Annotated in this window: 51 protein-coding genes, 1 other RNA gene and 1 pseudogene (1 of these 53 only partly in view); 30 read left to right on the top strand and 23 right to left on the bottom strand. The window is 73.8% G+C overall.

What is annotated here, in order from left to right; translation table 11 throughout:
- Window positions 1-293: the 3' portion of a hypothetical protein gene (locus ACZ6ZR_RS16535; protein ID WP_465642822.1), read on the top strand. It extends 307 nt beyond the left edge of the window; the window shows 293 of its 600 coding nt (coding positions 308-600); its start codon lies beyond the left edge, outside the window; it ends in the stop codon at window positions 291-293.
- Window positions 294-373: 80 nt separating this feature from the next.
- Entirely contained in the window at window positions 374-1,699 is a 1,326-nt protein-coding gene (locus ACZ6ZR_RS16530; RefSeq protein ID WP_465642820.1) for an MFS transporter, read from the top strand.
- 7 nt (window positions 1,700-1,706) lie between these two features.
- Here ACZ6ZR_RS16530 and ACZ6ZR_RS16525 read toward each other — a convergent pair whose 3' ends face one another.
- Window positions 1,707-1,934 carry a hypothetical protein gene (locus tag ACZ6ZR_RS16525; protein WP_465642818.1) on the bottom strand — a complete coding sequence of 76 codons (228 nt, stop codon included), beginning with the start codon at window positions 1,932-1,934 and terminating at the stop codon, window positions 1,707-1,709.
- A 94-nt stretch (window positions 1,935-2,028) separates the two neighbouring features.
- Here ACZ6ZR_RS16525 and map point away from each other — a divergent pair, with 94 nt between their 5' ends.
- On the top strand, window positions 2,029-2,886 hold the full coding sequence (gene map, locus ACZ6ZR_RS16520; RefSeq protein ID WP_465642816.1) for a type I methionyl aminopeptidase: 858 nt from the start codon (window positions 2,029-2,031) through the stop codon (window positions 2,884-2,886).
- A 97-nt stretch (window positions 2,887-2,983) separates the two neighbouring features.
- Here the strand turns inward: map and ACZ6ZR_RS16515 are convergent, their stop codons facing one another.
- Entirely contained in the window at window positions 2,984-3,685 is a 702-nt protein-coding gene (locus ACZ6ZR_RS16515; RefSeq protein WP_465642814.1) for a bifunctional DNA primase/polymerase, read from the bottom strand.
- Between the two features lie 363 nt (window positions 3,686-4,048).
- On the opposite strand from ACZ6ZR_RS16515, the gene ACZ6ZR_RS16510 reads away from it, so the two are divergent.
- Window positions 4,049-4,279 carry a hypothetical protein gene (locus ACZ6ZR_RS16510; protein ID WP_465642812.1) on the top strand — a complete coding sequence of 77 codons (231 nt, stop codon included), beginning with the start codon at window positions 4,049-4,051 and terminating at the stop codon, window positions 4,277-4,279.
- A gap of 7 nt (window positions 4,280-4,286) precedes the next feature.
- Here ACZ6ZR_RS16510 and ACZ6ZR_RS16505 read toward each other — a convergent pair whose 3' ends face one another.
- The gene (locus ACZ6ZR_RS16505) at window positions 4,287-4,670 is read right to left on the bottom strand and encodes a PadR family transcriptional regulator (RefSeq protein ID WP_465642810.1); all 384 of its coding nucleotides are present in this window, start codon (window positions 4,668-4,670) and stop codon (window positions 4,287-4,289) included.
- A 686-nt stretch (window positions 4,671-5,356) separates the two neighbouring features.
- Between ACZ6ZR_RS16505 and ACZ6ZR_RS16500 the strand changes: the two genes are divergently transcribed.
- On the top strand, window positions 5,357-5,773 hold the full coding sequence (locus tag ACZ6ZR_RS16500; protein WP_465642808.1) for a hypothetical protein: 417 nt from the start codon (window positions 5,357-5,359) through the stop codon (window positions 5,771-5,773).
- Window positions 5,774-5,780: 7 nt separating this feature from the next.
- Here ACZ6ZR_RS16500 and ACZ6ZR_RS16495 read toward each other — a convergent pair whose 3' ends face one another.
- Together ACZ6ZR_RS16495 and ACZ6ZR_RS16490 are read right to left on the bottom strand one after the other, a co-directional pair.
- Complete coding sequence (locus ACZ6ZR_RS16495; RefSeq protein WP_465642806.1) at window positions 5,781-6,281, bottom strand: sigma-70 family RNA polymerase sigma factor; 501 nt, start codon at window positions 6,279-6,281, stop codon at window positions 5,781-5,783.
- 85 nt (window positions 6,282-6,366) lie between these two features.
- Window positions 6,367-7,140 (bottom strand): hypothetical protein, encoded by a 774-nt coding sequence (locus ACZ6ZR_RS16490; RefSeq protein WP_465642805.1) that lies wholly within the window; start codon window positions 7,138-7,140, stop codon window positions 6,367-6,369.
- 192 nt (window positions 7,141-7,332) lie between these two features.
- On the opposite strand from ACZ6ZR_RS16490, the gene ACZ6ZR_RS16485 reads away from it, so the two are divergent.
- Window positions 7,333-7,734 (top strand): ACT domain-containing protein, encoded by a 402-nt coding sequence (locus ACZ6ZR_RS16485; RefSeq protein ID WP_465642804.1) that lies wholly within the window; start codon window positions 7,333-7,335, stop codon window positions 7,732-7,734.
- Between the two features lie 58 nt (window positions 7,735-7,792).
- On the opposite strand, the gene ACZ6ZR_RS16480 is transcribed toward ACZ6ZR_RS16485, so the two are convergent.
- A complete protein-coding gene (locus tag ACZ6ZR_RS16480) occupies window positions 7,793-9,280 on the bottom strand; it encodes a CBM96 family carbohydrate-binding protein (RefSeq protein ID WP_465642803.1) in 1,488 nt (495 codons plus the stop codon).
- Between the two features lie 321 nt (window positions 9,281-9,601).
- Between ACZ6ZR_RS16480 and ACZ6ZR_RS16475 the strand changes: the two genes are divergently transcribed.
- The 3 genes from ACZ6ZR_RS16475 to ACZ6ZR_RS16465 all read left to right on the top strand — a co-directional run bounded on the left by ACZ6ZR_RS16475 (window position 9,602) and on the right by ACZ6ZR_RS16465 (window position 13,231).
- Window positions 9,602-10,840, top strand: a complete 1,239-nt coding sequence (locus tag ACZ6ZR_RS16475) for an MFS transporter (protein WP_465642802.1) — start codon at window positions 9,602-9,604, stop codon at window positions 10,838-10,840.
- Complete coding sequence (locus ACZ6ZR_RS16470; RefSeq protein WP_465642801.1) at window positions 10,837-11,868, top strand: hypothetical protein; 1,032 nt, start codon at window positions 10,837-10,839, stop codon at window positions 11,866-11,868. The genes ACZ6ZR_RS16475 and ACZ6ZR_RS16470 overlap by 4 nt, the downstream gene beginning before the upstream one ends.
- A 280-nt stretch (window positions 11,869-12,148) precedes the next feature.
- A complete protein-coding gene (locus ACZ6ZR_RS16465) occupies window positions 12,149-13,231 on the top strand; it encodes a glycoside hydrolase family 19 protein (RefSeq protein ID WP_465642800.1) in 1,083 nt (360 codons plus the stop codon).
- Window positions 13,232-13,311: 80 nt separating this feature from the next.
- Here ACZ6ZR_RS16465 and ACZ6ZR_RS16460 read toward each other — a convergent pair whose 3' ends face one another.
- Together ACZ6ZR_RS16460 and ACZ6ZR_RS16455 are read right to left on the bottom strand one after the other, a co-directional pair.
- On the bottom strand, window positions 13,312-14,580 hold the full coding sequence (locus tag ACZ6ZR_RS16460; RefSeq protein WP_465642799.1) for a serine hydrolase domain-containing protein: 1,269 nt from the start codon (window positions 14,578-14,580) through the stop codon (window positions 13,312-13,314).
- A gap of 252 nt (window positions 14,581-14,832) precedes the next feature.
- A complete protein-coding gene (locus ACZ6ZR_RS16455) occupies window positions 14,833-17,199 on the bottom strand; it encodes a glycosyl hydrolase family 18 protein (RefSeq protein ID WP_465642798.1) in 2,367 nt (788 codons plus the stop codon).
- Between the two features lie 225 nt (window positions 17,200-17,424).
- Between ACZ6ZR_RS16455 and ACZ6ZR_RS16450 the strand changes: the two genes are divergently transcribed.
- Window positions 17,425-17,979, top strand: coding sequence for an isochorismatase family protein (locus tag ACZ6ZR_RS16450; RefSeq protein WP_465642797.1), 555 nt, complete (start codon window positions 17,425-17,427; stop codon window positions 17,977-17,979).
- Window positions 17,980-18,081: 102 nt separating this feature from the next.
- Here ACZ6ZR_RS16450 and ACZ6ZR_RS16445 read toward each other — a convergent pair whose 3' ends face one another.
- Together ACZ6ZR_RS16445 and ACZ6ZR_RS16440 are read right to left on the bottom strand one after the other, a co-directional pair.
- Window positions 18,082-19,533 carry a DUF8189 domain-containing protein gene (locus tag ACZ6ZR_RS16445; RefSeq protein ID WP_465642796.1) on the bottom strand — a complete coding sequence of 484 codons (1,452 nt, stop codon included), beginning with the start codon at window positions 19,531-19,533 and terminating at the stop codon, window positions 18,082-18,084.
- Window positions 19,534-19,741: 208 nt separating this feature from the next.
- Window positions 19,742-20,902 (bottom strand): MFS transporter, encoded by a 1,161-nt coding sequence (locus ACZ6ZR_RS16440; RefSeq protein WP_465642795.1) that lies wholly within the window; start codon window positions 20,900-20,902, stop codon window positions 19,742-19,744.
- A 199-nt stretch (window positions 20,903-21,101) separates the two neighbouring features.
- Here ACZ6ZR_RS16440 and ACZ6ZR_RS16435 point away from each other — a divergent pair, with 199 nt between their 5' ends.
- The gene (locus ACZ6ZR_RS16435) at window positions 21,102-22,409 is read left to right on the top strand and encodes a S28 family serine protease (RefSeq protein WP_465642794.1); all 1,308 of its coding nucleotides are present in this window, start codon (window positions 21,102-21,104) and stop codon (window positions 22,407-22,409) included.
- Window positions 22,410-22,489: 80 nt separating this feature from the next.
- Here the strand turns inward: ACZ6ZR_RS16435 and ACZ6ZR_RS16430 are convergent, their stop codons facing one another.
- Window positions 22,490-23,104, bottom strand: a complete 615-nt coding sequence (locus tag ACZ6ZR_RS16430) for a TetR/AcrR family transcriptional regulator (RefSeq protein WP_465642793.1) — start codon at window positions 23,102-23,104, stop codon at window positions 22,490-22,492.
- Window positions 23,105-23,191: 87 nt separating this feature from the next.
- Here ACZ6ZR_RS16430 and ACZ6ZR_RS16425 point away from each other — a divergent pair, with 87 nt between their 5' ends.
- From ACZ6ZR_RS16425 to ACZ6ZR_RS16415, 3 genes are read left to right on the top strand one after another with little or no spacing between them, the layout of a single operon-like run.
- Window positions 23,192-23,980, top strand: a complete 789-nt coding sequence (locus ACZ6ZR_RS16425; RefSeq protein WP_465642792.1) for an SDR family oxidoreductase — start codon at window positions 23,192-23,194, stop codon at window positions 23,978-23,980.
- Window positions 23,981-24,026: 46 nt separating this feature from the next.
- Window positions 24,027-24,590 carry a TetR/AcrR family transcriptional regulator gene (locus ACZ6ZR_RS16420; RefSeq protein WP_465642791.1) on the top strand — a complete coding sequence of 188 codons (564 nt, stop codon included), beginning with the start codon at window positions 24,027-24,029 and terminating at the stop codon, window positions 24,588-24,590.
- Window positions 24,587-25,942 (top strand): MFS transporter, encoded by a 1,356-nt coding sequence (locus ACZ6ZR_RS16415; protein ID WP_465642790.1) that lies wholly within the window; start codon window positions 24,587-24,589, stop codon window positions 25,940-25,942. Before ACZ6ZR_RS16420 ends, ACZ6ZR_RS16415 begins: the two co-directional genes overlap by 4 nt.
- A gap of 124 nt (window positions 25,943-26,066) precedes the next feature.
- On the opposite strand, the gene ACZ6ZR_RS16410 is transcribed toward ACZ6ZR_RS16415, so the two are convergent.
- Window positions 26,067-27,056, bottom strand: coding sequence for an ABC transporter permease (locus ACZ6ZR_RS16410; RefSeq protein WP_465642953.1), 990 nt, complete (start codon window positions 27,054-27,056; stop codon window positions 26,067-26,069).
- 140 nt (window positions 27,057-27,196) lie between these two features.
- Here ACZ6ZR_RS16410 and ACZ6ZR_RS16405 point away from each other — a divergent pair, with 140 nt between their 5' ends.
- From ACZ6ZR_RS16405 to ACZ6ZR_RS16385, 5 genes are all read left to right on the top strand, one after another.
- Window positions 27,197-27,820 (top strand): TetR/AcrR family transcriptional regulator, encoded by a 624-nt coding sequence (locus tag ACZ6ZR_RS16405; protein ID WP_465642789.1) that lies wholly within the window; start codon window positions 27,197-27,199, stop codon window positions 27,818-27,820.
- 62 nt (window positions 27,821-27,882) lie between these two features.
- Window positions 27,883-28,128 (top strand): hypothetical protein, encoded by a 246-nt coding sequence (locus ACZ6ZR_RS16400; protein WP_465642788.1) that lies wholly within the window; start codon window positions 27,883-27,885, stop codon window positions 28,126-28,128.
- Between the two features lie 73 nt (window positions 28,129-28,201).
- Window positions 28,202-28,675 carry an NUDIX domain-containing protein gene (locus ACZ6ZR_RS16395; RefSeq protein WP_465642787.1) on the top strand — a complete coding sequence of 158 codons (474 nt, stop codon included), beginning with the start codon at window positions 28,202-28,204 and terminating at the stop codon, window positions 28,673-28,675.
- Window positions 28,676-28,865: 190 nt separating this feature from the next.
- Window positions 28,866-29,456, top strand: coding sequence for a DUF4097 family beta strand repeat-containing protein (locus ACZ6ZR_RS16390; RefSeq protein WP_465642786.1), 591 nt, complete (start codon window positions 28,866-28,868; stop codon window positions 29,454-29,456).
- Between the two features lie 46 nt (window positions 29,457-29,502).
- Window positions 29,503-30,594: a serine hydrolase domain-containing protein gene (locus ACZ6ZR_RS16385; RefSeq protein ID WP_465642785.1), complete on the top strand. Its 1,092-nt coding sequence runs from the start codon at window positions 29,503-29,505 to the stop codon at window positions 30,592-30,594.
- 98 nt (window positions 30,595-30,692) lie between these two features.
- On the opposite strand, the gene ACZ6ZR_RS16380 is transcribed toward ACZ6ZR_RS16385, so the two are convergent.
- On the bottom strand, window positions 30,693-31,010 hold the full coding sequence (locus ACZ6ZR_RS16380; protein WP_465642784.1) for a hypothetical protein: 318 nt from the start codon (window positions 31,008-31,010) through the stop codon (window positions 30,693-30,695).
- A 341-nt stretch (window positions 31,011-31,351) separates the two neighbouring features.
- Here ACZ6ZR_RS16380 and ACZ6ZR_RS16375 point away from each other — a divergent pair, with 341 nt between their 5' ends.
- Entirely contained in the window at window positions 31,352-32,326 is a 975-nt protein-coding gene (locus tag ACZ6ZR_RS16375; protein ID WP_465642783.1) for a hypothetical protein, read from the top strand.
- A gap of 125 nt (window positions 32,327-32,451) precedes the next feature.
- Here ACZ6ZR_RS16375 and ACZ6ZR_RS16370 read toward each other — a convergent pair.
- Window positions 32,452-32,574, bottom strand: a pseudogene (locus tag ACZ6ZR_RS16370) (GNAT family N-acetyltransferase); the annotation flags it as partial.
- A gap of 265 nt (window positions 32,575-32,839) precedes the next feature.
- Between ACZ6ZR_RS16370 and ACZ6ZR_RS16365 the strand changes: the two are divergent.
- A complete protein-coding gene (locus ACZ6ZR_RS16365) occupies window positions 32,840-33,496 on the top strand; it encodes a Scr1 family TA system antitoxin-like transcriptional regulator (RefSeq protein WP_465642951.1) in 657 nt (218 codons plus the stop codon).
- A gap of 150 nt (window positions 33,497-33,646) precedes the next feature.
- Here the strand turns inward: ACZ6ZR_RS16365 and rnpB are convergent.
- Together rnpB and ACZ6ZR_RS16355 are read right to left on the bottom strand one after the other, a co-directional pair.
- Window positions 33,647-34,047, bottom strand: an RNA gene (rnpB, locus tag ACZ6ZR_RS16360) — RNase P RNA component class A.
- A 39-nt stretch (window positions 34,048-34,086) separates the two neighbouring features.
- Window positions 34,087-34,452, bottom strand: coding sequence for a winged helix-turn-helix transcriptional regulator (locus ACZ6ZR_RS16355; protein ID WP_465642782.1), 366 nt, complete (start codon window positions 34,450-34,452; stop codon window positions 34,087-34,089).
- A 74-nt stretch (window positions 34,453-34,526) separates the two neighbouring features.
- Between ACZ6ZR_RS16355 and ACZ6ZR_RS16350 the strand changes: the two genes are divergently transcribed.
- Entirely contained in the window at window positions 34,527-35,177 is a 651-nt protein-coding gene (locus tag ACZ6ZR_RS16350) for an NADPH-dependent F420 reductase (RefSeq protein WP_465642781.1), read from the top strand.
- A gap of 7 nt (window positions 35,178-35,184) precedes the next feature.
- On the opposite strand, the gene ACZ6ZR_RS16345 is transcribed toward ACZ6ZR_RS16350, so the two are convergent.
- Together ACZ6ZR_RS16345 and ACZ6ZR_RS16340 are read right to left on the bottom strand one after the other, a co-directional pair.
- Window positions 35,185-36,630 carry an RNB domain-containing ribonuclease gene (locus ACZ6ZR_RS16345; protein ID WP_465642780.1) on the bottom strand — a complete coding sequence of 482 codons (1,446 nt, stop codon included), beginning with the start codon at window positions 36,628-36,630 and terminating at the stop codon, window positions 35,185-35,187.
- Between the two features lie 84 nt (window positions 36,631-36,714).
- Entirely contained in the window at window positions 36,715-37,215 is a 501-nt protein-coding gene (locus tag ACZ6ZR_RS16340; protein ID WP_465642779.1) for a hypothetical protein, read from the bottom strand.
- A gap of 286 nt (window positions 37,216-37,501) precedes the next feature.
- On the opposite strand from ACZ6ZR_RS16340, the gene ACZ6ZR_RS16335 reads away from it, so the two are divergent.
- Window positions 37,502-38,629: a hypothetical protein gene (locus ACZ6ZR_RS16335; RefSeq protein WP_465642778.1), complete on the top strand. Its 1,128-nt coding sequence runs from the start codon at window positions 37,502-37,504 to the stop codon at window positions 38,627-38,629.
- 88 nt (window positions 38,630-38,717) lie between these two features.
- Window positions 38,718-39,518: a peroxide stress protein YaaA gene (yaaA, locus tag ACZ6ZR_RS16330; protein ID WP_465642777.1), complete on the top strand. Its 801-nt coding sequence runs from the start codon at window positions 38,718-38,720 to the stop codon at window positions 39,516-39,518.
- Window positions 39,519-39,572: 54 nt separating this feature from the next.
- Here yaaA and ACZ6ZR_RS16325 read toward each other — a convergent pair whose 3' ends face one another.
- The 3 genes from ACZ6ZR_RS16325 to ACZ6ZR_RS16315 form a co-directional block, all read right to left on the bottom strand.
- Window positions 39,573-40,736 (bottom strand): bifunctional RNase H/acid phosphatase, encoded by a 1,164-nt coding sequence (locus ACZ6ZR_RS16325; RefSeq protein WP_465642776.1) that lies wholly within the window; start codon window positions 40,734-40,736, stop codon window positions 39,573-39,575.
- Window positions 40,737-40,740: 4 nt separating this feature from the next.
- Window positions 40,741-41,481, bottom strand: coding sequence for a zinc ribbon domain-containing protein (locus tag ACZ6ZR_RS16320; protein WP_465642775.1), 741 nt, complete (start codon window positions 41,479-41,481; stop codon window positions 40,741-40,743).
- 125 nt (window positions 41,482-41,606) lie between these two features.
- The gene (locus tag ACZ6ZR_RS16315; protein WP_465642774.1) at window positions 41,607-42,437 is read right to left on the bottom strand and encodes a Nif3-like dinuclear metal center hexameric protein; all 831 of its coding nucleotides are present in this window, start codon (window positions 42,435-42,437) and stop codon (window positions 41,607-41,609) included.
- Window positions 42,438-42,817: 380 nt separating this feature from the next.
- On the opposite strand from ACZ6ZR_RS16315, the gene lanL reads away from it, so the two are divergent.
- The 6 genes from lanL (at window position 42,818) to ACZ6ZR_RS16285 (ending at window position 51,827) form a co-directional block, all read left to right on the top strand.
- The gene (lanL, locus tag ACZ6ZR_RS16310) at window positions 42,818-45,589 is read left to right on the top strand and encodes a class IV lanthionine synthetase LanL (RefSeq protein ID WP_465642949.1); all 2,772 of its coding nucleotides are present in this window, start codon (window positions 42,818-42,820) and stop codon (window positions 45,587-45,589) included.
- Between the two features lie 68 nt (window positions 45,590-45,657).
- Window positions 45,658-47,637 (top strand): alpha/beta hydrolase family protein, encoded by a 1,980-nt coding sequence (locus ACZ6ZR_RS16305; RefSeq protein ID WP_465642773.1) that lies wholly within the window; start codon window positions 45,658-45,660, stop codon window positions 47,635-47,637.
- A gap of 82 nt (window positions 47,638-47,719) precedes the next feature.
- Window positions 47,720-47,854 carry a VenA family class IV lanthipeptide gene (locus ACZ6ZR_RS16300; RefSeq protein WP_465642772.1) on the top strand — a complete coding sequence of 45 codons (135 nt, stop codon included), beginning with the start codon at window positions 47,720-47,722 and terminating at the stop codon, window positions 47,852-47,854.
- A gap of 261 nt (window positions 47,855-48,115) precedes the next feature.
- Entirely contained in the window at window positions 48,116-49,768 is a 1,653-nt protein-coding gene (locus ACZ6ZR_RS16295; RefSeq protein WP_465642771.1) for an ATP-binding cassette domain-containing protein, read from the top strand.
- Between the two features lie 53 nt (window positions 49,769-49,821).
- A complete protein-coding gene (locus tag ACZ6ZR_RS16290) occupies window positions 49,822-51,579 on the top strand; it encodes an ATP-binding cassette domain-containing protein (RefSeq protein WP_465642770.1) in 1,758 nt (585 codons plus the stop codon).
- Window positions 51,580-51,674: 95 nt separating this feature from the next.
- A complete protein-coding gene (locus tag ACZ6ZR_RS16285; protein ID WP_465642769.1) occupies window positions 51,675-51,827 on the top strand; it encodes a hypothetical protein in 153 nt (50 codons plus the stop codon).
- 72 nt (window positions 51,828-51,899) lie between these two features.
- Here ACZ6ZR_RS16285 and ACZ6ZR_RS16280 read toward each other — a convergent pair whose 3' ends face one another.
- Together ACZ6ZR_RS16280 and ACZ6ZR_RS16275 are read right to left on the bottom strand one after the other, a co-directional pair.
- Entirely contained in the window at window positions 51,900-53,471 is a 1,572-nt protein-coding gene (locus ACZ6ZR_RS16280; protein ID WP_465642768.1) for an LCP family protein, read from the bottom strand.
- Between the two features lie 132 nt (window positions 53,472-53,603).
- Window positions 53,604-54,501 (bottom strand): zinc-binding dehydrogenase (locus tag ACZ6ZR_RS16275; protein ID WP_465642767.1); only part of this gene is annotated, 898 nt, incomplete at its 5' end.

Here is a 54,501-nt window from a genome sequence, read left to right as displayed (position 1 = left end):
TCCTGCTGGTGGCCCCGGCGGAGGCCGGGGCGCCGCTGCTGGAGCGGGTCCGGGACGCCCGCCGGGGCGGGGCCACCGTGCTGGCGCTGGACGGCGGGGACGACGGGCTCGCCGGCCTGGCGCACGAGCGGCTGACCGTCCCGGCCGCCCGTCAGGCCCCACCGGAGGAGACCGAGGGTCCGTTCGAACTCGTCCAACACCTCGTCAGTTCCGCCGCCGGGCCGCCCTCCCGGCTCGGGCGGCTGGCCCGGCTGGCCGAGCGGCTGGCGGGCTCCCCGCTCTCCCGCTGGTAGTCCGACCCGCGGGCCGATCCACCCGGGGCGGCCGAAAATCGCTTGCCCCGCGGAAACGCACCGTCGCAGCATGGCTCAACGTGACTTCCGAACCCCCTGACGCTCCTCCCCCGTCCATCTGGCAGCGGATGCGCCCCGACCTGACCCCGTGGCGCTCCTCCCGGGACTTCCGGCTGCTCTGGAGCGCCGGGTGCGTCTCGTCCTTCGGCAGCTTCCTGACCTACGTCGCGCTGCCGCTGCAGATCAAGCACCTGACCAACTCCCCGGTCGCGGTCGGCCTGATCGGCGCGGTCGAGCTGGTCCCGCTCATCGTCTTCGGTCTCTGGGGCGGTGCCCTCGCCGACGCGCTGGACCGGCGCAAGCTGGTGCTCGGCTCGGAGGTCGGCCTGCTGCTGCTCTCCGGCCTGCTGCTGCTGAACGCGCTGCTGCCGAACCCGGTGCTCTGGCCGGTCTACGTGGTGGCCGCCCTGGTCGCGGCCGCGGACGGCCTGCAGCGGCCGGCCCTGGACTCGATGACCCCGCGGATCGTCCCGCACGACCAGCTGACCGCCGCCTTCACCCTGCTCTCGCTCTACCGCAACGCCGCCTCGGTGGCCGGCCCGGCGCTGGCCGGGGTGATCGTCGCGGTCGCGGGGGTGGAGACCGCGTACGCGCTGGACGTGATCACCTTCGCGGTCTCGCTGGTGCTGCTCCACCGAATCCGGGCGGTGCCGCCGTCCACCGGCGCCGAGAAGCCCTCGCTGAGCGCCATCGCCAACGGCATCAAGTACGCCTGGGGCCGCAAGGACCTGCTCTCCACCTACGTGATCGACACCGTGGCGATGCTGTTCGCCTTCCCGGTCGCCATCTACGCCTTCTGGGCCTCCGACCTGCGGGCCGACTGGGCGCTCGGCCTGATGTACGGGGCCACCGCCGCCGGTGCGCTGGTGGTCTCGGCGACCGGCGGGTGGACCTCGCACGTACACCGGCACGGCCGGATGCTGGTCTTCGCCGCACTCGGCTGGGGCGTCTCCATCGCCCTGGCCGGCCTGGTCGGCAACGTCTGGCTGGTGCTGCTCTGCCTGGCCCTGGCCGGCGGCGCCGACCAGGTCAGCGGCGTGGCCCGGTCCACGATCTGGAACCAGTCCATCCCGGACGAGTTCCGCGGCCGCCTCGCCGGGGTGGAGCTGCTCAGCTACTCGGTCGGCCCCCAGCTGGGCCAGGCCCGGGCCGGCGGGATGGCCACCGCGATCGGCGTCCGCGGCTCGGTCTGGGCCGGCGGACTGGCCTGCGTGGTCGGCGTGGTCGCGCTCACCGCGGCGGTGCCGCGGCTGCTGCGCTACGACGACCGCACCGACGAGCACGTGGCGGCCGTCCGGGCCCAGCACGCGGCGCAGGCCGCCGAGCGCGACGCGCTGGCGGCCTGACGGCACGTCACTTCTCCTGCTCCCCCTCGGGGGTGTCGTTCCACGCCGGGTCGTTCTTCCACTCCCGGTTCCGCTCGGCCGCCGTCTCCAGCGCGTGCGCCGCCTCCTCGCGGGTGGCGTACGGGCCGAGGCGGTCCTTGGCCGGGCACTCCGGGCCCTCCTCGACCTTGCCGTGCTTGATGCAGTAGAACCACTCACCGGGCTTCCCGGTGGGCTTGCTCCGTCCGAACGCCATGTGTTCCTCCTGGTCTCGTGCAGTGATCATTTCCCATCGGGCGGCTTCGCACGCACTGCCGAGCCGGATGATCCCCGGCCGATAGACTCCGGCCATGGCTCTCGTACCCGGCATCCAGTCCCCCACCCGCAAGGTCCCGGCGCACATCCCGCGCCCGGAGTACGTCGGCAAGCCGAAGCCGGCCCCGTACACCGGCCCCGAGGTGCAGACCGCCGAGACGGTCGAGAAGATGCGGATCGCCGGGCGGATCGCGGCGGAGGCGATGGCCGAGGCGGCCAAGCTGATCGCCCCCGGGGTGACCACCGACCAGCTGGACGCGGTGGCGCACGAGTACATGTGCGACCACGACGCCTACCCGTCCGACCTGGGGTACCGGGGCTTCCCGAAGTCGGTCTGCACCTCGGTCAACGAGGTCATCTGCCACGGCATCCCGGACTCGACCGTGCTCCAGGACGGCGACATCGTCAACATCGACGCCACCGCCTTCATCCACGGCGTGCACGGTGACCTGAACGCCACCTACCTCTGCGGCGACGTGGACGAGGAGTCCCGCCTGCTGGTCGAGCGCACCCGCGAGTCGCTCGACCGGGCGATCAAGGCGGTCAAGCCGGGCCGTCAGATCAACGTGATCGGCCGGGTGATCGAGTCCTACGCGAAGCGCTTCGACTACGGCGTGGTCCGTGACTTCACCGGCCACGGCATCAACACCTCGTTCCACTCCGGCCTGATCGTCCCGCACTACGACAGCGAGCGGGCCACCGAGGTGATCAAGCCCGGGATGACCTTCACCATCGAGCCGATGCTCACCCTGGGCACCTACGACTACGAGATCTGGGAGGACGGCTGGACGGTGGTCACCAAGGACCGCAAGCGCACCGCCCAGTTCGAGCACACCCTGGTGGTCACCGCCGACGGCGCCGAGATCCTCACCCTCCCGGGCGAGGGTTTCTGACGCGGCCGCACCCGCGGACGACGAACGGCGGACGGGCCTCGGGCCCGTCCGCCGTTCTCGTGCTTCCGCTGCGTCCGCTGACTCCGCTGACTCCGCGTCAGCCGATCAGCCACTGCTCCTGGGCCACCGCGCCGACCTCGGTGCAGGCGTCGGTGAGCACGTCCAGCACCCGCAGCGCGTCCGGCAGCGGCAGCTCGGGGCCGCGCAGCCAGCGCACCTGGGAGCCGTCCGGCAGCGAGGCCGGGGGCAGCAGGGTGTAGGAGCCGCGGCAGTGCCAGCGCAGGCCAGGGTGGTCCGACATGGTGTCAGGAGTGCTGTCCAGCACGCTCGGCCACCACTCGTCCTCGTCCACCGGGGTGCCCCGGGTGGCGGTGAAGAACAGGTACCTGTCCTCGCCGACGGCGGCCACCGGACCGTGCACCCCGAGCGCCTCCAGGCGCTCCAGGGCCAGCCGGCCGGCCTCGGCCGGGACGTCCAGCACGTCGTGGGCGCGGCCCGTGGCGGTGACGAAGTTGGCCTGCGGGTCCCGGGAGAGCCAGCGGGCCAGCTGCTCCGGGTCCACGGTGGCCTGGGTCTGCCAGGCGAACGAGACCGGGTGCTGGGCCGGAGCCGGACAGCCGACCCGGTCGCACGAACATCGATGCCCCGCCGGATGCGCGGCCGGCGCCAACGGGAAACCCGCCCGCACCGCCTTGAGCAGCAAGTCCAGCCTGCCGGCCGGATCGCCCCCCGTACCCGGCCCGGTCCGCTCGCGGTCACGCCGCTGCCACCAGGCCGTCCACCTGCTGCTGGCTTCCATCGGACCCCTTCCACACCTGCTGTAGCTGCCGTGCCTGGTGTGACACAGCGACCGACGCAAACACCCGACGCAACGCCGGAGCCCACCCCGTTGCTTCCCCGGGGCACGGTCGGTCCGGCAGCTTCGCCGTGGGCCGGAGCCGGTGTCGCCGGACGGCCGAGTCGCCCGGGGCACGGTTCGAAGCGGGCCCCGACGGGGCCCGCGTACCAGGGAATTCCCAGGGGCGTACAGAGCAGGATAAGGGTGTCGGGGGGGCCGTTCGGACCGTGGGCGGTGCTGCGCTGGTCACACCACCCGTCACGCCGGCTTCCTGACACCTCCACCGAACCGTCACACCGGGCGCCGCCCCGTAGGCTGAGCTGCGTGAAGAGCGCGGACACCCCCTTCGTCGGCGGCCCCCTGGACGGTCGGAACATCCCCGTCGGGCTGACGCCGTTCAGCAACGTCCCCAAGGTCTACAAGGTCCCGGTCCCCGCACACGGGGACACCCCTGCCGTCACGCTGGTCTACCGGCGCGCCAAGGAGTACGACCCCAAGGGCCGCTGGCGCTGGGTCTACGAGTACCAGGACCCCTCGGCCGCCCTCGGGGACTGACGGGCCGTCACGCCTCCTCGGCCAGGATCAGGTAGAGCTTCTTGCGGGCCTCGGTGAGCACCGTCAGGCCCTTGGACCGCTGCTCCTCCGTCCCGGTGGCCATCACCTGACGGATCGCCTGCTCCACCGCCCCGAGCGCCTGCCCGACCTCCTGCACCGCCTCCCAGTCCGCCCCCCGGCCGGCCTGCTCCCACGGGTTCGGCGCCCCGGCCTCGGCCTCGGTGCGGCCCTGCTCGGTCAGCTCGAACAGCCGCTTGCCGGAGGCCTCGCTGCCCACGATCAGCCCCTCCTCCTCCAGCAACTGGAGCGTCGGGTACACCGACCCCGGGCTCGGCCGCCACGCCCCGCCCGAGCGCTCACCGATCTCGGTGATCATCTCGTAGCCGTGCATCGGCCGCTCCCGCAGCAGCGCCAACAACGAGGCCCGCACATCCCCCCGCCGAGCCCTCCCCCCACGCCGCCCATGCCCGAACGGCCCCCCGGGCCGACCCCCACCCCCATGCCCGAACGGCCCTCCGGACCGCCCACCACCGAACCCACCGAACCCCTCCCGCCGCTCACGGCGACGGCCCTCTCCCCTGTCGTATCCATTCCCACGCATGGTGATCACTCACTTTCGTCGACGTTGTCATCGAGCCATCCCGATACTTCGACGATATATCGCCAACTATCGCTCGTCAACGGCCGAGCATCCCTCCGCGACTGTTGTGTGACAGCGAACTTGGACGGCGTGCCACTGAAGTCGGATCGAGCACGGTTCGTGACAGTGAAGTTGGATCAAGGTTGGCAGCGAATGGCCGAATCCTGGTGGCGTCTTCGGCACTGCGCCTGGGTGTCTCGGGCTGGCCTGCCGGGCGGTCGAACTCCGTTGAGACTGGTCGAACTTCGATGAGAGCGCCGACCGCCGGCGTGCTGCCCAGTCTTCGGCGACGGTGCACGACCCAGACGCGCTGCTCTGACCTGGTGCGATCCAACTTCGCTGTCACGACCTGCGTTCGGTCCAACTTCGGTGGCAATCGGTCCAGCTCCGCTGGGCGCAGCAGCGGCTCGGCGAGCAGCGCGCTAGCGTTCCCGCTCATGACGGCCGAGGACACGATCGACGAGAAGGACGCCGCCGGAGTGCGGCTGGTGGAGGACCTGGTGGCCCGGGTCCCCGGGTTCGACGACGCCTACGAGTGCCACCTCTGCAACGAGCACGAGGTGCTCTCGTACGTATTCTTCTGGGACGTCGTTCAGGACACCGTGCGCTCATACCTGGGGGAAGGGGAGCCGGACGGGCCCGACTGGCGGCAGGTCCTGGCCTTCCTGGAGGAGGAGACCCGGCGGTGCGTACCCGGGGCGATCGAGGTGATCGTGACCGGCTTCCTGTACAACCTCCCCTTCCCGGGGCGCCCGGGCTACGGGATCGAGGCACATCTCGGGCCGGTCATGAAGGAGCGCTACCTGCGCATCAGACCCTGGTACGGGGCCCACCCGCCGGCTGCGGACGGCTGAGTGTCCGTCAGGCGGCGAAGAGGGCGAGGCGTTCTTCGCCGAGGTGGGTGCGGAGGGTGGCGAGGGCGCGGGTGGTCTGGGACTTCACGATGGAGGTGCTGATGCCGAGGATCTCGGCGGTGGTCTCGACGCTGTGGTCCTCCCAGTGGCGGAGGAGGACTATGGCGCGGTCGCGGGGGGAGAGGAGGGCGAGGGCGTCGAGGAGGGCCAGACGGACGGCGGTGGTGTCGGGGGTGGTGGGGCGGTCGGGGAAGCGGTCCACCGTGAGTTCGGTGCTGCTGCGCAGGCGTTTGTGGTCGAGCAGGGCGTTGAGCAGCACCTTGCGGGCGTAGTGGAAGGGGTCGCTGTCCCGGCGGGTGAGGCGGGGCCAGGCCAGGTACATCTTGGTGAGGGTGGTCTGGGTGAGGTCCTGGGCGAGGTGCCAGTCGCGGCACATCAGGTAGGCCAGCTGGCGCAGGCGCAGCGTGCTGCCCTCCGCGAAACTGACGAACTCGGCTTCGTTGCGCACTTCTCGGCCCCCAGGGTGGTGCTGTGCAGGTCTCGGTGACGGTGGTGCCGCGGCCCCGGGCGGGGCCGCGGCGGTCCGGATCGGGTCAGGAGATCCGGGGCAGGTCGGGGTGGGCGGCCTTGGCCTTGAGGCCTTCGTCCGCGGTCATCCAGACCGACAGGGCCGGATCACCGGCCAGGGCCACGGCCTGCTTCTCGGTGAGCGCCGGGGCGGCGGGCTGGTTGCCCGTGGCCTCGTTCCAGGCCAGGCAGCTGGCCACGTTCACCTGCACCGTGGTGCCGTCGTGGTGACGGGAGGTCACCACGGTGTCCTGGACGCAGTTGCCCCGCATGTGGTCGACCATGACCTGCTGGCCCCGGTCGTCCAAGCGGCAGCTCTGCTGCTGGAAGCAGGAGACCACCGGTTCGGTCGTGCCGATGAAGACCCGGATCATGCCCGTCCCGGACGGACCGGTGAGGTAGACCTGGGCCCCGGTCGCGGTCGCCCCGTCCACGCCCTCGGTCTGGGCCGCGTAGCCGCCGGCCGTCCGCAGACCGTCCGGCGCGAGGCCGACCACGGCGGCCAGCAGGGCCGCGCCGGTGGTGGGCTGACGGACCGTCGGCGACGGGCTCGGCGTGGCGCTCGGCAGGTCGGCCGCGGCCACCACCGCGGTGTCCGCGCCGCCGGTGTGCGGCCGCAGCGGGCCGCCGAGCAGGAACGCCATCCCGGCCACGGCCAGCGCCGAGCCGGCCACCGCGCCGAGCGTGCGGCGGCGCCGCGCCCGGCGCCCCTGCCGGACCGCCTGGCCGACCAGATCGCCGAGGGGTGGCGCGTCCAGTGAGGAGAGCTCCTCGTCCAGGTCCTTACGGAAGTCCTTCATGTCTGTTGCTGGCTCTCTGTCGTCGTTGCGCACGCCGGCCATGCGGATCCGCTCGGACGCGGTTCTGTCCCTCAGGACGGGTCGGCCGCCCCCTCCGGTGACATGAGGACGCGGAATTCTCGCACCTGGTTCTCCGGCCCCGACCGGCACGGCGGCGCACCGTGCCGCCGGGGCGGCGGCTAGCGTGGCGGCATGACGGCCGGTGAGAGTGATCTGCGCAAGTTGCTGAGCGGGATGAGCCCGGAGCTGCACCCGGAGAGGTACGTCTACTGCACGCTGCCGACCAAGGTCCCGGCGGGGCTGCGGCCGGTGGTGACGGTGGCCGAGGCGGAGGGGCCGACCGTGGTGGTGGCGCAGGAGGAGGCGGACGCGCTCGGGCTGCGCTACGAGTACGTGGCGGCCTGGATCACGCTGCGGATCCACTCGGCGCTGGAGGCGGTCGGCCTGACGGCGGCGGTCGCCACCCGGCTCGCCGAACACGGCATCAGCTGCAACGTGGTGGCCGGTTTCCACCACGACCACCTGTTCGTCGGCGCCGCGGACGCGGAGCGCGCGGTGCGCCTGCTGGAGGAGCTGGCCGCCGAGCAGGGCTGACCGGGCGGCGCCCCGGGGCGCGGGAACTGGCATCCCGCGCCCCGGAGGTGACCAGGGGTCAGTGGCAGGTGCCGGTGCCCTTGTCGTTGTAGGTCTTGCCCGCCTGCGGGACGAACTCGTAGTCGTAGCTGTTCGCGTGCAGGGTGAACTTCAGGACGCCCCAGGTGTCGGCGTTCCGGGCCTCGCTGTTGTTCTGGATGGTGCCGAAGCCGTAGAAGCTCGCGCCACCCATGCCCGCGACGAAGCTGCGCAGGCCGCGCGCGTCGTCCCGGTTGCCGTTGGCGTCCTGCGGGGCGAACCGCTCGTAGGTGTGGTTGTGGCCGGTGACCACCACCTCTGCGTTGTAGTCGTACAGCGCCTGGTAGAGCGGGCGGGTCGCGGTGGACGGCGCGTGGCTGGAGCTGGACGTGTACAGCGGGTGGTGCCAGTAGGCCAGCGTGCAGGGCTTGTCGCTGGCGGCCAGGTCACCGCGCAGCCAGCTCTCCTGGGCCGAGCCGGCCGACATCGCGATGTTGGAGTTGAGCGCGACCACGTGCCAGTTGCCGAGGTCGTAGGAGTAGTAACCCTTGGACGGGTCACCGGCGTTGGCACCGAAGTAGGTGTAGTAGCCGGTGGCGCCCGAGGTGTTGTAGTCGTGGTTCCCCGGGGCCGGGCGGGTGCGCGCCTTGTGGCGGCCCCAGGTCGGCTCGTAGTAGGAGTTGAACTCCGAGGTGGTGCCGTTGGTGTAGACGTTGTCGCCGGCGGTGAAGACGGTGCCGGGGATCTTGTCCAGCAGCGCGGCGGTCGCGGCGTCGCCCGAACCGGAGTCCGCGATGTCGCCCGCGCCGACCAGCACCGGGTCACCGGAGGGCTGGGTGGGCGAGGGGGACGGGGAGGGCGAGGCCGACGGGGAGGTGGACGGCGACGGGCTGGCCGACGGCGACGGGCTGGCCGAGGGGGACGGCGAGGCCGAGGGCGAGGGGCTCGGGCCGGAGGTGGTGAGCACCAGCTGCGGGGCGTCGGCGCCGCTCTCCCGGGTGTCGTAGTACGCGCCGTCCGAACTGGTCGAGCTGACACCGAAGCTGAAGGTGCCGTTGCCCTTCACCACCGTGGTGACGTCGACCTCGTACCAGGTGTCCTTGGTGATCGCGCCCAGCGTGGCCAGGGTCGCGCCGTCCTGGGCGGGCTTGTTGTTCCAGGTGGTGCCGGTCTCGCTCCAGGTGGTGTTGGAGACCGACTTGAACACGCCGCCCTTGCTGGCGCCGCTGTTGCCGCTGATCGAGCGGATCCGGAGCCTGGCGCCGGTGACCGGGGCCGTCACCCCGCTGACGGTGAACTTCAGGAACGCCTGCCGCACCGGCGAGTTGTCCGCCACGAACTGGGTGGAGGTGCCGTAGTTGGTGCTCGGCGTGCTGTCCTGCACGTAGGTGTCGGCGACCGGGGTGAAGGTGGTGGTCGCGGCCGCCGCGGTGGGAGCGGTCGCGGTGAGGAGCGTCGCGGCGAGCGCGGTGGTGACCAGAGCCGCGGAGGCGGCGGTCGCGGCTCGCCAGGATTGGCGCTTGCCCATCGGAGAGTCCCTTTCCTGGGGGAGAGGCCCGTGACCCGTGCCACGGGCGGGGAAATCCTGGGGGGGCTGACGGGCTCCCTCGGCACGTGCAGATGAACAACTCACGTGCGGGACATGAGGATCAGGGGGTGTACGCGGTCAACTCGTACCCGTACACCGGCTGTTCACCCATCACATGCCGAGCCGCTACCGAGGCCCTGTTGTCCGCCCGGGGCGCCGGACCGCACGATATGAGCCGTCCATGCCCAGGCATTCACGCCGCCCCACCCCTGCCTCCACCCCTGTCCACGCCCCGCCCCCGCCCCGCCCCCGAGGAGCCCCGTGTACCTGTCCACGATCGGGCGGCCCCGCTCCGACGGGAGCCGGACCGCAGTCAAGGTCGGCGCCAACGTGCTCGCGCTCGGCAGCGTCAGTCTGATCACCGACGTGTCGGCCGAGATGGTCACCGCCGTGCTGCCGATGTACCTGGTGCTCGGGCTCCAACTCAGCCCGCTGGCCTACGGTCTGATCGACGGTCTGAACACCGGGGCGACCGCCCTGCTACGCCTGGCCGGCGGCTGGACGGCGGACCGCTTCCGGCAGCGCAAGGCGGTGGCCGGCACCGGCTACGCGCTCTCCGCGGTGGCCAAGCTCGGCCTGCTGCTGGTCGGCCGCTCGGCCACCGGCATCGGCCTGGTGGTGGCGGTGGACCGGGCCGGCAAGGGTCTGCGCACCGCGCCCCGGGACGCCCTGATCACCCTCTCCACCCCGCCCGAGGCGCTCGGCCGGGCCTTCGGCGTGCACCGGGCGATGGACAGCTTCGGCGCCTTCCTCGGCCCGCTGGTGGCGATGGCGGTGCTGGCCGCCGCCGGGCAGTCCTTCGACGCGGTCTTCGTCGCCAGCTGCTGCATCGCGGTGCTCGGGGTGGTCGTGCTGGTGCTCTTCGTCCGCGACCAGCGCGAGGAACTCCCGCCGGTCCGGGTGAAGTTGGACGTGCGCGGACTGCTGACGGCGGCCCCGGTGCGGCGGCTGACGCTGGCCGCCGTGCTGCTCGGCACCGCCACCGTCGGGGACGGCTTCGTCTACCTGCTGCTCCAGCGCCGCGAGGACCTGGCGATCGGCTGGTTCCCGCTGCTCGCGGTCGGCACCAACCTGGCCTACCTGGTACTGGCCGCGCCGCTGGGCGCGCTGGCCGACAAGGTCGGCCGGCTGCCGGTGCTGCTGACGGCCTATCTGGCCCTGGCCGCCGTCTACCTGCTGCTGTTCGGCCCGCTCGGCGGAACGCCGCTGCTGATCGTGGCGCTCGCGCTCTACGGCCTGTTCTACGCCGCCTCGGACGGGGTGCTGATGGCGCTGGCCGGGCCGGTGCTGCCGGAGCGGCTGCGCACCACCGGGATCGCGCTGATCCAGACCGGCCAGGCGCTGGCCTACCTGGTCTCCTCGCTGCTCTTCGGCCTGGCCTGGCAGTTGTGGGGCCCGGCCACCGCCACCCGGTTCGCCGCCGGGGCGGTCGCGCTGGCGATCGTCGCCTCCGCCGTCCTGCTGTTCCGCCTGCCCGGCGCCACCAAGGAAGCTCCGTGACCGCCGAGTTCACCCGCGAGGCCGCGGCCCCGGCCCCCGTTTCCGCCGGGATGAGCACCCGGACCAGGGTCGGCGTGCTCGTGGCGGTGACCGCCGTGCTGGCGGCCGTCGCGGTCGGCTACGGACTGACGGCCGGCGACCGGGCGACCGGCACCGGGCGGCCGGCCGGCGCCGTCCCGCTCCGACTGACCACCGACGGGCGGCAGTTGCTGGTGATCGGCGACCGCCACCTGAACACCGTGGCGGCGGATGAGCCCGACGGGCCGCGCCAGGTGGGCGAGTTGGAGTGCGTCCGGTCCTACGCGGCGGGCGGCACCGGGGTCTGCGCCCACCCGGACGACCAGTGGTCCTACCGGATGGTGGTGCTCGACCGGGACCTGAAGGAGACCAGGTCGGTCCCGGTCGCCGGCCTGCCCAGCCGGGCCCGGGTCTCGGCCAGCGGACGGATGGTCAACTGGACCACCTTCGTCGGCGGGGACTCCTACAGCGGCGGCGGCTTCTCCACCCGGACCGGCGTCTACGACACCCGCACCGGCCAACTGGTCGACTCCCTGGAGGAGTTCGCGATCACCCGGGACGGGAAGCCGTACCGGTCACCGGACGTCAACTACTGGGGCATCACCTTCACCGCCGACGACAACCGCTTCTACGCCACCCTCTCCACCGCCGGCAGGCGCCACCTGGTCGAGGGCGACCTGGCCGCCCGCACGGTGCGCACGGTCAAGGAGAACGTGGAGTGCCCCTCGCTCTCCCCCGACGGCACCCGGCTGGCCTTCAAGGAGGCGGTGGACGCCGATCCGGCCAAGGGCTGGCGGCTCTCGGTGCTCGACCTGGGCACCATGAAGGTGACCGCCACCGCCGAGGCCCGCAGCGTGGACGACCAGGCGGCCTGGCTGGACGACCGCACCCTGGCCTACACCGTGCGCGACGGCGCGGGCAATCCCGAGGTCTGGTCCGTCCCGGCCGACGGCTCGGGGCAGGGCGAGCTGCTGGTGGTCGGCGCGGAGTCCCCGTCGGTGCTGCGCTGACCCCCTCCGCCCTGCGCCGACACGATCCGCCCCGCGCCGACACCCTCCGCCCGCGCTCCGTCCGTACCCTGACGGTCTTTCAGCGGCGCCGGTCAGGGCGCACCCGAACCGAACGGCCCCCCTTGACAGGTGTAGACCAATGCGGTTCAGTCCACCGTACGGTTCCCGTACCGGCCCGCGCCCCCACATCCGCGGGTCCCCCACACCGGACGATCCCGTCCTCGACCCGTGCGGTTCCCCCACCGCACCCAGGGGAGACGAAGTGTCGACAAACCGACTCATGGCCCTGCTCGCCGCGCTCGCGGTGGCGGTCGGCCTGGCCGTGTTCCTGCCGGGGGCGGCCTCCGCCGCCACCTGCGCCACCCCGTACAGCGCCTCCGCCGTCTACACCGGCGGCACCACCGCCTCGTACAACGGCCACAACTGGGGCGCCAAGTGGTGGACCCAGGGCGAGACCCCGTCCACCGGCGGCTCCGGCGTCTGGGCCGACCAGGGTGTCTGCGGCGGGGGTGGCGGCACGACCCCCACGCCGACCCCCACCGGCAGCTGCAACTACCCGGCCTGGGTGGCCGGCCAGACCTACACCACCGGCGCGGTGGTCCGGTACACCGACGGCAAGTACTACATCGCCGAGCACGACAACCCGGGCTACGACCCGGTGATCTCCACCTGGTACTGGGACCCGTTCGCCTGCAACGGCGGCTCCACCCCGACGCCCACGCCGACCACCACGTCCAACCCGGGCGGATTCCCGGTCAGCGAGGCCCAGTTCAACCAGATGTTCCCGAGCCGGAACTCCTTCTACACCTACGCCGGCCTGGTCAACGCGCTGAGCGCCTACCCGGCCTTCGCGGGCACCGGCTCGGACACCGTGCGCAAGCAGGAGGCCGCCGCCTTCCTGGCCAACGTCAACCACGAGACCGGCGGCCTGGTCTACGTGGTCGAGCAGAACACCGCCAACTACCCGCACTACTGCGACACCACCCAGCCCTACGGCTGCCCGGCCGGCCAGGCCGCGTACTACGGCCGCGGCCCGATCCAGCTGAGCTGGAACTTCAACTACAAGGCCGCCGGTGACGCGCTCGGCATCAACCTGCTGAACAACCCCAACCTGGTGCAGACCGACCCGGCCGTCGCCTGGAAGACCGGCATCTGGTACTGGATGACCCAGAACGGCCCCGGCACCATGACCCCGCACAACGCGATGGTCAACGGCGCCGGCTTCGGCGAGACCATCCGCTCCATCAACGGCTCGCTGGAGTGCAACGGCGGCAACCCCGCCCAGGTGCAGAGCCGGATCAACGCCTACCAGAACTTCGTGCAGATCCTCGGCACCGTCCCCGGCGCCAACCTGAGCTGCTGACCCGATGGCCGGCGGGTGCGCACCCCCGTGGGCGCACCCGCCGGCTCGGCCCAGCCCGATTCAGCTCAGCCCGATTCAGCTCAGCCCAGCTTCGCCGTCGCGGAGAGCGACTTGCCCTCCCCCGCCGCCGGGGCGGTGCCGCAGGCCATCAGCGACTGCAGCGCGGTCAGCGTCCGGGCCGCGTCCTCGGCCCGGGCGTTGTCGAACGGGTTGTAGGAGAAGGAGAGCTGGCGCTTGCCGCCCAACTCGCCCAGGATCTGGGTGCCGTAGCCCGGGATGCCGCCGCCGTGGCCCCAGAGCCGGCCGCACGGGGTGTCCTCGCGCATCAGGCCCAGCCCGTACGGGACGTACTTCAGCGACTGCGGGGTCACCGTGGTCATCTCGGCCAGCTGGGCCGCGGGCAGCAACCTCCCGCCCAGCAGCGCCGAGTTGAACTTCGCCAGGTCGGCGGTGGTGGAGATGCCCGCCCCGGCCGCGCCCGCCATGCTCGGGTTGAGCCGGGTCACGTCGGCCCGGCCGCCGCCGGCCAGCTGCAGGTACCCCTTGGCGTGGACGCCGGGCACGGTGGTGGAGGTGGACGGGAAGCTGGTGGAGCTCAGGCCGAGCGGGCGGACGATCCGGCGCTCCACCTCGGACTCCCAGCCGTGGCCGGTCACCTTCTCGACGATCATCCCGGCCAGGATGTAGTTGGTGTTGGAGTAGTGCCAGTCGGTGCCGGGCGCGAAGTACGGCTCGTGCGCGACGGCCAGCTTCACCAGGTCGGCCGGGCGGTGCTGCGTCCAGCGCCCCTGGTCCAGCCAGCGCTGGGTGGCCTCCGGGGTCTCGAAGTCGAAGAAGGCCTTGTCCTCGGTGTAGTTGAAGATCCCGCTGGTGTGGTTGAGCACCTGACGGACCGTGATGTTCCGCCCGTTCGGCACCGCGCCCGGCAGGTAGCGCTCGACCGGCGCGTCCAGATCCACCCGGCGCTCGGCCTCCAGCTGGAGCAGCACGGTGGCCACGAAGGTCTTGGTCACGCTGCCGATCCGGAACCGGCCGTCGGCCCGGGCGGGGGTGCCGCGGTCCAGGTCGGCCTGCCCGGCCGCGCCCTGCCAGACCGTCCGGCCGTTCTCCACCACCCGGCCGAGGCCGGCGGTCGAGCCGCCCTCCGCCACCACCGCGCGCAGCGCCCGGTCGAGCGCCGCCCGGTCGACCCGGGTGCCCGGGGCCTCCTCCGCCGTGACCGCCACCCCTCGTGCCCCCTCGGAGGCGCCCGCCGCCCCCGCCACCGGTGCCACCACACCGACCACCGTCGCGGCGGCCAGTGCCACCGCCGCCGCCCGCAACCCCGCCCCGCGCAGTCCCTTGGCCATGTCCCAGTCCCCTCGGATCGCTACCCGCCGGAGTCCCTTCCGGCACCCCCACCCTCGCAGCGCGGTCCGGGTACGCACCTCCACCTCAGGTCCGGTGCCGCTCCTCCCCCAGGGCGAACCCGCCCTCCGCCCGGCGGGGTAGCCGATCCCTGATCCCTCTCGGGGTCGTGGCCGAAAACACCTCCGGTACGCACGGCGGCGCCCGCACCCCGGGAGGGGTGCGGGCGCCGTCCGACCGGGGCCGGTGGTACGTCAGTTGAGGCTGTTCGCCACGGCGTTCAGCAGGGTGGCCGAGCTGTCGTCGTTCTCCAGTGAGAAGGCGAACATTCCGGCCAGGCCCTTGGACTTGGCGTAGGCGCTGCGGGCCTGGATGGCCTGCGGGGTGTCACCGGTCCAGAAGTTGGTGCCGTCGTAGGTCCAGGAGCTCTCGGTGACCGGGTCCCAGTGGGTGGTGGCGGCGGTCGGGGTGAGCTCCTTCCAGGCGGCCAGACCGGCCTCCTGGCTGAGCGTCTTGGCCGGGGTCGGGCCGGTCGCGCTCTGGTAGAGCCCGTAGTTGGTACCGGCCGGGACGCCGGTCCAGCCCCGCCAGTAGAACGGGATGCCGAGCACGATCTTGTTCGCCGGGAAGCCGCCGGTCACGCCGTACTCCGGCAGGCCGGTGGTGTAGGCGGTCAGCGCGGTGTCCACGTTGTACTTCTTCGCGCCCGGGACCACCGGGGTGGACGGGTCGGCCGGGCTGTCGTGCAGCGGGTCCTGGTGGTTGGTCGGGCCCTTGGCGTCCCAACTGCCGTGCATGTCGTAGGTCATGACGTCGGCGTAGTCCAGGTAGGCGCCGATCTTGTCGGTCTCCAGGTACTGGATCTTGTCCTGGCCGGCCGGCAGCGCGGCGGTGAGCAGGAACTTCTTGCCCTGCTGGGCGCCGTAGGCGTCCAGCTGCTCGCGGAACTCCTTGAGCAGCAGGGTGAAGTTCTGCTTGTCGGCGGTGGAGGTGTGGTTGCCCACGTGGCCGCCGGCCGAGCCCGGGTACTCCCAGTCGATGTCGATGCCGTCGAACAGCCCGGCGATCGAGGCCTTGCCGCCGGACGGGTCGGACGCGACGTTGGTCGGCAGGTCGCCGGTCATGAACATCGTCATGCAGGAGGAGACGAAGGCCTTCCGCTTGGCGTCGGTGGAGGCCGCGTCGGAGAAGTACTTCGAGTAGGTCCAGCCGCCGATGGAGATGGTCAGGCGCAGGTTCGGGTACTTGGCCTTCAGCTGGCGCAGCTGGTTGAAGTTGCCCTTGACGGGCTGCTCGTAGACGTCGGTGGAGCCGTCCACGCTGGTCGCCGAGGTGTAGTCCATCTGGTAATCGGCGTACGCGTCGCCGGCGCCGTCACCCGCGTTGGGGTTGTTCTCGTTGGCCGCGTCGGAGGCCTTCACGGCCTGGAAGCAGGTGTGCGAGGTGGGGTGGATGTTGGCGAACGCGTAGGTGATGACGTCCAGCTTGGCCGCCGAGCCGCTGGTGTCCACGTTCTTCGCGAAGTAGTTGTTCTCGTAGACGCCCCACTGGTCGAAGTAGGCGGAGCGGTACTTGGCGGCGGTGGCCGGGGCGGCGGCGGTGGTCACGGTGACCGGCGCGGACTGCGCCGAGGCGTGGCCGGCCTTGTCGTAGCCCTGGACGGTGAAGGTGTAGGCGGTGCCGGGCAGCAGCGAGCTGACCGTGACCTTGGTACCCATCGAGGTGGCCACCAACTGGCCCTGGCGCCACACCTTGTAGGCCGGGGCGTTGTCGGTCGAGTCGGTGGAGGCCTGCCAGGAGAGCACCACCGCGTTGTGGGTGGTCTTCTCGACCTTGAACCCGGCCGGGACGGTCACCTTGCCGTCACCGCCGGGGCCGTTCGGGGTGCCGCTCGGGCTGGGGCTGGAGCTCGGGCTGCTGCTGGGGCTGCTGCTGGGACTGCTGCTCGGGCTGCTGCTCGGGCTCGAACTGGCCGATGGGCTCGTGCTGGTGGACGGGCTCGCCGAGGTGCTGGGGCTCGAGCTCGGGCTGGAGCTGGTGCTCGGGCTGGCCGACGGGCTGCTGCCCTGGGTCGGCCCGGACGGGCCGGTCAGGGTCAGGTCGTCGGCCCGGTAGGTGCCCTGGCCGTACCAGCCGTGGGTGTAGACCGTCACCGAGGTGGTGCTCGCACCGGTCTTGAAGCTGGTGGAGAGCTGGCTCCAGCCGGCCGCCGAGGGCAGCCAGGACTGGGCGTTCACCCCGGTGCCGGTGGCACCCAGGTAGACGTAGCTTCCCTGCGCCCAACCGGCCAGCGTGTAGCTGGTGTTGGGCTGGACGGCGACGGTCTGCTGGCACTGCGCGGTGTCCCCGGCGGTGGCGGCGGCGCTCAGTGCGCCGGTGCCGCCGTGCACCGGGTTGCTCACCACCGAGCCGCTGCCGGCGGCGCAGCTCCAGCCGGTCAGGCCGGCCTCGAAGTCGCCGTTGGAGAGCAGGTTGGCCGGGGCGGCCGAAGCGGTGCCGAGAGAGGCGACCATCGCGACGCTGCCTGCCGAGAGCACGGCGGCCAGGGTCAGGGCGCCCGCTCTACGGCGTGACGATGCGGCCCGGAGCGCGGCGCGCTCGGGCAGAGCTCGTTCGAGCATGGTGGGGGTCCTCCGGATGAGTGGGGTTTCCGGCGGTGCAGGGGATCAAAGATTGGACTGGACCAATTGGGGCGGTCAAGAGCCGTCCCGGCCGCTGACCCTCCGTCAGGGGGGTTTCTTTACCTGGGCCCACGCGCCCGCGCAGCTCAGGGGCCGCCCGGCGGAGCAAGGTAAAGAAACTTTCCTGTCCCCGCCCGAGCCTGACCTGACGGATAGGCTCGCCCCGTGCAGATCACTCCCGACACCGCCCTCGTCCTGATCGACCTCCAGAAGGGCATCCTGGAACGCCCCGCCGCCCACGACCCGGCCCTGGTGCTGGAGCGCGGCGTCCGGCTGGCCGAGGCCTTCCGCGCCCACAAGCTCCCCGTCGTCCTGGTCCGGGTCGGCTGGCACCCCGACGGCAGCGATCTCCCGCTCCCCGGCGACGAGTTCACCCCGACCATGCCGCCGGCCTGGTTCTCCGACCTCTCCCCCGCGCTCGGCCCGGCCGAGGACGACATCCTCGTCACCAAGCGGCACTGGGGTGCCTTCACCGGCACCGAACTCGACCTCCAGCTGCGGCGGCGCGGCGTGCGGCACATCGTCCTCGCCGGGATCTCCACCAGCATCGGCGTCGAGTCCACCGCCCGCAGCGCCTGGGAGTTGACGTACCGGCTGACCTTCGTCACCGACGCGATGACCGACATGGACGGCGACTCCCACGTGCACAGCACCACGAAGATCTTCCCGCGGATCGGCCACCTCACCTCCACCGACGAGGTGCTCGCCGCCCTCGGCTGACGCCCCGTCGGATGTGCCGCAACGGCCGTGCCCGGCCCCGGAGTCGTCATCCGGGGCCGGGCACGGCCGTAGGGGTGGTGCGGGTGGTGCGGGCGGTGCGGGTCAGCTGGTGAAGGAGGCCGCGATGCCCATCGAGTCGGCGCCGCCGGCCGGCTCGGCCCAGGTGCTCCAGGTGCCCTTGGTGTAGTCCGCGTCGATCTCGACCAGGCGGTTGCTGCCGTTGACCGCGAAGACGTGGTTCACGTTGGCGACCGAGGAGGTGGCGCTGGCGAGCCGCTTCAGGCCGCTGCCGCCCTTGTTGGACCAGCCGTTCCAGGTGCCGGCCGCGAAGTCGCCGTCGGTGTTGTACAGGTTCCCGTCCATGCCGATCGCGGTGAGGTGCACCGTCTTGCCGTAGGCGGAGGCCGAGACGTCCTTGGCGGTGAAGCCGCCGGCCGCGGCCGCCCAGTTGTTCCAGGTGCCCGTCGCGTAGTTGGCGTCGATCTCGCGGAGCTGGTCGTTGGCGTCGACCACGAAGACGTGGTTCACGTTGTCGCTGGTCGAGACGGAGGCGATCCGCTTGAGGTTGGTACCGCCGTGCGAAGTCCAGCCGTTCCAGCCGCCGTTCGGGAAGGCGCCGTCCGAGTTCCACATCTGGCCGTCGGTGCCGATCGCGGTGAGGTGCACCGTGTTGCCGAAGGAGGAGGCCGAAATCGCCTTCACGGCCGGGCTGTTCGGCACCTGGAACCAGCCGGACCACTGCCCGGTCGCGTAGTTGCCGTCCTTCTCCCAGATCCGGCTGTCGCTGCCGACCGCGAAGATCCGGTTGGTCGACCCGGTCGAGGCGCTGGCGACCTCCTTGATCGAGGACGCCCCCAGGTTGTTCCACGAGCTCCAGGACCCGGCGACGAAGTTCCCCTCGGCGTTGAACACGTCGCCGTTCGGCGTCAGGTCCACCAGGCGCACGGTGTTGTTGGCAGGGGTGACAGCGGTGTCAGCGATGATCTTGTTGTAGCGGAGGCCGAAGTACTCGCTCGCCGCGTGGCCGCCGATGTAACCGTCCGCGCCACCGTCGATGAAGTCCTCCTCGTGGCGCATGTCGTTCACCTCGCTGCTCTCCGCGTAGTACGAGAACTTCCCCGCGGCCTTGTCGATCCAGCGCTCGAACAGGATCACGTGGCCGGTGGCCGAGATGTCGCCGTTCCCGGGGTCGTTGTCAAGGGCGTCGCCGGGCTGGAGGTCGCTCTTCGCGACCCGGGTGGTGAGCGAGCGGTCGTCCAGGCTGTCGGTGTTCTCGCTGTCGTTCAGGTGCCAGGCCATCGAGACGAAGCCGGAGCAGTCCGGCCGGTAGCCCTTGCCGTCGATGTCCGGGAAGGTGCCCTTCTGGGCGTACTGAACGTTCTGCTGGAACCAGTTGTCGGCCCGGGCCACAACCTCGGAGGCGGTGATCGAGCCACCCACCGACGACGCGGCCAGGGCGGCGGTGGACCCGAGGGCGGTGGTGGCGACGACGCCGGAGAGGGTGATCGCGGCGGTGAGGGCGATGCGGGTGATCTTGGAAGCGCGAGAAGACATGGCTGTACTCCGGGAGGGGTGCGGACGGATCGGCTGCGCGGACTGCCGCCCTGCAGGAGCGGCGGTCTAGCGCTGGTGAGTGACCGTCAGCCAGGTCTCGTTCCCTACCGGTCGGGCCCTTCCTGCTGACGAAGTACAGCTTCGTCGCAGCTCAGCCCGGGTGGAAGGGGTATCCGAAGGACCGAAACGGCCATGGCCCGATGTGTCCTCAGACCGCCCGTGGCTCCTTCAGGAACGCGGCCAGCGCCACCGCCAGGAGCGGGACAGCGCAGAGCGCGGTGAGCACGCCGCTCGGCCCGTGGGTGTCGGCGAGCAGCCCCAGCAGCGGTGCCGAGAGGCCGCCGACGCTCAGGGCCAGGCCCAGGGTGACCCCGGAGGCGGTGCCGGGGCGGGCCGGGAGGTAGTCCTGGCCGAGCTTGATCAGGACGGCGAACGGCACGTTCAGCACCGCGCCCGTGAGCACGGCGAACAGCAGCGGGAGGTACTGCCCCGGGGCAAGTACCAAGCCCGCCAAGGCCGGTACGGCCAGCGCGGTGCCGGCCCGGACCGTCCGCACCAGCCCCAGCCGGTCCGCGATCCGCCCGCCCAGCAGGGTGCCGGTCACCCCGCCGCCGAGGAAGCAGGCCAGCGCCACCCCGGCCAGGGTCTGGGTGCCGCCCAGGTCCCGCAGCCAGTGCAGCCCGAGGAAGGTGCTGACCCCGAAGAACACCACCGAGCGGACCATCGCCACCGCCGTCAGCAGCAGGAACGGCCCCCACTGGTCCGCGCCCGTCCGCCCGGCCCCGGCCCGCCCCGCCGCCAGGGCCCGCCGCCGGTGCCGGTGCAGCACGTAGGCCATCAGCAGCGCGGGCGGCAGGAAGAACGCCGTGGCCCGTACACCCCAGGTCACCAGCAGCGGGGTGGCCAGCACCGGCGCCAGGAAGAACCCGACGCTGCCGCCTGCCGCGAAGACACCCATCGCGGCCGCGCTCTCCCCCGCCGCCTCCCGGGCCGCCTTGCCCGCCGCCGGGTGGAACATCGCCACCCCGATCCCGGAGAGCAGCACCAGCACCCACACCGAGGCGTACGAGCCGGCCAGCCCCGACAGCCCGAACCCGGTACCGGCCAGCGCCAGCCCGAGCGCCGCCGACCAGCCGAGACCGTGCCGGTCCACCGCGATCCCGATCAGCGGCTGCGGCACCGAACTCCCCAGCGCCGCCGCCAGGGTGAGGCCGCCGGCCGCGACGTAGCCGTAGCCGCGCTCCAGCACGAAGTACGGCACCACGGCCGGCACCAGCCCCTGGTAGAGGTCGTCCACCGCGTGCGCCGCGCCCCACAGCCGCATCCGCCGCCAGGTCCCCCGCACCTCCCGGACCTCGGTCGTCCGCACCGCCCCGCCCATCGTCCCCGCCCCTTCCCGCTCCAGCCTGCCTGTCCGCTCCAGCCTGCCCGGCCTCCCGTCGGGCGCCGGACGGTCCGTCAACTCCCTCCCGGGAGGGAGGCCGTCCACACGCGGGAGGGATCACCGGCCCCGGCCCGGGCCGGTTGGCTGGAGCCCATCAGCACGACGAACCCACGGGAGGGACCCCATGCGCAGGTGGATCGGACGGATCCTGGCCGCGGCAGCGGTACTGACCTCGCTCACCACCACACCGGCGACGGCCACGGCCGCCCCGGACATCCGGGCCGCGCTGGACGCCGTCCCCGGCCTGACCGTGACGGCGGAGCGCCCGGCCGCGCCCGGCTTCCGCTTCTTCGAGCTGAGCCTGCGTCAGCCGGTGGACCACCACCGCCCGGAGGCCGGCACCTTCCAGCAGCGCCTGACCCTGCTGCACCGCGCCGCCGACCGCCCCACCGTACTCGCCACCGGCGGCTACGACCTCCCACCCGGCCAGGGCCGCTCCGAGCCCGCCACCCTGCTGGACGGCAACCAACTCACCACCGAGCAGCGGTTCTTCGGCACCTCGCTGCCCAGCACCACCGGCGACTACCGGACCCTGGACATCTGGCAGGCCGCCACCGACCACCACCGGATCGTCGAGGCCCTCCACTCCGTCTACCCGGGCCGCTGGATCTCCACCGGCGGCAGCAAGGGCGGCATGGCCTCCGTCTACCACCGCCGGTTCTACCCGGAGGACGTGGCCGGGACGGTCGCCTACGGCGCCCCGAACAACGTGAACGACCGTGAGGACTCCGCCTACCGGGACTTCCTGGCCTCGGTCGGCACCCCCGAGTGCCGGGCCGCGCTCCGCGCCGTCCAGCGCCAGGCGCTGCTCCACCGCGAGCAGTTGACCGCGAAGTACACCGCCGCGTACCCGACCGCGACCTTCGGGCTGATCGGCAGCGTCGACAAGGCCTTCGAGATCGGCGTGCTGCGCACCCCGTTCACCTTCTGGCAGAGCGTCGGCCAGTCCGGCTGCCCGTCCGTCCCGGGCCCGGAGGCCACCGACCAGGAGCTCTACGACTGGCTGGACCGGACCGGCCGGCTGGTCGTCTTCACCGACGCCTTCGCCACCGGCTTCATCCCGTACTTCTACCAACTGGGCACCCAGATGGGCTACTTCGACGTCGAGACGGAGCACCTCGCGGACCTGATCCGCTACCCCGGCGCCACCGAGCCGCGCTCCTTCGTGCCCCGCGAGGTCGACCTGCGCTTCCAGCCCCAGGCGATGCGCGACATCGACCGCTGGGTGCGCCTGCGCGGCGAGCGCCTGCTCTTCGTCCAGGGCGCGGCCGACCCGAGCGTGGCCGAGCCCTTCCGCCTCGGACACGGCACCCGCGACTCGCTCTCCCTCTGGGCCCCGGACGCCACCCACTCGGCCCGGATCGCCTCCCTCACCGCCCCCGACCGCACCGCTGCCACCGCCGCCCTGACCCGCTGGGCGGGCCTGGCCTGACCTCCGGCACCACCGCAAGGGCCCGCCCGGCACCCGCCGGGCGGGCCCTTCGCCGCGCCCCCTACTCCACCGCATGCCTCCTACTCCACCGGCCAGGCCAGCAGGGCGAGTTCGGCCACCGCCGCCAGATCCTCGGCGGTGGCGCCGTCCCTGGCCTGCTGGGACATGCCCTGGAAGACGGCCGCGAAGTACCGGGCCAGCGCGGCCGGTTCGGCACCCTCCGGCAGCTCACCGGCGGCCCGGGCGTCCACCAGCCGGGCCTCGATCACCGCCAGGTTGGCGTTGCGCAGCTCGCGCAGGTAGGCGCCGATCCCCTCGTCCTGCACGGTCACGTTGGTGGCGGCGCTGATGGTCAGGCAGCCGGCCGGGTGGGACGGGCCGGGGAAGACCTCGGCCGCCTCGCGCAGCAGCCGGGCGATCGCGCCCCGGGCGGTGGGCTCCTCGGTCAGCGCGGCGGCGGCGAAGGCCCCGGCCGGGGTCCGCCCGTAGTGGCGCACCACCTCCTCGAAGAGCGAGCGCTTGTCGCCGAAGGCGGCGTACACGCTGCCCGCGCGGATGCCCATCGCCTCCGTCAACTCGCCCATGGAGGTGGCCTGGTAGCCCCGTTCCCAGAACAGCAGGGTGGCGGCGTCCAGTGCTGCGGTCCGGTCGAAGCCGCGCGGCCGGCCTCGCCCGGCACCCGTTCTCTCGGTCATGCCGACATTGTAGGTCGATCGTTCAAGAAATCGTGCTACGGTCTTTCTTGAACGATCGACCAAGAAATAAGGGGCGGGGTAACAGCCATGCACGGAACGACCTCTGACCAGCGGAACCTGACCGGACGAGTGGCCCTTGTCACCGGCGCCGGCCGTGGCATCGGCCGCGCCATCGCCGAACGCCTCGGCCGGGACGGCGCCCTGGTGGCCGTCGCCTACGGCCGGGACGAGACCTCGGCCGCCGGGACGGTCGGGCGGATCGAGCAGGCCGGCGGCCGGGCCTTCGCCGTCCGGGCCGAGTTCGGCCGGCACGGGGACGCCGCCGCGCTCTGGGCCGCGTTCGACGCGGGCATCACCGCCCACGCGCCGGACAACGGCGTGGACATCATCGTGAACAACGCCGGGATCGGCCGCAGCGCCGACCTCGCCGCGCTCACCGAGGAGGGCTTCGACGAGGTCTTCGCGGTCAACGTGCGGGCGCCGTTCTTCGTCGTGCAGCACGGCCTGGCCCGGCTGCGCGACCACGGACGGATCGTCAACATCTCCAGCGGCGCCGCCCGGCTGGCGATGCCCCAGGCCATCGCCTACGGGGCCACCAAGGGCGCCCTGGACACCTTCACCCTCAACCTGGCCAAGCAGCTCGGCCCGCGCGGCATCACCGTCAACTCGGTGGCCCCCGGCGTGGTCGACACCGACGTCAACGCGGGCTGGCTGCGCGGGAATCCGGCCGCCGAGGCGCACGCCGCCTCGCTGGCCGCGCTCGGCCGGGTCGGGCAGCCCGAGGACATCGCCGACATCGTCGCCTTCCTCGCCTCCGAGGACGCCCGCTGGGTCACCGGCCGCTCCATCGACGCCACCGGCGGCGCGGGGCCCTGAGAGCCGAGTAGACAGTGTCTACCTCCTCCTGGTAGACACTGTCTACATGACCGACGAAGACCTCCGCGCCCGCCTGGTGGCCACCGGGGCCGAGCTGCTCGCGCAGCAAGGGCCGCAGGCGCTGACCCTCCGTGAGATCGCCCGCCGCGCGGGGGTCTCGCACGGCGCCCCGCGCCGCCACTTCCCCAGCCACCTCGCCCTGCTCTCGGCCATCGCCCGGCGCGGCTTCACCGACCTGGCCGCCCGGCTCGACCGGGCTCCGGCGGGCGCCCCGCGCGAGCAGCTCGCCGAACTGGCCCGGATCTACCTGGAGTTCGCCGCCGAGCAGCCCGGCATGTACGAGCTGATGTTCCGCCACGACCTGCTGGAGAGCGGCGAGCTGGGCCTGCGGGAGACCAGCATGCCGCTCTTCGCCCGCCTCGGCGCCCTGATCGCGGCGGTCCGCCCCGACGCCGATCCCACCGTGGCGGCCGGAGCGTTCTGGGCGAACCTGCACGGGCTGGCCCAGCTCCACCGCTGGGGCAGCCTCCAACTCGCCACCGGCAGCGGGGAGATCGGCCCCCTGCTGGCCGCCGCCCTGGACGCCCACCTCGGCCCGGCCGCCGCATGACGACCCTCACCGCCTCCGCCCCGACCCAGAGCGTGAGCCGCCGTCAGCGGCGGCTGGTCCTCACCGGGAGCATCACCGGCGCGGCCGTGGTCGCCCTGGACGGCACCGTGCTGACCGTGGCCCAGCCCACCCTCCAGCGCGACCTGTCCGCCTCCTTCGCGCAGACCCAGTGGACCAGCACCGCCTACCTGATCGCGGTCACCTCCCTGCTGGTCTTCGCCGGACGCCTCGGCGACCGGTACGGCCAGCGGCAGGTCTTCGCGGTCGGCGCCCTCGGCTTCGGCGCCACCTCCGCCGCCATCGGCTGCGCCCCGTCGATCGGCTGGGTGATCGCCCTGCGCGCCGCCCAGGGCGTCTTCGGCGCGCTGCTGCAGCCCGCCACCCTCGGCCTGCTCCGCGCCGCCTACCCGCCGGACCGGCTCGGCACGCCGATCGCCGTCCGCACCGCCGCGATCGGCCTCGCCGCCGCGGCCGGGCCGGTGGTCGGCGGCGCGCTGACCACCCAACTCGGCTGGCGCGCCGTGTTCTTCCTCGGTGTGGCCCCCGCCCTCGCGATCGGCCTGCTCGCCCTGGCCGTCCGGCTCCCCGCCCCGCCCACGCCGCCGGGCGCCCGCCCCGGCCTCGACCTGCCGGGCGCCGCCCTGCTCGCCCTCACCCTGGCGGGCCTGGTCCAGACCCTGACCGGCCTCCCCCACCCCGGCCCGGCCGCCCCCGCGCTCACCGCCCTGGCCGCCCTCCTGCTGCTGCGCCACGAGCGCCGCGCCGCGCACCCGCTGCTCCCGGCGGCCCTGCTGCGCACGGCACCCACCGCCCCCGCGCTGGCCATCCTGGTCAGCGCCTCCGCCGCCACGTTCGGCGCCCTCTTCCTGACCACCTACCTGCTCCAGGACACCCTCGGCCTCTCCGCCCTGGACGGCGGCCTGCGCGGCCTCCCCCTCGCGCTGGCCATGGTCGGCGCCGCCCCGGCCGCCGCCGCCCTGATGCGCCGTCACGGCCCGCGCCGCACCGCCGCCCCCGGCCTGCTGCTGATCGCCCTCGGCATCCTGCCGCTCTCCCGGCTGTCGCCCGGCGACCCCTGGTACGGCAGCGGGCTCGGCTTCCTGCTGCTGGGCGCGGGCTTCGGCACCGTGATGGTCACCGGCACCGCCGTCGTGGTCCGCCGCGCCGCCGTCGCGGACGCCGGCATCGCGGGCGGCCTCCAGCAGACCGCGATGAACCTCGGCCCCGTCCTCGGCATCGCCGCCGCCACCACCCTCACCACCCTCGGCCTCTCCCCCACCACCGCCGTCCTCGCCCTGGCCGGTATCACAGCGGCCGCCCTCCCCCTCACCAGGGGCCTCCCCGCAGCCTGACCCCGGGGCGGGCCGGAGCATGCCAGCCGTCGCGCCGACCGACCCGCGCCGCCTTCCGCGGTCTTCCGCGGTCTTCCGTCGTCCACAGGGACCGACCGGCGGCGCCGGGCCCGCTGACGCGGTTTCAGGCCGCCACGGCCACGGTCTCGGCCTGCTCGGTCTGCCCCGCCTGCCCCGCCTGCCCCGCCTGCCCGGCTGTCCGGCGCCGGGCCGCGACCAGGCCGACCACCGCGAGGCCGAGACCGGCCCACAGCGCGAGGGTGAGCAGCGGGCGGCCGATCGCCGCACCGTCGAAGAAGGCCACCGAGCGCAGGGCCGATCCGGCGGCCCCGGGCGGGAGTTGGGCTCCGATCACCCGGGCCGCGCCGGGCAGCATCTCGGGGGCCGAGGTGATGCCGGAGAAGGCGTTGCCGACCAGCACCATCAACAGCGCGGTGATCCCGATCCCCGGCATGCCGACCAGCGAGGCCAGCCCGGCCGCGGTGGCGCCGACCGCGAGCGCGGTGAGCCCGAACACCCCCGCCTCCGCGAGCCAGTTCCCGCCCAGTGCGCCCAGCCAGGCGTGGCTGACGGCCACCGCCACCAGCCCGGTCAGCGCGGCCGCGCCGAGCAGCCCGGCGATCGCCGCCGCACCGCGCAGCCGAAGCACCGTCACCAGCGCCCCGGCGGCGATCCCGGCCAGCACCAGCGGCAGCAGCCCGGCCCCGAGCACCGCACCGCGCGGATCGGCCGCCGGGGCGGGCACCATGTCGGTCACCTTCGCCCGTCCGCCGCTCGCGCCCTGGAGCAGCTGGGCCACCACCGGGCCGGCCGCCGAGGCGGTGTACAGCTCGGGGCCCTGCGGCCCCACCACCAGCGCGCCGTAGACCTCGCGCTGCTCGACCGCGGCCCGGGCGGCCGCCCCGTCGGCGTACTCGTGGATCTCGAACGCGCCTTGCTGGTGGGCCAGTTGCTGCTTCACCTCGGCCGTGGCGGCGGCCGGCCCGGCCACGCCGACCGGCAGGTCGCGCGGGGCCAGGCGGGCGGCCGGCCAGGCGAAGGCCCAGAGCGCGAAGGCCACCAGCAGGGGTACGGCGAGGCAGACGACGGCGATCCGACGTGGGGTCGGCGGCAGGTCGGCGGACATGAGTGGTCCCCGTTCTCGTTCGTTCTCGTTCGCGGACTAAAAAGAAGGATCGTTCGTTTTGCTAGACCCACTCTCGGGCGACCCCGGCTCGGTTGTCAAGAAGGAATGTTCGTTCTATGGTGACCACCATGGCCCGCGTATCCCAGGCACACCTCGACGCCCGCCGCCGCCAGATCCTCGACGGCGCCGTCCGCTGCTTCTCCCGCAACGGGTTCCACGCGACCTCGATGCAGGACGTGCTGCGCGAGAGCGGGCTCTCCGCCGGGGCGGTGTACCGGTACTTCGCGAGCAAGGACGAGATCATCCGGGCCATCGCCGAGGAGGTGGTGGGCACCATCCGCTCCGCCTACGCCGAGGCCGCCGCCACCACCCCCCGGCCCACCCCGGACGTGCTGCTCTCCACCGTGCTGGACCGGGTCTTCCGGATGACCGCCGGCGGCGACGACCCGCTGACCTCCACCCGGCTGATCCTCCAGGTCTGGGCCGAGACCCCGCGCAACGCGGACCTGGCCGCGGCCCTGCGCTCCGGCTTCGCCGCCCTGCACGAGCTCTGGTCCGGCCTGGTCCGGGACTACCAGGACGACGGCCAACTCCCCGCCGAGGTCCCGGCCGCCGACATCGCCCGCGTCCTGATCGCCACCGCGCAGGGCCTGATCGCCCAGCAGGCGCTCTTCGGCGACGTCGACACCACCACGGTCCGCACCGCCCTGCGCGCCGTCCTCCGCCCGACCACTCCCCCTCCGCCGCGCTAGTGCCGTGCCCGTCTCCTTGGTGGGGGCTGTCCGCTGTCGCACCCCTGCGCGATGCTGACGGGATGAAGCTGCCCCGCGTCCTCTGCCCGGAGCCGTCCTGCTCCCGCCAGGTGGCCCTGATGCCCCTGGCCACCCGCGCCGGCTACGGCGTCGTGCACGACCACAAGCTGCACAGCCGCTCGCTGACGCTCTGCCCCGGGTCGATGGCGCACGTCCCGCTGTCCGAGGCCGCCGCACTCCAGGAGCAGCTCCCGCTGGACGGCCTGCCGCCCGCCCAACCCGCCGACCAGCAGCCGCTGTTCGACTGAACACCCCGCCCTCGATCGGGTGGCCGACGGCCCCACCCCGCCACCGGCGGCCCGCGATACTCGTTGATCGTTCGTGCAGCTACCTCTGGCCGAACACCTGAAGACGCTCACCCACGGCATCGTCTGGACGTGCGCGTTCACCACCGACACCGCCGGACGCCCCGTCATGCTCAAGTCCGTCTACGACCCCGAGGTCTGGCAGTTCGGCGGCGGCAACGTCGACCACGGCGAGTACCCGTGGGAGAGCACCGTCCGCGAGGTCCGCGAGGAGACCGGCCACACCCTGCGCGGCGAGCCCAGGCTGCTCGGCGTCATCTTCCAGGCCCCGGCGGAGGGTTGGCCCGCCAAGGTGGGCCTCGCCTTCGACGGCGGCCTGCTGACGGCGGACCAGGTCGACGCCCTGGTCCTCGACCCGGCCGAACACACCGAGGTCCGCGTGCACGCCCTGGGCGACTGGCGGCGGATCCTCACCCCGGCCCGCTACGCCCTGGTCGCCGCCCTCGCCACGGCCCGCCGCACCGGCACCGCCCAGTACCTCACCGCCTGAGCGTTCACCTTCGGCCCATTGCAACGACCTACGAGCTGACGTTGCGTTAGCCAGCACCCTCGTTGCAATGATTTACCGCAATTGACCTGCCAGTTTGCCACTTCCATGCAACTTCACGCTTGCCCGAACCGTGACTGCAACGTAGCGTTTGCGATGTCAGAAAACGCCAGCGACACAGGGACGGACCACCGTGAACACCTTCACCGCCACCATGAACATCGCCTCCGGCCACATCCGGATCGTCACCACCGACCGCACCGACGCCACCGTCCGGGTCCTCCCGGCCGACCCGGGCAGCAGCCGCGACGTCAAGGCCGCCGAGCTGACCGTGGTCGAGCAGCGGGACGGCACCCTCCGCATCCAGACCCCCGAGTCGGCCAACCGGGCCTTCGGCCCCTCGGGTTCGGTCGAGGTCGCCGTCGAACTCCCCACCGGCGCCCGGGTGCTGGCCGAGATCGCGGACGGCGGGCTGCACTCCGCCGGCCACCTCGGCGAGGTCACCTTCACCGGCGCCCACGGCACCGTCGAACTCGACGGGACCGCCGCCGCCCGCATCACCCTCCAGGCCGGGGACATCCGGCTCGGCGCCCTGACCGGAGACGCCGAACTCACCACCGCCAAGGGCGACATCACCGTCACCACCGCCCCCGGCAGCTCCGCCGTCCTGGACGCCTCCACCTCCTACGGCCGCGTCGTCAACGCCCTGCGCAACGACGGCGACCGTGCCCTCACCATCCGCGCCACCACCGCCCACGGCGACATCACCGCCCGCGCCCTCTGAACCCCCTCCCCCCTCAACACCCCACCCCTGCAAGGAGCACAGCACCATGTCCGACCAGCTCACCACCGCCCACCGCGCCGAACTCCGGGCCGCCATCCAGAAGATCGCCGCCTCCGGCTGGGCCGGGATCCAGGTGCGGGTGAACGACCCGCACGGCGAATGGACCGGCAGCGCCGGCGTCCGCGCGCTCGGTTCCGACGCACCGCCACCGGCCGACGGCCACCTCCGGATAGGCAGCAACACCAAGACCTTCACCGCGACCCTGGTCCTGCTGCTGGTCGCCGACGGCCTGCTCGGCCTGGACGACCCGGTCGACGACCACCTGCCCGGGTACGGGCTGGACCGCCGGATCACGGTGCGGATGGTGCTCCAGCACACCAGCGGCCTGTTCAACCACACCGGCGAGTACTACGAGGACGGCACCACCGCCCCCGGCATCCCCTGGCAGGGCCAGGAGTGGGTGGACAACCTCCTCCTCACCTACCGGCCCGAGGAGCTGCTCCGCCTGTCCCTCTCCAAGCCGGCCCGGTTCGAGCCCGGCACGGACTGGAACTACTCCAACACCAACTACGTGCTGGCCCGCCTGCTGGTCGAGCGGGTGACCGGCCGCCCGTACGCCGAGGAGATGCACCTCCGCCTCCTCGCCCCGCTCGGCCTGACCGGCACCCTGGTCCCCGACGCCTCCCCCGAACTCCCCGAGCCGCACGCGAACGCCTACTACACCTACCAGGACGGCGAGGAGTGGAGGACCGTCGACGTCACCCGCTCCGACCCCTCGTGGATCTCCGCCGCGGGCGACATGATCTCCACCACCCGCGACCTGCACGTCTTCTTCTCCGCCCTGCTCGGCGGCCGCCTCCTCCCCGCCGAGCTGATGGCCGAGATGCGCACCCCGCACACGAAGTTCGCCTACGGCCTGGGCCTGATCGTCGAGGAGACCGAGGCCGGCACCCTCTACACCCACAACGGCGGCTTCTGGGGCTGGGGCACCCTGATGTACGGCTCCCCCGACGGCACCACCACCCTGATCGCCTCGCTCACCACCGGCGACGCCCGCCTCGGCTTCCCCGAGACCGCCGCGGCCTTCACCGAGGTCCAGCGGACGCTGCTCCCGCTGGTCTTCCCCCCGCAGTCCTGATCCCCCCACCCCCACCTCCCCGGCCCCGGGCCGCGCCGAGCCTCCCGCCCGGCGCGGCCCGCCGACGTGTCGCGCCGCACGTCACGTCCGACGCACCGTCAGCCCCCGCTCCCCTCCCGGCGTTCCGCCTCCACCAGCCGCTCCATCACCTTCGCCCGGTACGGATGCCCGGGCTCGATCCGCTCGGCCCACTCCCGGGCCTCCGCCAGCAGCGCCCGCCGCCGCTCCGGCAGTCCGGCCACCCGCTCCGAACCGCTCGCCTCCACCAGCACCCGCGCCAACTTCGACCCGTACGCCTCCGGGTTCACCTCCACCAGCGTCCGGTAGACCCACAGGCCTTCGGTCCCCCGCAGCAGCCTGCGGTCCAGGCTCAGCAGCCTCACCCTGGCCCGCAGTACCCGCGCCTGATCCACCATCACGTCCCCCTTCGTCACCGCACGCCCCAGCGCCGGACCCGACGGGGCCCGGTGGGAAGAGACGTGGAATGCGTCGAGTCTGGGCCCGCGCCACCACCGCGGACAAGCTCGAACCGGGGTGTTCCGGGTCCTACCGGACAGGGCACCCGGAGGGATAGATTGGGGTCGCCTCACGCTCCCCTTCGCAGTCGGAGCACCCCGGTGGCCACGACCCGGGAGGCGGACACATGATCCTCACCACTCGAACACCCCCCCGCTGCCGAGTTGTCATCGCTCTGGTGTATGAATTCTCTGTCGCATTCAAGACGTACACAGTTTTTTTACCTTTTCGAGGGGGACCCATGCGTAAGAGCACGTTCCAGCGTGCCGCCGCGCTCCTGATCGGCGTCGGCGCCGTCCTGGCCACCACCGCACCCGGAGCCGTCGCGGCACCGGCTCCGGCAAAGCCCGGGAAGCCCGCACCGATCACCCGCACCATGCCGAAGGCCCCCGCGGCCAAGGCCGCGAAGTCGGCGCCCTCCACCGCCCAGGCGGCCCCGTCCGCCGCCCAGGCGTCGGCCGAGCCCACCGCCGCGGTGCTGCCGGGCCAGGTCCTCTCCTCCGGCGACAGCGTGCCGGCCGGCAGCACCACCCTCGTGATGCAGCCCGACGGCAACCTGGTGCTCTACCTGGTCGCCTCCAACGGCGCCCGCATCCTCCCCCTGTGGGCCAGCGGCACCTGGACCAGCCCCGGTGCCCGCGCGGTGATGCAGCAGGACGGCAACCTCGTGATCTACCGCAAGGGCGGCGGCGACACCTGGGACAACGCCATCTGGACCAGCAACACCTGGAACCACCCCGGCGCCACCCTGGTGCTCGCCTACGGCGACCTCCTGATCGGCCGTCAGGCCGACCCGCAGCCCCTCTGGGACGCCAACGTCGGCTTCATCCCCACCCTCGTCAACGGCGACTACACCCTCTACCCGTCGGACACCCTCGGCTCCGAGCAGGGCCTGGCGGCCAACAACTGGGTCGAGTCCCGGACCACCATCCTGGTCCAGCAGGGCGACGGCAACCTGGTGCTCTACCGCAAGTCCGACGGCCGGGCCATCTGGGCCAGCGGCACCTGGAACCACCCCGGTTCCATCGCCTACCTGGAGCAGGGCGGCGTCCTCTACGTCGCCGACGACAACACCCTCTACTGGCGCACCTACACCGAGGGCAACCCCGGCGCCTACGCCGTCGCCCAGTCCGACGGCAACTTCGTCCTCTACCGCAAGGGCGGCAACACCTGGGACGCGGCCCTGTGGACCAGCAACACCTGGAACAAGGCCTGACCACCCCCACCCCACGGTGACCTGACACAGTGAAGCCCCCCTGGCCGAGGCCAGGGGGGCTTCACCCGCCTCCGGCAGCGGACGAGTCTGCCTGTACGCCGGGATCCGTCTCCATAGTGCGGGCATCAGATTGCCTCGACCCGAACGAATCCGAGATTCCGCGGGCCCTCGGCCCGGCAGAACACGTCCGAGGCACCGCCGACTTCGGTCTGGAGCAGTTGGTAGGCGGCTCCGTTGAGCGCACCCCACCTCCTCGGCGGCTTCGTCGGTCAGCACCGCGCCGGCCACCAACTCGGCCTTCACGGCGTCCACCTCGTTCGTTTGGGTGTCCAGAAAACAGTCAACACGGCATCATTCGGGCGGACTTGGACGGCTGGTCGCGCACCGCGCTCCAGCGGCACACCCGACAGTGCCTACCTCTCGCCGGCCGGTGGCTCCATCCCTCATCCCGGCACCCTTGACGGGCCGCCAGCTCTGAGCGACGGTGGCCGTCCCGTGAGCGAGAGGGGCGGAATGTACGAGGATTGGCGCACGCTCATGCGCGACGGGCTCCAGCGGGGCCAGGACGAGGTGTACGCGGAGATGAAGAAGACCGCACTCCTACGCGTCTACACCCACAACGTCGTGCCGGGGTTCTTCCAGACCGGCCCCTACATCGACGCCCTCCTCCGGACCATCACGGCCTTCCTCGGAACCCACGACGACGTCGACCAGGCGGTCCCCGCCCGGCTCGCCCGCGCGAGGTTCCTCCACGAGGGCGATCACCGCTTCGAGGTCGTGCTGGAGGAGCAGGTTCTGCGCCACCGGATCGGCGATTCGGCGACGATGGCCAGCCAGCTCCGGCATCTGCTCGTACTCGCTGCGGGCGGCCAACTGGAGGTTGCCCTCCCGGCCGAGGAGTACCGCGAGTCGCTCCCGATGGAGCATCATCCGCTCTACGACCGCCTGATGCGGAGCGCATCCGAGCTTCACCGCACAGGGATGATCGAGTCCGACTCTGCCGCACACATGGCCGGCAGCGAGGTTCTGGTGGGCCTGGTGGACGAGGTGTTCGCCGTCTGGGACGGGCTCCCGGCCAGGGGCTTCGGCGGCACTGCGGATGTCGTGGCCTACGCAGACCGCTGCGGCGTTCCGGTCCGCATCCTGTGGCCCGAGGGCGCTTCTCGGTAAGTTCCCACCGCCACGCCATCGCCACAAGACACCCGGAGCGAGGCCGAAAAAGGGCTCGAACAGGCCGAAGAGCGAGCCTCTTCCGACGATCACGGAAAGGGCCCCTGGTCTGCGAAGATGCAGGTCAGGGGCCTTCCATGAGCTAGGCGGCGGACGAGTCGGCCTGTACGCCGGGTTCTGTCTCCCGGGGTGCTTGCGCGGCCCGGGGAGGCGGTCATCCATCTAGGGCTGCCGTTGCCGACAGCCTCGTGCGGTCTACCCGCGGACTCGGGCGAGCAGCCCTCGTGCATCCGCGCACGGTGCCCGGAGGCACCGATCTTGACCTTGCTCCAGGTGGGGTTTACCTAGCCGGCCGAGTCACCTCGGTCGCTGGTGGTCTCTTACACCACCGTTTCACCCTTACCCCCGACCGGAGTCGGTGGCGGTCTGCTTTCTGTGGCACTGTCCCGCGGGTCACCCCGGGTGGGCGTTACCCACCACCCTGCTCTGTGGAGCCCGGACGTTCCTCGGCGGGCCCCGTAGGGACCCGACGCGACCGCCCGGCCGGCTCGTCCGCCGTAGTGGTCATCGTAGCCGGTCGGGGCGGGCGGTCAGGACAGCGGCACCGTAGGCAGGGCCGCCTCCTGGGCGGCCATCACCTCGTCGCCGTGCTCGAAGGCCCAGGCGCCGATGGCCTCGATGGGGGCCAGCAGGGTCCGGCCGAGGGCGGTGAGGCGGTAGTCGACCCGGGGTGACGGGCCGTCAGGGGGGCGGCGTTCGACCAGGCCGTTGAAGTGGAGGCGGCGCAGGGTCTCGGTGAGGACCTTGGAGCTGATGCCGCCGATCCGTCCGCGCAGCTCGACCGGGCGGGCGGGGCCGTCGCGCAGGGCGTGGAGGACCACCGCGTTCCAGGTGTTGGAGAGCAGGTCGAAGGCCAGTCGGGCACGGCAGTCGGCGAGTCGGTCGTCGGTGGGCACGCACCACATGGTGCCTGGTCGGCTGTCTAGCGTGGTGCTGAACGAGGTGGCGACCAGCGGACAGGGGACGGTAGATGAGGATCGGCGTACTGGGGACGGGCAACATGGCGGACGCGTTGGCGGCGCACTGGGCCAGGGCCGGACACCGGGTGACGGTCGGCGGGCGGGACGTGGGCCGGGCGGAGCGGCTGGCCGGCCGGATCGGGGGCACCGCGGCGGGGCTTCGCGGGGCGGCCGGGGAGGGGGACGCCGTGCTGGTGGCGCTGCCGTTCGGGGCCGGGGCGGAGGTGGTGCGGGAGCTGCGGGCGGAGCTGGCGGGCAAGGTGCTGGTCGACTGCTCCAACCCGGTCGGCCCCGGCTTCCGGCTGCTGACCGAGGGCGGGCCCTCGGCCGCGCGGCTGCTGGCCGCGGCGGCGCCGGAGGCCCGCGTGGTGAAGGCGTTCAACCTCTGCCACCAGGACGTGTGGCGGATGAGGCCGCCGGTGTTCGGGGGGCGTCCGCTGGCCGTGCCGGTCTGCGGGGACGATCGGGCGGCCGTCGAGACGGTGTACGGACTGGTGCGGGACGTGGGGTGCGAGCCCGTGTCGGCGGGCGGGCTGGAACGGGCCGGGCTGCTGGAGGCGACCGCCGCGCTGTTCATCGGGCTCTGGGTCGGGGAGGGGGCCGACGCGCAGGCCGTCGCTCCCCCGCTGGCCTACGCGGCGGGACCGCCCGTGGGCGCCTGAGGGTGTGTCAGGCCGGGGCGAAGCGGACGGTGCGGGCGACGGGGTCGGCGAGGGTGAGCCGGACCTTGAGGCGTTCGCCGAGAGGGAGGGGGCCGGGGCCCTCGCAGCGGCCGACGACGGCGGGCTCGCGGAGCTGGACGGTGCCCTTGGCCGGGTGGCGCTCGTCCACGTCGATGACCACGGCGTCGAAGCGTTCGCCCTCGCGGCCGCGCAGCAGCTCGGCCTCGACCAGGTCGACGCAGGCCCGTTCGATCTCCCGGGCCCGGCGGTCGCCGCTCTCCAACAGGGCGGGCAGTTCCAGGAGTTGGCCGCTCACCCAGGCCGGGGGCTCGGTGCCGCCGGCGATCGCCAGGCAGAGCTCCTGGACGTACCGGTCGCCCAGCCGGCGCAGCGGCGCGGTGCAGTGCGCGTACGGCGCGGCCAGTGCGGCGTGCCCCGGGTCGGCCGGTGGTGCGATGCCCCGGGCGGCGTCGAAGGCGTGGTAGCCGGCGCCGCGCAGCAGGCCGGTGCACTCCTTGAGGAAGGCGGCGTGGTGGGCCCGGGTCGGATCGAGGGAGCGGATCAGGGCGGGGTACGAGGTGCCGGGCGGCCAGTCGACGTCCAGCGCCTTGGCCGTGCGGCGCAGCCGCTCGTACGCGGACTCGGGGGCGGCGGGCAGGGTGCGGAGCAGGCCGATCCCGGCGTCCAGCATCAGCTCGGCGGCGGCCATGCCGGTGAGCAGGGAGATCTGGGCGTTCCAGCCGTCGGCCGGGCGGGGTGCGCGGTAGGTCAGGCGGTAGCCGCCGTCGGCCGGTTCGACCTCCTGCTCGGGGACGGGGAGGCTGACGCCGCCCCGGTCCACCTCGCGCTGTTCGCGCAGGCGGCCGACCTCGGCGAGCAGCCGGAGCTGCTGGTCGGCGGTGCCGCGGTCGACGGCCTCCTGCACGCCCTGGTAGTCGAGGCGGCGGCGGGAGCGGACCTGGGCGCGGCGGACGTCGGCGAGCAGCACCGCGCCGTCGGCGTCGAGGTCGAGCTGCCAGAGCAGGGCGGGGCGCAGCTCGCCGGGGAGCAGGCTGGCGGCGTCCTCGGAGAGCCGGGCCGGGTGGAGCGGGACGCGCAGGTCGGGGAAGTAGAGGGTCTGGGTGCGGCGGTGGGCCTCGGCGTCCACGGCGCCGCCGGGGCGGACGAAGGCGGCGACGTCGGCGATGGCGTAGTGCACCCGGTAGCCGCTGCCGAGCCGGGCCAGGCCCATCGCCTGGTCGAGGTCGCGTGAGCCGGGCGGGTCGACGGTGAACAGCTCCAGGTCGGTGGCGTCGAAGTCGGGCAGCCGCGGCAACCCCGCCGCCCGCTCCGCCTCCGCGGCGGCCTCCGGCGGCCAGTCGCTCGGCAGTTGGAGCCCCTCGCGCAGCCCAGCCAGCTCACGGTTGATCCGCGCGGTGTCGGCGGCCCTGATCCTCAGCTGTTGACGCGGCATGCTCGCAGCGTACGGCGCCGCCGACCTGACGGCCCGTCGGACCGCGCCCGGGGTGGGGGTGAGGGCGAGGGTGAGGCCCGGCGGCTACTCGCCCATGAAGACGACGCGGCGGGGCGCGCCGGTACTCGTGGATGTCGTGGTGGTCGCGGAGCGGCCCGCCGGGACGGCCCGGTCGCGGCCCCAGGCGCGGATCTCCTCGATCCGTTCGGGGTTGGTCCGGCTGAGCGGCGTGGTGTTGGCGAAGGTGTCGAGCACGAACGACGGGAGCGGCTTGGCGGCTCCGCCGTTGAGGTGCACCTCGGCTCCGACCTCGTGCAGGGCGGCCTCGATGTCGGAGCCGGCGAATCCCTCGGAGAGGTCGACGAGCCGGTCCACCTGGTCCGGGTCGGGCTCGGTCTTGACGTACCTGCGGTAGTAGAGCTCGATGATCTCCTTGCGGTCCTGGGCCGCGGGCAGGTCCACCAGCCCGGCGGCCCGGGCCGGCGTCGGGAGCTTCAGCTCACGCAGCCGCACCAGGCCGACTCGCCGCAACTCCCTTACCTCCCTCAGAACTGACGCGTGGTCGGGCAGGTCGCTGTCCAGCATGCCCGCAAGGATCGCGCCGGGCCGACGGCACCGACAAGCCGGATCCGCCCTCCCATCGAACCACCCCGCCCGGGCGGCTCCGGGTCGCTTTCCGGGCGCACCCTGGCCACCCACCGCCCAGCAGCCCGAGGACGGCGGAACGGTGGGTGGCCACGCTGTGGCAGCGTCGCGGTCTCGGTCCCCGCTGCGGTCGCGCTCCTCGGGCAGGCGCGGCCGTCGTGGTCGGGCGGAGACTGGTCGGGTGGAGTCGGTGAGGCGTAGGCGGCACGGGGGTGCGCTGCGGCGGGTGCGCGGCAACCAGGGTGAGGAGCTGCGGCGGGCGGCGGGTGCGCTGTGGCGGGGCGGGCGGGGTGAGGAGGCCGGGCGGGTGGGGCGGCGGGCGGCGGAGTTGCTGTCGGGCGTGGCGGCGGCGCGGGCGTACCTGGACCTCGCGGAGGCGGCCGGTGCCGCGCAGGATCGGGCGGCGGTGGAGGAGTGGGCCCGGCTGGCGGTCGCGGCGGACGGGCGGGTGGCGGCGCGGGCCCGTTGGCAGCTGGCGCTGGCCGGGGTGGCGGCCGGGGGCGACGGGTGGGACGAGGTCGAGGCGGGCCTGACGGCCGGGGACGTGGCGGAGGCGGAGGCAGCCCGGATGGGAGTGGCGGCCGGGGAGGTCGCGCTGCTGCACCGCGATCCGGCCCGGGCCGGGCGGATCGTCGAGCGGACGGCGGCGCTCTGCCGGAGGCACGGGCTGGGGGCGGAACTGCTGCTGGTGGAGGCAGAGTTGACGCACCTTCGGCTGCTGCAAGGCCGCTGGCGCGAGGCTGCGGAGCCGGCGGACGGGGCGCTGCGCGGGCCCCGGCTGCCGCTGCACGCACGGGTGCGGGCGCTCCAGGTGTCGGCCACCGTCCGGGCCAGGCGCGGGGAGCCGGGGGTGTGGGTGCGGTTGGACGAGGCGGTGGCGGCGGCCGATCCGGTGGACCTGCGGCTGCTGGGCCCGGTGTGGGAGGCGCGGGCGGAGGCGGCCTGGCTGGGCGGGGACGAGGAGCGGGCGGCGGCGGAGGCCCGGCACGGGCTGGCGATGACCGGCGGGCGGTGCGACCCCTGGCTGTCCGGGGCGCTGGCCGTCTGGGTGCGGCGCAGCGGAGGGCGGGTGCCGCCGGTCCGGGCGGCCGGGCCGTTCGCGGCGGAGCTGGCCGGCGGCCGAGCTGCGGCGGTGACGGCCTGGGAGCGGCTCGGCGGCCCGTACGAGGCGGCGGTGGTCCGGCTGGGCGGTGACGCGGCGGAGGCCCGACGGGCGCTGGCCGCCTTCGAGGCCTCGGGGGCGCGTGCGGCGGCCTTCCGCGCCCGGGCCCGCCTACGGGCGCTCGGCGCGCACGACCTGGTCGAGGCACCGGCCGAGTTCCCGCCTCCGGGTGCGCGTCCCGCCCGGAGCTGACGGCGAGGGCGACCGTCCGGCACGGGGGTTCCCGGTGGGACCGTACAGTTGCAGGGTTCGCTGCCACAGACTGTTGAAGGGTGTCGCCGTGCTGGTGCTGTTGCCGCCGTCGGAGGGGAAGGCCGCTGCGGAGGCCGGGGTGCCGCTGGAGTTGGGCGTGCTTTCGCTGCCCGGGCTGACGGCGGGGCGGCGGGCGGTGCTGGACGCGCTGGTCGGGCTCTGCCGGGGGGACGAGGAGACGGCGCGGGAGGTGCTCGGGCTGAGCGAGGGGCTGCGCGGGGAGGTGGCGAAGAACGCCGGGCTGCTGACGGCGGGTGCGCTGCTGGCCGGCGAGGTGTACACGGGGGTGCTGTTCGACGCGCTGGGGCTGGCGAAGCTGGACGAGGCGGCGTACGCGCTGGCCGAGCGTTCGCTGCTGGTCTTCTCGGGGCTGTGGGGTGCGGTGCGGATCGGTGACCGGATCCCGCCGTACCGCTGCTCGATGGGCGTCAAGCTGCCGCCGCTGGGGGCGCTCGGAGCGTACTGGCGGCGCGAGATGGCGCAGGTGCTGCCGGAGGCGGCGGCCGAGGGGCTGGTGCTGGACCTGCGCAGTTCGGCGTACGCGGCGGCGTGGAAGCCGGCCGGGGCGGTGGCGGCCCGGACCACGACCGTGCGGGTGCTCCAGGAGCGTGAGGTGAACGGGGAGTTGAAGCGCTCGGTGGTGAGCCACTTCAACAAGGCCACCAAGGGCCGGATGGTCCGCGACCTGCTGAACGCGGGTCAGGAACCCGCCTCCCCGGGCGAGTTGGTGGATGCGCTGACCGGCCTCGGCTACCGGATCGAGGTGCTGGCGGAGGGCACCGCGCGCAAGGCGTGGCAGCTCGACGTGGTGGTCACCGAGATCCACTGAGCAGACGTGCCGAAGGGGGGTGGGGCCCGCGGGCCCCACCCCCCTTCACCTGCCTCAGCGCAGGTGCGAGGTGTCGTTCAGCAGCCGGAGCGAGGCGTTGCCGTCCGCGTAGTACTGGACGACGCAGAGCGAGGCGGCCGAGAGCTCCATCCGGTAGAGCGCGTCCGGCGGGGCGCCCAGGGCCAGCCGGACCAGGGTCTTGATCGGGCTGACGTGCGAGACGACCAGCACGGTCTTGCCGGAGTAGCGGGCCAGGATCTTGTCCCGGGCCGTGCCCACCCGGTGGGTGAGGGTGGTGAAGCTCTCGGTGGAGCCGGTCGGCTTGGCCTTGGCGGAGCCGAGCCAGGCGGTCAGGTCGTCCGGGTACTGCTCCTGGGTCTCGGCGAAGGTGAGGCCCTCCCAGGCGCCGAAGTCCAGCTCGCGCAGGCCGTCCTCGATCCGCACGTCCTGTCCGAGCCGGGTCGCGACCGTCTCGGCGGTCTGCCGGGTGCGCAGCATCGGCGAGCTGACCACGGCCTGGACGGTGCCGCGCGCGGCCAGTGCCTCGGCGGCCCGCTCGGCCTGCCAGCGGCCCTTCTCGGAGAGCGCCGGGTCGCTGCCGCCGCTGCCGGAGAAGCGCTTCTCCGGGGTGAGCGGGGTCTCGCCGTGCCGGAGCAGGACGAAGGTGGTCGGCGTGCCGAGGTCGGCGGGGGCGGCCCAGCCGGCCCGGGGGGCGGCGGGCTCGGGCAGCGGCTCGTCCGCGGGCGCGGTGCCGGTGACCGGGGCGGCGGCGGACGGGCGGGACTTGGGCTCCCACTGGCGTCCGGCCTTGCCCGCGTCCATCGCCTCGTTGGCCAGCCGGTCCGCGTCCTTGTTCCGCTCGCGCGGGATCCAGCTGTAGTTGACCTGGGCCCGGGGCAGCACGGTGGCGGCCTCGGCGGCCAGCGGCCGCATGTCGGGGTGCTTGATCTTCCAGCGGCCGGACATCTGCTCGACCACCAGCTTGGAGTCCATCCGGACGTCCACCCTGGCTTCGGGGTCGAGCTCGGCGGCGGCCCGCAGGCCGGCGATCAGGCCCTTGTACTCGGCCACGTTGTTGGTGGCGTGCCCGATGTACTCGGCGGCCTCGGCGATGATCTGGCCGGTGTCGCCGTCCCGGACCACCGCGCCGTACCCGGCGGGGCCCGGGTTGCCCCGGGAGCCGCCGTCGGCCTCGACGATGAACCTGCGCCCCGTCACCGGATCAGACGCCCGACTCGCCGGTGCGGACCAGGATGCGGCCGCAGTTGTCGCAGCGGACCACGGCGTCGGCGGCCTCGGCCTTGATGGCGTTGAGGTCGGCGGCGGCGAACTCGACCCGGCAGCCCTCGCAGCGGCGCTGGAACAGGCGGGCCGCGCCGACGCCGCCCTGCTGCTCGCGCAGGCGGGTGTAGAGCTTGATCAGGTCGGCCGGGATGACCTGGGCGACGGCGTCGCGGTCCCGCTGGACCTTCTCGGCCTCGGCGTCGATCTCGGCGAAGGACGCGTCGCGGCGGCCCTCGGCCTCGGTGAGCACCACGGTGGAGTGGTCCAGACGGGCCGTCAGCTCGGTGACCCGGGTCTGCGAGGAGTCCATCCGCTCCATCACCTCGAGGACGACGTCCTCCAGGTCGGCCTGACGCTTCGCCAGCGACTCGTTCTCGTGCTGGAGGTTCTCCAGGTCACGCGGGGAACCGGTGCCGGAGTCCAGACGCTGCTGGTTGCGGGCGGAGCGGGCGCGGACCTGCTCGACGTCCTGCTCGGCCTTGGTCTGCTCGCGCTCGGTGTCGCCGAGCTGGGCCTGGGCGGCGATCACCAGGTCCTTGAGGGCGGTGTGGTCGGCGGTGGCCCTGTCGATCTCGGCGTGCTCGGGCAGGCTGCGGCGACGGTGGGCCAGCTGGTCGAGCTTGGAGTCGAAGGCCTGGAGGTCGAGCAGGCGGATCTGGTCGGCGGGCGCGGCGTTCACTGCGGGGGCTCCTGTTGGTCTGTCAGCTGGCGGCCGTCGGTGCGGCCAAGGTCTTCGGTGCGGCGCCGGGTCCGGCGGGCAGGGCGGGTACGGCGTGTGCGGCGGCGGGTAGGCGTGTGCGGCGGTCAGGGCGCCATGGGGGCGTGCGCGGTCCACGGGTCGGTGACCAGGTGCGAGACCTTGGTCTCCAGGGTCCAGCCGTGGCCGGCCGCAGCCTCGGCGAGGCCGCGCTCGGCCAGCCGCAGCCAGGGCCACTCGGTGGCCCAGTGCGCGGCGTCCACCAGGGCGACCGGGGCGGCCTCGACCGCCTCGGAGACCGGGTGGTGCCGCAGGTCGGCGGTGACGTAGGCGTCCACCCCGGCGGCCCGGACCTCGGCGAGGAAGCTGTCGCCGGAACCGCCGCAGACCGCGACCCGGGTGATCACCCGGTCGCCGTCCCCGGCGACCCGGACCCCGGTGGCGGTGGCCGGCAGCCCGGCCGCCACCCGCGCGGCGAACTCGGTCAGGGTGAGCGGGGGCTCCAGCACGCCGATCCGTCCGCTGCCGCGCCGGCCCTTCGGGTCGGTCGGGTCCGGGACGATCGGGCCGAGTACCCGCAGGCCGACGGCCTCGGCCAGCGCGTCGGAGACGCCCGGGTCGGCGTGGTCGGCGTTGGTGTGCGCGACGTGCAGGCCGATGCCGGCCCGGATCAGGGTGTGCACCACCCGGCCCTTGAAGCCGGTGGCGGCGACGCTGGTGGTGCCGCGCAGGTAGAGGGGATGGTGGGTGACCACCAGGTCCGCGCCCCACTCGACGGCCTCGTCCACCACGGCCTGGACCGGGTCGACGGCGAACAGCACCCGGCGGACCTCGGCCTCCGGATCCCCGCAGACCAGTCCGACGGCGTCCCAGGACTCCGCCCAGCTGGGCGGGTACAGCTCTTCGAGCGCGTTGATGACCTCGGACAGTTTCGGCACCTGTCGAGACTACCGTGCGCGGCCGCCTCCCCGGCCCGTCGGGTGCCGCCGCAGGACCGGACCGGTGTGCGTCAACCGGCGTGCGGGGGCAGTCGGTGGTGAACGAAGGGGAGTGCGTCCCCCCGGTGGCGCGACGTCGCTGCTCACACCGCCCCGGTCGCACGTATTCGAAAACGATTCGGGATCACCCTTACGAGTGAAGTGACCCGGTCGGCGTTGAGTCCACCCGCTCTCGAAAGTAACTTCTGTGGTGCGAACGGGAGTTACCCCGACCGGGGGGTCTTCGGGACGCACCGTCGAATTCCTCGGCGGCGCGGCCGGGGTGATTTCCGAGGCATCCGGAATTACCGGCCGAAGCGATCAGAAGGGGTGTGGAGCAGATGGGGGCGGGCACACCGCTGCACACGGCCGAGGCTCCGGAGCCGGTCGACGGCGGGCCGGTGGCACTCGGCCGGCTGACGGACGTGGCGCGGTCGGCCTTGGCCGGCACCGGGGCCCGGGGAGGCGGCGGCGACTGGCAGTTGACCGTCGAGGGCCTCTGGTGCACGGCCCGGCCGGCCGCGTCCACCACCCCCGAGCAGGGGTGGAAGCTGCACGTCGCGGCAGCCACCGGGGTCGCGGCCGAGGTGCTCGCCGCAGTGGCGGCGGTGCTGGCGGCGGACGCGTGCACGTTCAAGTTCACCGCCGACGTGGAGAAGCTCCACCAGGTGAATTCGCGGAACAGCGAGCGGGGATCCGCCGGAAAATTCCTGACGGTCTATCCGGAGAACGACGAGCAGTTCCTGCGGCTCGCCGCGGAATTGCACCGGGTCACCGCCGGATTCCCCGGACCGGGGATCCTCTCGGACCGGGCGTACGCCCCCGGCAGCCGGGTGCACTACCGCTACGGGGTCTTCGCCCGCCGGGCCGAGCTGGGCAACGACGGCGCGTACCGCTCGCTGCTGCACGGGCCGGACGGCAGCGTCACCGAGGACGTCCGCACCGCGAGCTACCGATGTCCGCCCTGGGCGGTCGACCCCGTCGAGGGGAAGGGATCGACCGCGCCCGGCGGCGCCACGGCGAGTGGGGCCAGAAAGGCCGGGGGTGTCCTGCTGGGGGGCAGGTACGCGCTGACCGCCGCGGTGCGGCACGGCACCAAGGGCGGCATCTTCCTGGGCAAGGACGTCACCACCGGGGCCGAGGTGATCGTCAAGCAGGCCCGCGCCTTCATCGAGGTGGACCGGGCCGGCACCGACGCCCGCCAGGCGCTGCGGCACGAGGCCGCGCTGCTGGAGCGGCTGGCCGGGACGGGGCTGACGCCGCGTCCGCTGGAGCTGGTGGAGCAGGGGGACGCGCTCTACCTGGCCGAGGAGCGGATCGACGGTGTGCCGCTGGGCAGTTGGGTGGCCGGGAAGCTGGCGGACGACGGCACGCCGGACGTGCCCTGGGCCGAGGCGCGAGGGGTCGCGCTCGGGCTGGTCGAGCTGGTCGGGCAGGTGCACCGCGAGGGTCTGGTGCTGCGCGACCTCTCACCGGGGAACGTCCTGGTGCGGCCGGACGGCACGCTCAGGCTGGTCGACCTCGAACTCGCCGCCGAGGCGGGCACGGTGGTCGGCACGGCCGGCACGCCCGGGTACCGCGCACCCGAGCACGGGCCCGAACTGACCGAGGCGGTGGCCACGTTCGCGGTGGACGCGTACGCCCTGGGCGGGCTGCTCTTCCTGCTCGCCACCGGGCACGACCCGCTGCTGCCGCCCGGCGAGGGCGGACTGGAGCACTGGCTCGCCGCGGCCGCCGGGGCCGGGGTGACGGCGCGTCGACTGGCACCCGCCGTGCTCGGCCTGCGCGCCGGGGACCCGGCGGAGCGCTGGCCGCTCGACCGGGTGGCCCGTGCGCTGGACGAGTCGGCGGGCGAGCCGGATGAGGAGGTCAAGAGCGAGACTGCGCTGCCGGCCCCCCGCTCCGGGGCCCACCCGGTCGACCGGGTGCTGACCGACGGCCTGCGCCGGATCGTCGACACCGCCGACCACGGCCGCCCGGACCGGCTCTGGGAGACCGTCCCCGGTGGGCAGTTGACCGACCCGTGCAACGTGCAGCACGGCGCCTCCGGGGTGCTCGCCCTGCTGGCCCGGGCCGCCGCCACCCCGGAGGGCGACCTGACGGCCGTCCGCCGGGCCGCCGACTGGATCGAACGGCGGGCGGCCGCAGAGCCGACCGCGCTGCCGGGCCTGCACTTCGGCCGCTCCGGCACCGCCTGGGCCCTGCTCGACGCCGCCGAGGCCCTGGGCGACGCCGCCCTGGCCGGGCGCGCCGCCGAGCTGGCCCGCCTGGTACCGCTGAGCTGGCCCAACCCCGACATCTGCCACGGCGCGGCCGGAGCCGGAATGCTCCAGCTGCGGCTGTACCGGGCGACCGGCGACACCGGCTTCCTGGACCGGGCCGCCACCTGTGCCGCCGCCCTGTCGGCCGCCGCCGTGCGCGAGCCGTACGGGACGGCCTGGCCGGTGCCGAAGACCTTCGACTCCACCCTGGCCGGGATCGTCCACCTCGGCTACGCCCACGGCGTGGCCGGAGTCGGCGCCTTCCTGCTCGCGGTGGCCGAGGCCACCGGGGACAGCGCCGCGCTGGCCGGGGCCACCGAGGCCTTCCACACCCTGACCGTGACGGCCCGTCAGGGCGCGGACGGCTCCGTCTGGTGGCCGCAGAGCGCGGGCGACCCACCGCACGTCAAGCTCGCCCACTGGTGCCACGGCTCCTCCGGGGCCGGCAGCTTCCTGGTCCGGTACTGGCGCACCACCGGGGACGAGACCGCGCGCCGGCTGGCCCTGGCCGCCGGGCAGGCCGTGCTGGACGCCCGCTGGCACAGCGGGGTGAGCGCCTGCCACGGCCTGGCCGGGAACGGCGAGTACCTGCTCGACCTGGCCGACGCCACCGGAGAGGAACGGTTCCGCACCGGCGCCGAGGAGTTGGCCGCGCTGATCACCGCCCGCGCGGTACGGCGCGAGGGCCTGCTCGTCCTGCCCGACGAGACCGGCCTCGGCTCGGCACCCGCGTACGGCACCGGCACCGCCGGCCCGCTGGCCTTCCTGCACCGCCTGCTCCACGGCGGGCCCCGCCTCTGGCTGGACCCGCTGGCGGCCACCCCCGCCGCCCTGACCGCCACCCGGCACTGACCGGCCGGCCAGCCGCATCCCCCGAAGACCCCGCAGACCTCGTAGACCCCGAAGGAGGTGAGCCCCGGATGAACACCGCCACCCGCACCACCGCCCAGGCGCTGCGTCGCCTGAGCTTCACCTTCGCCACCGACGGCTCGCACGCCGCCTGCCTGGCGGCGGGCGCCGACGGCGGCTGGTACAGCGAGAGCTGGCAGCTGCCGGCCACCGGGCCGGCCCGGCCGACCGCGCTGCCGCTGCCCGGTGGCCGCTCGGAGAGCCTGCACTCGCAGCTGGTCGCGCTGCCCGACGGCCGGGTGCTGGTCTGCCGCCACGACGCCGACCGGCACGCCCTGCTGCTGCTCACCCCCGGCCCGGCCGGGCAGCCCGTCACCGAGACCGAGCTGGCCACCCTGCGCCGCCCCGGCCTGCGGCTGCTGCCGCTGCCCGGCGGGTACCTGGCGAGCGGTCAACTCCCCGGCGCACCGGTCGCGGTGGCGCTCGGCACCGACACCCGGCCGGTCACCACGGTCTGGCTGGTCCCCGCCGACGGCACCCCGCCGATCGAGGTGGCCGAGCTGCCCGGGCTGCACGGCGGCGGCGTCTGGCTGGACCACACCGGCCGGCTGCTGGCGCTCGACCGGGTCCAGGACGGCGTGGTCCGCACCGTGGTGCTCGACCTCGAACTCGGCCAGGTCACACCGCTGTTGGAGATCGGCGAGCGGAGCAACGACCGGCTGGCGCTGTACGACCCGGACAGCCGCTTCGCGATGGTGCGCAGTGACGCCCCCGGCACCGACCGGCTCGGCTGGGGCGAGCTCGGCGGCCGGCAGCCGCTGCGCTTCCCGGAGAGCCTGCACCTGCCCGGCCTGTTCCTGCGGCCGATCGCCCTGGACCGCGAACCCGGCCCGGACGGGCGGCGGGTGGTGCTCCAGATCGACCGCGGCGCCACCTCCTCACTGACCGTCTGGCACCCCGAACTCAACCGCCTCACCCCGCTCCCCGTGCCGCCGGGCCGCCTCGGCGCCGTCGGCCACTGGTCGGCGGCGGGGCTGCGGATGCCGTACTCGGCGCCCGACCACCCGGCGGCGCTGGCCACCATGGACGTGGACGCGCTGCTCGCCCTCGGCCGGCCCGACGCCCCGGCGGCCGCCCCGCTCCCGCTCCGCCTCGCCCCGCTCGGCACCGAACGCCCGGCCACCGCCCCCTGGCAGCACAACCACCACGGCACGCCCACGGGTTGGCGCCTGGACGGCTCCACCGGCCCCGGTGACGGCAGCCGCTGGCACCCGGCCCAGAGCCTCGAACTGGCAGGCCCCGCCGGGCCGGTGGAGGCCGTGGTCTACGGCGGCGACGCCTGGCTGAGCGCCCCGCACCTGGTGCTCGCCCTGCACGGCGGCCCGGCCGACGCCTGGCGGCTGGAGTTCGACCCGGCCCTGCAGCGGATGGCCGCCGAGGGCCTGGCCGTGCTCGCACCCAACCAGCGCGGCTCCACCGGCTACGGCACCGCGCACGCGGCGGCCATCCGCGGTGCCTGGGGCGGCCCCGACCTGGCCGACGTCCTGCACCTGCTGGACGGCATCGCCGGGCAGCGCGCCGCACTCGGCCTGGAGCCGCCCGCCCTCTTCGGGGTCAGCTACGGCGCCTTCCTGGCACTGCTGGCCGCCGCCCACGCGCCGGACGGGCAGGTCGCCCGCTGCGCGGTGGTCGCCCCGTTCCTGTCCGGCGCCCGCCTGCTGGCCGAGGCCTCCGCCCCGGTCCGGGCACTCACCACCCGCCTCGGCGGCGGCGAACCGGTCGACGACCGGCTCGGCCCCCGGGACGTGCTCCAGCTGGCGTACCGCCTGACGGCTCCACTGCTGATCGTGCACGGCGACCGGGACGAGGTGGTGCCGGTCGGTCAGTCCCGCACCCTGCGGCACGAGTTGCTGCGGATCGGACGGACCGAGGGGGCCGACTTCCGCTACGTGGAGGCGGCCGGAGCCGGGCACGAGGTGCTGGTGGAGGAGGGCGCGGCCGTGCTGCACGAGCTGCTGGCCGCCTTCCTGCGCACCGGCCGGCCCACCTAGAGACTTCCCGGGCCCGACGGGTCCGGGGGAGCGTCGTCCGCACGGTGCGGACGGCGGATCGTGACAAGGGGAGGAACCCATCATGGAGAACTTCGAGACCGACCTGGCCGCCCTGCAGGAGCTGCCGGAGACCGACGCCGTCGAGCTCGGCGGGCACGGCGGCGGCTGCCAGTTCACCTGTCTCATCCTGACCTGCCTGATCTTCACCGTCAGCTAGTAGGTCTTCGGCCGGGGCCGTGCCGCACCCACCCGGGGGGAGCGGCACGGCCCCTGCTTGCTTTTCGGAACGCCGCCCGCCGACGAGCGCCCCGCAGGGGCGCGAGGAACTGCGCGCGGGGGAACGGCGCCACGTGCAACTGACTCACTTGCCCCGATCCAACGCTGGGCCGCCTTCCGTACTCGCGCCCCGCGGCGGAGCCGCAAATCAGCAGAGCCCCGCGCCCCTGCGGGGCGCAACCACATTCGTAGGAGGTTTTCCGTGCGTGGTTGGGCGATAGCCCTGGTGGTGGCGGTGCCGGTGGAGGCAGCCGCGACCTTGGTGCTGCCCGGGTTGGTGGGGCGGGCGATCGACGGAGGGTCGGCGTGGGGGCCCGGGGTGGTGCTCGCGGTCGGGGCGGTGGCCGGGGCGGTGGCGACGGCGGCCGGGCCCGCGGTGGCCGCCGGGGCGACGGTGGCGCTGCGGACCAGGCTGCTGCACCGCGTCCTGGCCAGGGGCCCCGTCCCCGACGGCCACCCGGCCGGTGACCTGACGGCCCGTCTGGTCGGGGCGGCCGCCGATGCGGGCGGCGCGCTGCCGTCCCGGGTCACCGCCGTCACGGCCCTGCTCACCTCGCTCGGTGCGATCCTCGGGCTGGGACTGCTCTCCCCCTGGCTCGCGGCGGCCTTCTTCGCCGGCGTCGTCCCCGGCGTCGTGCTGATCCGGCTCTTCCTCCGCGACGCCACCGAGGCCTTCACCCACTACCAGCGGGTCCAGTCAGAGCTGGCCGCCCGGATGACCGGCGCCCTCGCCGGGCTGCGGTCGATCCACGCCGCCGGAGCCCGCCACACCGAGACCGAACGGGTGCTCAGACCGCTGCCCCGGCTCGCCGAGGCCGGCCACGCGCTCTGGGAGGCGCAGCGCCGGACGGTCTGGCAGGCCACCCTGCTGGTCGCCCTGGTGGAGCTCTCCGTGCTCGGGACCGCAGGCCTGCTGCTCTCGCACGGCGGGCTCGCGCCCGGTGACCTCGCGGCGGCGGCCGGCTGGGCCGCCCTGGGCCTCGGTCTCTTCGAGCAGGTGGAGGCGCTGGCCGGGATCGCCCACGCCAGGGCCGGACAGGACCGGCTCTCCGAGGTCCTCGACCTGCCCGTCCCTCCCCCCGGTACCCGGGAACTGCCCGTCGGCCCCGGCGAGTTGACCCTGATCGGCGTCACCGTCAACGACGCCGAGGGCTTCCCGCTGCTGGGCCCGCTCGACCTCACCGTGCCGGGCGGCCGGACGGTGGCGCTGGTCGGCCGCTCCGGCTCCGGCAAGACGCTGCTGGCCGCCGTGGCCGGGGGGCTGCGCGCGCCGGACGCCGGGCTGGTGCTGGTGGACGGGGTGCCGCTGGCCGAACTCACCACCGAGCGGCGCCGCCAGGCCGTCGGCTACGCCTTCGAGCGCCCCGTCCTGGTCGGCGCGACCGTGGGCGAGGCGCTGGAGGGCGCGGGCGCGGCGGAGACCAGGGCCGCCCGGGCGGACGGCTTCCTCGCCCGCCTCCCCCGGGGAGCGGACACTCCGCTCTCCGAACTCCGGCTCTCCGGAGGCGAGTTGCAGCGCCTCGGGCTGGCCAGGCTACTGGCCCAACGGCCCCGGGTGGTGATCCTGGACGACGCCACCTCCAGCCTGGACCTGGCCACCGAGCACCAGGTCACCACCGCGCTGGCCGAGGCGACCCGCGGCCACACCCGGCTGGTGGTGGCCCACCGCCCGCAGGCCGCCGCCCAGGCCGAGCTGGTCGCCTGGCTGGACAACGGCCGGCTGCGCGCCCTGGCCCCGCACTCCACCTTGATCACCGACCCGGACTACCGCTCCACCCTCGCGAGCGCGTCCACCGACCAGACCCCGACCACCTCAACCCCGACCACCTCAACCCCGGCCGCCCCGACCCCATGACACCCGCCGAAGCCCAGCACTCGACACCCGCCGAAGCCCACCGGAGGCCACCGATGACCCTGCGCCCCGGCGCCGCACTGCTCCGGGCCCACCTGGCCACCTGCCGACCCGCCCTGGTCCGGGTGCTGGCCTGGTCCGCCGGCGAGGCGCTGCCCGCGCTGCTCTCCGGACTGCTGCTGGCCGCCGCCGTCGACCAGGGGTTCCTGGCCGGGCGGCCCGGGGTCGGCTGCGCCTGGCTGGCCGGGTTCGGCGCGGCCGTCGCCGTCCGGGCGTACGCGGCGCGGGCGGCCCTGCCGTACGTGGCCGCCGTGGTGGAGCCGCTGCGGGACGTGCTGGTGCGCCGGGTGGTGGGCGGTGCGCTGAGCCGTACCGAGCCGTCCGGGGACGGGCCCGCCGAGGTCGCCCGGCTGACCGAACAGGTCGAGTCGGCGCGGCAGTTGACCGCCACCCTGCTGCGCACCGTGCGCGGGGTCGGGGTCACCGTGCCGGCCGCGCTGGTCGGTCTGGCGGTGCTGGCTCCGGCCACGCTCGCGCTGGTGCTGCCTCCGCTGCTGCTCGGCGGGGCGCTGTTCGTCCGGCTGCTGGGGCCCCTGGTGGACCGTCAGCGGGCGGTGGTGCTGGCCGACGAGCGGGTGGCGGCCGAGGCCGGGGCCGCGTTCGCCGGAGTGCGGGACATCACCGCGAGCGGGGCCGGGCCCCGGGTGGAGCGGGCGGTCGGCGCGGCGGTGGAGGCACAGGGGGCGGCGGTCCGCGCGCTCGGCCGGGCGGCCGCGCTGCGCACGCTGAGCGTGGCGCTGGCCGGGCGGGCCCCCGTCCTGCTGGTGGTGCTGGCGGCCCCCTGGCTACTGCGCAACGGCTACCTGACGCTCGGTCAACTCATCGGCGTGGCCGCCTATCTGCTCCAGCAGCTGGAGCCGGCCGTACGCAGCCTGGCCGGTATGGTGGGCAGCTGGCTGCTCGAACTCGCCGTGGTCCTCGACCGCCTGGCCACGCTCCCCGCCGCACCGCCCGCCGAGCCCGCCGGGAGCACGCTCGCCGCTCCCGCCCCGCTCACCGTCCGCGCCCTCCGGCATGCTCAAGGTGCCGCCGCCGAAGCCCTGTTCACCGGCCTGGACCTCGATCTCGGCCCGGAGGAGCACCTGGCCGTGGTCGGCCCGAGCGGCGCGGGGAAGTCCACCCTGGCGGCGCTGCTCGCCGGACTGCTCCCGCCGCAGCACGGCACCGTCACCATCGGCGGCGAGGGCCGCCTCCTCGCCCCGCACACCCTCCCCGGCCCCGAACGGGCCCGCCTGGTGGCCCTGTTGCCCCAGGAGGCCCACCTCTTCACCGGCACCGTCGGGGAGAACCTGCGGTGGCTGCGCCCGGACGCCACCGACGAGCAAGTGACCGAGGTGGTCACGGAGTTGGGCGCCTCCGGGCTGCTGCAGCGGCTCGGCGGGCTCGCGGCCGAGCTGCCCGATCCGGCCGCGCTCTCCGCCGGGGAGCGCCAACTGCTGGCCCTGGTACGGACGTACCTCTCCCCCGCGCCGCTGGTGGTGCTGGACGAGGCCACCTGCCACCTGGACGCGGCGGCCGAGGCGGTGGCCGAGGCGGCCTTCGCCCGGCGGCCGGGCGCCCTGGTGGTGATCGCGCACCGGATCGGCTCCGCGCTGCGGGCCGACCGGGTGCTGCTGCTGGACTCCGGACGGGGCCTGACGGCCCGCCACGGTGACCTGCAGGTGTTGTCGCCGCTCTACCGGGAGTTGGTCGGCCACTGGCTGGGGTCCACCGCGCGGCCGCCCCTGAGTGGGTCAATCGTGCCCGGCCCGTGATCCTCCCGGCGGGTGCCCGTCGGATCCGCTGGATAGGGTGATCCACGTACTCCGGCTCGGGCAGAGCCGCGACCCTCGCACGGAAGAACGAACGCATGTCCGAAACCCGCACCGACAGCAGCGACCACGAGAGCACCGGGCCCGGCGCCGACAGGGCCTCGACCGAGGCCACGCACGGCCGCCACCGGGGCGGCACCGCCGCCGACGACCACGCCGACGCCAACCCGCACGGCCGCCACCGCCGCTGACCTGCGGCCAGGCACGCGCCACCCGCCCGAAGGCCCGCCGTCCGCACCCCGGACGGCGGGCCTTCGGCATGCTCAGCGCAGCTGGGCCCCGGTCTTCACCTTGGTGCAGCCGGTCTCGTCCGCCTGATGGACCGTCACCTCGGTGGGCACCGCCGTCGGCACCGGCGCGGTGGACGGAGCCGCCGCCCCGGCGGGGCGGTAGTCGGCCCCGAGGGTGACCACCACCCCGCTGCCGGTGCCGCCCGCCGCCACCGCGGACTCGGGCAGGCCGAGCGCCGCCGCCACCGCCCGGGCCGCGTCCCGCTGGTCGGCGCGCGCGTACTTCACGGTGCTGGTGCCCACGTTCTTCGGCGCCCCGCTGCCCGGCACCGCCTTGTACTTGAGCTTGGCCAGCGCCTCCGCCGTGCTGGTGGCCAGCCTCGGTGCCTCGGTGCCGTTCAGCACGGTGACGCTGACGGTCGCCGGGTTCACCGAGGGCGCGGGCGGCGCGGGCGGCGGGGTGCTCGGCGCGGCGGGCGCGGAGGGCTGCGGCGCGGCGCCGTGGTCCTCCCCGCCGTCGAGCGGCTTGTCGGCCCGGATCAGCGCGAAGAGCTGGTTGGAGCCGGGCTGGTCCAGCTTGTTCTTGGAGCGGAACTCCGGGTTGGGGTTGTCCGGGGTGAAGGAGGTGGGCGGCTGGACGAAGTCCACCTCGGCGGGCTTGATGTCCTTGAGCTCGGTGGCGAGCGCCACCAGTTTGGTGGTGCCCGCGATGTTGTCGGAGACGGTCAGCGCCTTGGTCGCGGCCTCGACCACCCCGAAGGCGGTGGCCGGGTTCAGCAGGGTCCCCCTGTCGGTGAGCTTGCGCAGCAGCGAGGAGAGGTAGGCGCGCTGCATCGAGAACCGGCCGATCGCGGTGCCGTCCCCGACGGCGTGGCGGGTGCGGACGAACTGGAGCCCCTGCTCGCCCGAGAGCTTGTAGGGGCCGGCCGGGATGTTCAGGTGCGAGTCGGGGTCATCCACCGGGCTGCACAGGTTGACCTCGACGCCGTCCACGGCGTCGGTGAGGTCCTTGACGCCCTGGAAGTTGACGACCAGCCAGGAGTCCACCTTCAGGCCGGTGACCGCCTCGACGGTGTCCTTCACGCAGCCCGGCCCGCCCCGGCCCATCGCGGCGTTCAGCGGCCAGCCGGTCTTCGCCGGGGCCACCTTGCCGTCCTTGCCGGCGCACTTGGGCTGGTCGACCAGGGAGTCCCGGGGGAGGTCCAGCGCGACGGCCGCCTTCCGGTCCGGGTAGACGTGCAGCAGGATGTTGACGTCGTTGTTCCCCAGACCGGTGTTCTCCCGGTCGCCGTAGCCGCCGCCGAGACCCTTCCGGCTGTCGGTGCCGATCACCAGGACGTTCATCGCCACCCGGCCCTGCCCGTCGGCCTGCCCGGCCGGTGGCGGCGCGTTGCCCGCGCCGAGCTGGTCGGACTGGATGTTGGAGTCCAGGTGCCGCAGGTAGAGGAAGGCTCCCCCACCCGCGGCCAGCACCAACGCCCCGGTGGTGGCCAGCACGGGCACCAGTACCCGGCGGCGTCCCTTCTTCTTCCGGCGGCGTCCGCTGTGCGCGGCCGCCCGGCGTGCGGCGGCGCGGCCCTCCGGCTTCGGCTCGGCAATGGTCATGGGAACAGATACGCACCGGCTGCCCGATTGGTAACACCGATGGCCGAAAAACCTCGTCAAGGTGACGAAGGCCACGTGCGGAGGTGGCGTAACGGTGGCCGCGGCGCCACGGCCGGGCGCCACGGCCACCGGTCAGTCCAGCGTGATCACCGTCCGGAGGGCCTCACCGCTGCGCATCTGACGGATCGCCTCGTTCACCTCGGCCAGGCCGAGCCGGTGGGTGATCATCCCGGCCAGGTCCAGCCGGCCGGCCCGCCAGAGGTCCACGGCCCGGGCGGCGGTGCGCCGCACGTCGCCGCCGCCGTACATGGAGGGCAGCAGACGCTTCTCGTTGAAGAACAGTTCACCCATGCTGAACTGCACCAGGTCGTCCCGGGCCCCCGCGCCGATCACCACCACCGCCCCGCCCCGCCGGGTGGCGTCGTACGCGGCCCGCACGGTGGCCCCGCGGCCGACCGCCTCGAAGACGTAGTCGAAGCCGCCCGCCTCCTGGCCCTTGGCCGCCGCCTTGAGCCCCTCCGGGGCGATCGCCTCGGTGGCGCCGAAGCCGAGCGCCCGCTCGCGCCGGGACTCCACCGGGTCGACCACGGTGATCCGGGCCGCCCCGCAGATCCGGGCGCCCTGGACGGCGGCGACGCCGACCCCGCCCGCGCCGATCACCGCGACCGAACTCCCGGGCTCCACCCGGGCGGTGTTCACCGCCGCGCCGAGACCGGTGGTCACCCCGCAGCCGATCAGCGCGGCCTGCTCGTACGGCATGTCGGCGGGCACCGGGATCACCGAGTCGGCGGTGACCACCAGCTCCTGGGCGAAGGTGCCGGTGCCGTAGAAGCCGGAGACCTCGGTGCCGTCGGCCAGCGCGAAGCCGGGGGCGCCGAGCCGCCGCAGGCTGGTGACGCACAGGTGGCCCTGGCCCCGGCGGCAGTGCGGGCAGCTGCCGCAGGGCGGCATCCAGCAGAGCACCACCCGGTCGCCGACCGCGACGCCCGTCACGCCCTCGCCGACCTCGACCACGTCGCCCGCGCCCTCG

Source organism: Kitasatospora sp. NPDC088742, assembly GCF_055584905.1.
This window is presented reverse-complemented; position numbering and strand designations above follow the sequence as displayed.

What these genes read in the sequence shown, in the direction of transcription:
- ACZ6ZR_RS16525 (WP_465642818.1), bottom strand. Translation starts at nt 1,934, where the DNA reads ATGGCGTTCGGACGGAGCAAGCCCACCGGGAAGCCCGGTGAGTGGTTC.
- map (WP_465642816.1), top strand. Translation starts at nt 2,029, where the DNA reads ATGGCTCTCGTACCCGGCATCCAGTCCCCCACCCGCAAGGTCCCGGCG.
- ACZ6ZR_RS16515 (WP_465642814.1), bottom strand. Translation starts at nt 3,685, where the DNA reads ATGGAAGCCAGCAGCAGGTGGACGGCCTGGTGGCAGCGGCGTGACCGC.
- ACZ6ZR_RS16505 (WP_465642810.1), bottom strand. Translation starts at nt 4,670, where the DNA reads ATGCACGGCTACGAGATGATCACCGAGATCGGTGAGCGCTCGGGCGGG.
- ACZ6ZR_RS16500 (WP_465642808.1), top strand. Translation starts at nt 5,357, where the DNA reads ATGACGGCCGAGGACACGATCGACGAGAAGGACGCCGCCGGAGTGCGG.
- ACZ6ZR_RS16490 (WP_465642805.1), bottom strand. Translation starts at nt 7,140, where the DNA reads ATGAAGGACTTCCGTAAGGACCTGGACGAGGAGCTCTCCTCACTGGAC.
- ACZ6ZR_RS16485 (WP_465642804.1), top strand. Translation starts at nt 7,333, where the DNA reads ATGACGGCCGGTGAGAGTGATCTGCGCAAGTTGCTGAGCGGGATGAGC.
- ACZ6ZR_RS16480 (WP_465642803.1), bottom strand. Translation starts at nt 9,280, where the DNA reads ATGGGCAAGCGCCAATCCTGGCGAGCCGCGACCGCCGCCTCCGCGGCT.
- ACZ6ZR_RS16465 (WP_465642800.1), top strand. Translation starts at nt 12,149, where the DNA reads ATGGCCCTGCTCGCCGCGCTCGCGGTGGCGGTCGGCCTGGCCGTGTTC.
- ACZ6ZR_RS16460 (WP_465642799.1), bottom strand. Translation starts at nt 14,580, where the DNA reads ATGGCCAAGGGACTGCGCGGGGCGGGGTTGCGGGCGGCGGCGGTGGCA.
- ACZ6ZR_RS16455 (WP_465642798.1), bottom strand. Translation starts at nt 17,199, where the DNA reads ATGCTCGAACGAGCTCTGCCCGAGCGCGCCGCGCTCCGGGCCGCATCG.
- ACZ6ZR_RS16445 (WP_465642796.1), bottom strand. Translation starts at nt 19,533, where the DNA reads ATGTCTTCTCGCGCTTCCAAGATCACCCGCATCGCCCTCACCGCCGCG.
- ACZ6ZR_RS16435 (WP_465642794.1), top strand. Translation starts at nt 21,102, where the DNA reads ATGCGCAGGTGGATCGGACGGATCCTGGCCGCGGCAGCGGTACTGACC.
- ACZ6ZR_RS16430 (WP_465642793.1), bottom strand. Translation starts at nt 23,104, where the DNA reads ATGACCGAGAGAACGGGTGCCGGGCGAGGCCGGCCGCGCGGCTTCGAC.
- ACZ6ZR_RS16425 (WP_465642792.1), top strand. Translation starts at nt 23,192, where the DNA reads ATGCACGGAACGACCTCTGACCAGCGGAACCTGACCGGACGAGTGGCC.
- ACZ6ZR_RS16420 (WP_465642791.1), top strand. Translation starts at nt 24,027, where the DNA reads ATGACCGACGAAGACCTCCGCGCCCGCCTGGTGGCCACCGGGGCCGAG.
- ACZ6ZR_RS16415 (WP_465642790.1), top strand. Translation starts at nt 24,587, where the DNA reads ATGACGACCCTCACCGCCTCCGCCCCGACCCAGAGCGTGAGCCGCCGT.
- ACZ6ZR_RS16405 (WP_465642789.1), top strand. Translation starts at nt 27,197, where the DNA reads ATGGCCCGCGTATCCCAGGCACACCTCGACGCCCGCCGCCGCCAGATC.
- ACZ6ZR_RS16400 (WP_465642788.1), top strand. Translation starts at nt 27,883, where the DNA reads ATGAAGCTGCCCCGCGTCCTCTGCCCGGAGCCGTCCTGCTCCCGCCAG.
- ACZ6ZR_RS16385 (WP_465642785.1), top strand. Translation starts at nt 29,503, where the DNA reads ATGTCCGACCAGCTCACCACCGCCCACCGCGCCGAACTCCGGGCCGCC.
- ACZ6ZR_RS16380 (WP_465642784.1), bottom strand. Translation starts at nt 31,010, where the DNA reads ATGGTGGATCAGGCGCGGGTACTGCGGGCCAGGGTGAGGCTGCTGAGC.
- ACZ6ZR_RS16375 (WP_465642783.1), top strand. Translation starts at nt 31,352, where the DNA reads ATGCGTAAGAGCACGTTCCAGCGTGCCGCCGCGCTCCTGATCGGCGTC.
- ACZ6ZR_RS16365 (WP_465642951.1), top strand. Translation starts at nt 32,840, where the DNA reads ATGTACGAGGATTGGCGCACGCTCATGCGCGACGGGCTCCAGCGGGGC.
- ACZ6ZR_RS16350 (WP_465642781.1), top strand. Translation starts at nt 34,527, where the DNA reads ATGAGGATCGGCGTACTGGGGACGGGCAACATGGCGGACGCGTTGGCG.
- ACZ6ZR_RS16345 (WP_465642780.1), bottom strand. Translation starts at nt 36,630, where the DNA reads ATGCCGCGTCAACAGCTGAGGATCAGGGCCGCCGACACCGCGCGGATC.
- ACZ6ZR_RS16340 (WP_465642779.1), bottom strand. Translation starts at nt 37,215, where the DNA reads ATGCTGGACAGCGACCTGCCCGACCACGCGTCAGTTCTGAGGGAGGTA.
- lanL (WP_465642949.1), top strand. Translation starts at nt 42,818, where the DNA reads ATGGGGGCGGGCACACCGCTGCACACGGCCGAGGCTCCGGAGCCGGTC.
- ACZ6ZR_RS16305 (WP_465642773.1), top strand. Translation starts at nt 45,658, where the DNA reads ATGAACACCGCCACCCGCACCACCGCCCAGGCGCTGCGTCGCCTGAGC.
- ACZ6ZR_RS16300 (WP_465642772.1), top strand. Translation starts at nt 47,720, where the DNA reads ATGGAGAACTTCGAGACCGACCTGGCCGCCCTGCAGGAGCTGCCGGAG.
- ACZ6ZR_RS16290 (WP_465642770.1), top strand. Translation starts at nt 49,822, where the DNA reads ATGACCCTGCGCCCCGGCGCCGCACTGCTCCGGGCCCACCTGGCCACC.
- ACZ6ZR_RS16285 (WP_465642769.1), top strand. Translation starts at nt 51,675, where the DNA reads ATGTCCGAAACCCGCACCGACAGCAGCGACCACGAGAGCACCGGGCCC.
- ACZ6ZR_RS16280 (WP_465642768.1), bottom strand. Translation starts at nt 53,471, where the DNA reads ATGACCATTGCCGAGCCGAAGCCGGAGGGCCGCGCCGCCGCACGCCGG.